The 47323-nt window shown below is 48.0% G+C and carries 46 protein-coding genes and 2 pseudogenes (1 of these 48 only partly in view); 6 read left to right on the forward strand and 42 right to left on the reverse strand.

From position 1 onward, the window contains the following. The 5 genes from AAG834_RS04135 to ilvA all read right to left on the reverse strand — a co-directional run. Window positions 1-401, reverse strand: partial view of an SGNH/GDSL hydrolase family protein gene (locus tag AAG834_RS04135; RefSeq protein WP_342031344.1) — the start only. The gene continues 709 nt to the left of window position 1, outside the view; 401 of the gene's 1110 nt are visible here — the first part of the coding sequence; it begins with the start codon at window positions 399-401; the stop codon falls past the left edge of the window. Between the two features lie 114 nt (window positions 402-515). Continuing rightward, window positions 516-1592, reverse strand: a complete 1077-nt coding sequence (patB, locus tag AAG834_RS04140; protein WP_342031345.1) for a peptidoglycan O-acetyltransferase PatB — start codon at window positions 1590-1592, stop codon at window positions 516-518. Between the two features lie 15 nt (window positions 1593-1607). Then, window positions 1608-3044, reverse strand: a complete 1437-nt coding sequence (locus AAG834_RS04145) for an MBOAT family O-acyltransferase (protein WP_342031346.1) — start codon at window positions 3042-3044, stop codon at window positions 1608-1610. A 419-nt stretch (window positions 3045-3463) separates the two neighbouring features. Then, a complete protein-coding gene (rph, locus tag AAG834_RS04150) occupies window positions 3464-4189 on the reverse strand; it encodes a ribonuclease PH (protein ID WP_342031347.1) in 726 nt (241 codons plus the stop codon). 691 nt (window positions 4190-4880) lie between these two features. Continuing rightward, window positions 4881-6407, reverse strand: coding sequence for a threonine ammonia-lyase, biosynthetic (ilvA, locus tag AAG834_RS04155; RefSeq protein ID WP_342031348.1), 1527 nt, complete (start codon window positions 6405-6407; stop codon window positions 4881-4883). A gap of 215 nt (window positions 6408-6622) precedes the next feature. Between ilvA and AAG834_RS04160 the strand changes: the two genes are divergently transcribed. Then, window positions 6623-7876 carry a D-alanyl-D-alanine carboxypeptidase family protein gene (locus AAG834_RS04160; RefSeq protein ID WP_342031349.1) on the forward strand — a complete coding sequence of 418 codons (1254 nt, stop codon included), beginning with the start codon at window positions 6623-6625 and terminating at the stop codon, window positions 7874-7876. A gap of 81 nt (window positions 7877-7957) precedes the next feature. Here the strand turns inward: AAG834_RS04160 and AAG834_RS04165 are convergent, their stop codons facing one another. The 6 genes from AAG834_RS04165 to AAG834_RS04190 all read right to left on the reverse strand — a co-directional run bounded on the left by AAG834_RS04165 (window position 7958) and on the right by AAG834_RS04190 (window position 16276). Then, window positions 7958-8881 carry an RluA family pseudouridine synthase gene (locus AAG834_RS04165; protein WP_342031350.1) on the reverse strand — a complete coding sequence of 308 codons (924 nt, stop codon included), beginning with the start codon at window positions 8879-8881 and terminating at the stop codon, window positions 7958-7960. A gap of 186 nt (window positions 8882-9067) precedes the next feature. Continuing rightward, window positions 9068-11095, reverse strand: a complete 2028-nt coding sequence (locus tag AAG834_RS04170; RefSeq protein WP_342031351.1) for a BCCT family transporter — start codon at window positions 11093-11095, stop codon at window positions 9068-9070. A gap of 415 nt (window positions 11096-11510) precedes the next feature. Continuing rightward, a complete protein-coding gene (locus tag AAG834_RS04175; protein WP_342031352.1) occupies window positions 11511-12509 on the reverse strand; it encodes a hypothetical protein in 999 nt (332 codons plus the stop codon). Between the two features lie 303 nt (window positions 12510-12812). Next, window positions 12813-14072, reverse strand: coding sequence for a glutamate-5-semialdehyde dehydrogenase (locus AAG834_RS04180; RefSeq protein WP_342031353.1), 1260 nt, complete (start codon window positions 14070-14072; stop codon window positions 12813-12815). A gap of 361 nt (window positions 14073-14433) precedes the next feature. Continuing rightward, window positions 14434-15117 carry a 16S rRNA pseudouridine(516) synthase gene (locus AAG834_RS04185; protein ID WP_070514058.1) on the reverse strand — a complete coding sequence of 228 codons (684 nt, stop codon included), beginning with the start codon at window positions 15115-15117 and terminating at the stop codon, window positions 14434-14436. A gap of 40 nt (window positions 15118-15157) precedes the next feature. Further along, a complete protein-coding gene (locus AAG834_RS04190) occupies window positions 15158-16276 on the reverse strand; it encodes a class I SAM-dependent methyltransferase (RefSeq protein ID WP_342031354.1) in 1119 nt (372 codons plus the stop codon). Between the two features lie 427 nt (window positions 16277-16703). Here AAG834_RS04190 and AAG834_RS04195 point away from each other — a divergent pair, with 427 nt between their 5' ends. Beyond that, window positions 16704-18497 carry a 2-isopropylmalate synthase gene (locus AAG834_RS04195; protein ID WP_070514060.1) on the forward strand — a complete coding sequence of 598 codons (1794 nt, stop codon included), beginning with the start codon at window positions 16704-16706 and terminating at the stop codon, window positions 18495-18497. Window positions 18498-19155: 658 nt separating this feature from the next. Here AAG834_RS04195 and AAG834_RS04200 read toward each other — a convergent pair. Continuing rightward, the gene (locus AAG834_RS04200) at window positions 19156-19491 is read right to left on the reverse strand and encodes a hypothetical protein (RefSeq protein WP_070513041.1); all 336 of its coding nucleotides are present in this window, start codon (window positions 19489-19491) and stop codon (window positions 19156-19158) included. 136 nt (window positions 19492-19627) lie between these two features. Between AAG834_RS04200 and AAG834_RS04205 the strand changes: the two genes are divergently transcribed. After that, complete coding sequence (locus AAG834_RS04205; protein WP_070513044.1) at window positions 19628-20113, forward strand: hypothetical protein; 486 nt, start codon at window positions 19628-19630, stop codon at window positions 20111-20113. Between the two features lie 112 nt (window positions 20114-20225). On the opposite strand, the gene purE is transcribed toward AAG834_RS04205, so the two are convergent. The 4 genes from purE to AAG834_RS04225 form a co-directional block, all read right to left on the reverse strand. After that, a complete protein-coding gene (gene purE / locus AAG834_RS04210) occupies window positions 20226-20711 on the reverse strand; it encodes a 5-(carboxyamino)imidazole ribonucleotide mutase (RefSeq protein WP_003778018.1) in 486 nt (161 codons plus the stop codon). A gap of 77 nt (window positions 20712-20788) precedes the next feature. Then, the gene (locus tag AAG834_RS04215) at window positions 20789-21529 is read right to left on the reverse strand and encodes a tetratricopeptide repeat protein (protein ID WP_342031355.1); all 741 of its coding nucleotides are present in this window, start codon (window positions 21527-21529) and stop codon (window positions 20789-20791) included. A gap of 1 nt (window position 21530) precedes the next feature. Beyond that, complete coding sequence (locus AAG834_RS04220) at window positions 21531-22199, reverse strand: class I SAM-dependent methyltransferase (protein ID WP_070513051.1); 669 nt, start codon at window positions 22197-22199, stop codon at window positions 21531-21533. A 12-nt stretch (window positions 22200-22211) separates the two neighbouring features. Next, window positions 22212-22397: a DUF3460 family protein gene (locus AAG834_RS04225; RefSeq protein ID WP_003761287.1), complete on the reverse strand. Its 186-nt coding sequence runs from the start codon at window positions 22395-22397 to the stop codon at window positions 22212-22214. 401 nt (window positions 22398-22798) lie between these two features. Between AAG834_RS04225 and AAG834_RS04230 the strand changes: the two genes are divergently transcribed. After that, on the forward strand, window positions 22799-24169 hold the full coding sequence (locus AAG834_RS04230) for a polynucleotide adenylyltransferase PcnB (RefSeq protein WP_342031356.1): 1371 nt from the start codon (window positions 22799-22801) through the stop codon (window positions 24167-24169). A gap of 180 nt (window positions 24170-24349) precedes the next feature. On the opposite strand, the pseudogene AAG834_RS13780 reads toward AAG834_RS04230, so the two are convergent. The 3 genes and pseudogenes from AAG834_RS13780 to AAG834_RS04240 all read right to left on the reverse strand — a co-directional run. Continuing rightward, window positions 24350-24415, reverse strand: a pseudogene (locus AAG834_RS13780) (transposase); the annotation flags it as partial. 77 nt (window positions 24416-24492) lie between these two features. Beyond that, window positions 24493-25209, reverse strand: coding sequence for an S-methyl-5'-thioinosine phosphorylase (locus AAG834_RS04235; protein WP_342031357.1), 717 nt, complete (start codon window positions 25207-25209; stop codon window positions 24493-24495). Between the two features lie 85 nt (window positions 25210-25294). Next, window positions 25295-26365, reverse strand: coding sequence for an AI-2E family transporter (locus AAG834_RS04240; protein WP_342031358.1), 1071 nt, complete (start codon window positions 26363-26365; stop codon window positions 25295-25297). A 204-nt stretch (window positions 26366-26569) separates the two neighbouring features. Here AAG834_RS04240 and purM point away from each other — a divergent pair, with 204 nt between their 5' ends. Then, window positions 26570-27604, forward strand: a complete 1035-nt coding sequence (purM, locus tag AAG834_RS04245; protein ID WP_070513067.1) for a phosphoribosylformylglycinamidine cyclo-ligase — start codon at window positions 26570-26572, stop codon at window positions 27602-27604. A 90-nt stretch (window positions 27605-27694) separates the two neighbouring features. Here purM and AAG834_RS04250 read toward each other — a convergent pair whose 3' ends face one another. The 7 genes and pseudogenes from AAG834_RS04250 to AAG834_RS04275 all read right to left on the reverse strand — a co-directional run bounded on the left by AAG834_RS04250 (window position 27695) and on the right by AAG834_RS04275 (window position 31338). Beyond that, the gene (locus AAG834_RS04250) at window positions 27695-28186 is read right to left on the reverse strand and encodes a tetratricopeptide repeat protein (RefSeq protein ID WP_342031359.1); all 492 of its coding nucleotides are present in this window, start codon (window positions 28184-28186) and stop codon (window positions 27695-27697) included. A gap of 255 nt (window positions 28187-28441) precedes the next feature. After that, window positions 28442-28579 carry a hypothetical protein gene (locus AAG834_RS13785; protein ID WP_415771459.1) on the reverse strand — a complete coding sequence of 46 codons (138 nt, stop codon included), beginning with the start codon at window positions 28577-28579 and terminating at the stop codon, window positions 28442-28444. Window positions 28580-28662: 83 nt separating this feature from the next. Next, window positions 28663-28875, reverse strand: coding sequence for a hypothetical protein (locus AAG834_RS04260; RefSeq protein WP_342031360.1), 213 nt, complete (start codon window positions 28873-28875; stop codon window positions 28663-28665). Next, window positions 28862-29059: a hypothetical protein gene (locus AAG834_RS04265; RefSeq protein WP_342031361.1), complete on the reverse strand. Its 198-nt coding sequence runs from the start codon at window positions 29057-29059 to the stop codon at window positions 28862-28864. Before AAG834_RS04265 ends, AAG834_RS04260 begins: the two co-directional genes overlap by 14 nt. 701 nt (window positions 29060-29760) lie before the next feature. Then, window positions 29761-30003, reverse strand: a complete 243-nt coding sequence (locus AAG834_RS04270; RefSeq protein WP_246830416.1) for an RHS repeat-associated core domain-containing protein — start codon at window positions 30001-30003, stop codon at window positions 29761-29763. 546 nt (window positions 30004-30549) lie between these two features. Then, a pseudogene (locus tag AAG834_RS13790) lies at window positions 30550-30716 on the reverse strand (IS481 family transposase); the annotation flags it as partial. 91 nt (window positions 30717-30807) lie between these two features. After that, window positions 30808-31338 carry a hypothetical protein gene (locus AAG834_RS04275; RefSeq protein ID WP_342031362.1) on the reverse strand — a complete coding sequence of 177 codons (531 nt, stop codon included), beginning with the start codon at window positions 31336-31338 and terminating at the stop codon, window positions 30808-30810. A 338-nt stretch (window positions 31339-31676) separates the two neighbouring features. Here AAG834_RS04275 and AAG834_RS04280 point away from each other — a divergent pair, with 338 nt between their 5' ends. Continuing rightward, on the forward strand, window positions 31677-32648 hold the full coding sequence (locus AAG834_RS04280; protein WP_446740442.1) for an IS110 family transposase: 972 nt from the start codon (window positions 31677-31679) through the stop codon (window positions 32646-32648). A gap of 45 nt (window positions 32649-32693) precedes the next feature. Here AAG834_RS04280 and AAG834_RS04285 read toward each other — a convergent pair whose 3' ends face one another. The 16 genes from AAG834_RS04285 to AAG834_RS04365 form a co-directional block, all read right to left on the reverse strand. Further along, window positions 32694-33227, reverse strand: a complete 534-nt coding sequence (locus AAG834_RS04285) for a hypothetical protein (protein ID WP_342031363.1) — start codon at window positions 33225-33227, stop codon at window positions 32694-32696. A gap of 353 nt (window positions 33228-33580) precedes the next feature. Beyond that, a complete protein-coding gene (locus AAG834_RS04290) occupies window positions 33581-33955 on the reverse strand; it encodes a hypothetical protein (protein ID WP_342031364.1) in 375 nt (124 codons plus the stop codon). A 114-nt stretch (window positions 33956-34069) separates the two neighbouring features. Next, entirely contained in the window at window positions 34070-34858 is a 789-nt protein-coding gene (locus AAG834_RS04295) for an RHS repeat protein (protein WP_446740443.1), read from the reverse strand. A 218-nt stretch (window positions 34859-35076) separates the two neighbouring features. Next, entirely contained in the window at window positions 35077-36093 is a 1017-nt protein-coding gene (locus tag AAG834_RS04300) for a hypothetical protein (RefSeq protein WP_006888701.1), read from the reverse strand. 1 nt (window position 36094) lies between these two features. Then, entirely contained in the window at window positions 36095-36553 is a 459-nt protein-coding gene (locus AAG834_RS04305; RefSeq protein WP_342031365.1) for a hypothetical protein, read from the reverse strand. Window positions 36554-36571: 18 nt separating this feature from the next. Beyond that, the gene (locus AAG834_RS04310; RefSeq protein WP_446740444.1) at window positions 36572-37120 is read right to left on the reverse strand and encodes an RHS repeat domain-containing protein; all 549 of its coding nucleotides are present in this window, start codon (window positions 37118-37120) and stop codon (window positions 36572-36574) included. 172 nt (window positions 37121-37292) lie between these two features. Further along, complete coding sequence (locus AAG834_RS04315; protein ID WP_023134258.1) at window positions 37293-37631, reverse strand: hypothetical protein; 339 nt, start codon at window positions 37629-37631, stop codon at window positions 37293-37295. A gap of 58 nt (window positions 37632-37689) precedes the next feature. Next, the gene (locus AAG834_RS04320) at window positions 37690-38112 is read right to left on the reverse strand and encodes an RHS repeat domain-containing protein (RefSeq protein ID WP_342031366.1); all 423 of its coding nucleotides are present in this window, start codon (window positions 38110-38112) and stop codon (window positions 37690-37692) included. 25 nt (window positions 38113-38137) lie between these two features. Then, window positions 38138-38791 (reverse strand): PAAR-like domain-containing protein, encoded by a 654-nt coding sequence (locus AAG834_RS13795; RefSeq protein WP_446740445.1) that lies wholly within the window; start codon window positions 38789-38791, stop codon window positions 38138-38140. A gap of 258 nt (window positions 38792-39049) precedes the next feature. Then, entirely contained in the window at window positions 39050-39478 is a 429-nt protein-coding gene (locus AAG834_RS04335) for a PAAR-like domain-containing protein (protein ID WP_342031367.1), read from the reverse strand. A 145-nt stretch (window positions 39479-39623) separates the two neighbouring features. Further along, entirely contained in the window at window positions 39624-40253 is a 630-nt protein-coding gene (locus AAG834_RS04340) for an ankyrin repeat domain-containing protein (RefSeq protein WP_342031368.1), read from the reverse strand. Window positions 40254-40262: 9 nt separating this feature from the next. After that, complete coding sequence (locus tag AAG834_RS04345) at window positions 40263-42380, reverse strand: RHS repeat-associated core domain-containing protein (protein WP_342031377.1); 2118 nt, start codon at window positions 42378-42380, stop codon at window positions 40263-40265. 418 nt (window positions 42381-42798) lie between these two features. Further along, complete coding sequence (locus AAG834_RS04350) at window positions 42799-43215, reverse strand: SMI1/KNR4 family protein (RefSeq protein WP_342031369.1); 417 nt, start codon at window positions 43213-43215, stop codon at window positions 42799-42801. Between the two features lie 17 nt (window positions 43216-43232). After that, window positions 43233-45020 (reverse strand): RHS repeat-associated core domain-containing protein, encoded by a 1788-nt coding sequence (locus AAG834_RS04355; protein WP_342031370.1) that lies wholly within the window; start codon window positions 45018-45020, stop codon window positions 43233-43235. A 278-nt stretch (window positions 45021-45298) separates the two neighbouring features. Then, the gene (locus tag AAG834_RS04360) at window positions 45299-45766 is read right to left on the reverse strand and encodes a hypothetical protein (protein WP_342031371.1); all 468 of its coding nucleotides are present in this window, start codon (window positions 45764-45766) and stop codon (window positions 45299-45301) included. A gap of 38 nt (window positions 45767-45804) precedes the next feature. Continuing rightward, window positions 45805-47323: RHS repeat-associated core domain-containing protein (locus AAG834_RS04365; RefSeq protein WP_342031372.1), on the reverse strand; the 1519-nt coding region annotated here is incomplete at its 5' end.

Here is a 47323-nt window from a genome sequence, read left to right on the forward strand (position 1 = left end):
CTGATGGTAACGCTGCTGCCGTTGGCTTTGGCGATGATGCCGCCTAAGGGGAAGTCGTCTGAAACGCTGCGGCTGCTGACGGTTTGCCACGAGCCGTCATAGCGGACGGCTGCGCTGCGCTGTCCTTTGACGGTAGAGGGGTAAACCCAGCCTATGCCGCCGTCGCCCCATTTTTGCTGGAGGCGCAGGCGCAGTTGTTCGGTGAAAAGGTCGCCGGCGGTGTGTGAATCGCCAATTTGGAGGATGCGGAATTTGCCGTCCGAGCTGCGGTCGAGTTTTTTGAGCTTGGAGAGCCATGTGGGACGGCTGCTGCCGTAGTTTTCCAACAGCATATCGGCGGCGGGGGCGGCGGCAGACAGGTACAATGCGGTAAGGGATACGGACAGGGTTTTGATGTTCATGAGTTTCCTGTGTGTGGTTTTCAGACGACGTCTTTTGACGCGGCGGAGGGCTATTGTAACGAAAAAGACGGCATTGGATAAACAAAACGCCGTCCTTTTGCTGCCGATACGGGCTTAACGTGCGGATAATTGTTCCGTGCGTTCTTCGCCGTTCATTTCAGGGGTCGTCTGAAAAACGATTTTTTCCATGATTTTATCCGCGAGCAGTTTTTGCCCTTCAGCAGAGAAGTGGATGCCGTCTTTGCTGCGGTAGCGGATGATTTTTCCATTGATGTTGACGGAGTCGGCGTAGGTGTCGGAGCCGTTGCTGAGGAGCTTGTCGGTCGGTATCCACAAGGCTTTTGGACTGATCTCGTCTGCTAAAAGTTTGTCGAGATATCGCATTTGCTTGTTAAGTTTTGCCTGTTTCATATAAGGAATGCCCATCCAAATGACTTGGACGTGGTGTTGCTCGGCGGCGGTTAGGATGCGGTTGACGCGACTGAGGTATTCTTCCGACCATTCGGGCGAGGCGAATTTCAGGTATTTTTTGCCTTTCGGGAAATCCCACGGATCGTTGGGACCGAGGAAGACGACCAGAAGGCGGATGTCGGTTTGTTGTTTCAGCGTCTGCTCAATGGTGTTCGGCCAGTCGAAAAACTTGGGATAGGACAATCCGGTACTTTGTTTGCTTAAGTTTACCGACTGGATGCCGTATTGTTTTTTCAGGCTTCTTTCGACAAAAGGCGCAACGCCCTGCATCATCGAGTCGCCGGCAAAAAAGACTTTGTCGCCTTGTCCGAGAACGATATTGGCAGGTGGGACAATGGGGAGACTGTGTGTGTCGGGTTGTCCGCCGTGTTGTGCCGTTTGAGGTTGGTGTCCGTTGGCGGGACGGTTTTTTTCCTGTGGTTCGGACGCATTAAGCTGCGCATTTTGTTCAGACGACCCGTCACCTTGAGTGATTTGAGGCTCCGGTTCGGCAATCGTGGGCTGTCCTGCCAAACGTGCTTTGAGGTCGTCTGAAAAGGCGTATGCGTCTTGTTGCAGCTTCGCGCCCGTGCGCCACCATTCGTATTCGGACAAAGGCTCCAGCGGTGAAGCCTGATGATAGGTTTGCTGCCAATAGGCATTAATGGAATCTTGACTGAACCACGCCGCGCCAAAGGCGCAAACCAAAAGGGAGGCAAACAGGGAAATAAAGTGTTTCATATTCTGATTGTCCTTTTAAAAATCGGCGTAAATAAAGCCCGGGATGCCTGATGGCGCCAATACGATAATCAACACCAACACCAGCGTCAGCGGTATAAACCACAGCCACATCGGCATTTTTTCCAATGCCGCCACTGCGCCGTCAAATAGGCGAAGCAAATACGGGTAGAGCAAAATCATCAGACCAAACGCGGCAAGCAGCAGGACATCCGCCTGTTTCGGCGCGGCCCAACCTGCTTCGTTGGCGAATAAGGCATCAAATACCATCTGCGTATCGGCGAGGCTGCCGGTGTTGAACACGACGAAAGTGAAGCAGACGAAATGGAAAGTGACGAACCAAGCAAGCGGACGCAAGATTTTCAGACGACGTGAACCGTCCCGCCCGAATATTTTGTCGCCGCAGTTGAGCAAAATTAATGCCACACCGTGCAGCGCGCCCCACAGCAGGAAATTCCAGCCGTAGCCGTGCCAAACGCCCGACAACACCATCGCCAGCAGCAAGTTGAACTGCGTCAGGACGAAGCCGTGTTTGTTGCCGCCCAAAGGAATATAAATATAGTCGCGTATCCAAGTGGAAAGGCTGATGTGCCAACGGTTCCAGAAGTCGCGGATATTGAATGCGCGCAGCGGTGCCGCAAAGTTTTTCGGCAGGCGGAAACCGAGCAGCATCGCCATCCCGATTACCAAATCCGAATAGCCTGAAAAATCAAAGAAAAGCTGGAAAGTATAGCCATAAACACCCGACAACACGCCCCAGCCGTCAAACTGGGCGGGATTCTCGAAAACGGGCGATACCCAGCCTTCCCCCAGTGCGCCCGCCAGCCACCATTTTTTAGCAATGCCCAGTAAAATCAAGCACACCGCCAGCGCAGGGCGTACCAATGCGCGCGTTTCGGCAGTCCGAATCTGTTCCAACGCTCCCGCTTGTTCGCCGTCTATGCTTTTAAACGCCGCCGCACGGATAATCGGCCCGGAAGTAATCGTCGGGAAAAAGCTCAAATGCAGCAGCAACTCATGCCACGCAAAGCGGTCGCCCATCGGATGACGGCAGCAGTACACCAAATAAGCCAAAGATTGAAATGTGTAATAAGACAGCCCCAAAGGCATCAAGATATCGACAATCTCGCTCTGTCCCGTGTATTGGCGGATAAACGGGCGGAAAAAGTCGAAATATTTGAAGAAACACAATACCGCCAAAGCAGTCGCTACGCCGAAGCCCAGCCAGAATTTCCGTACGTTTTCGTTTTCAGACGACATCAACAGACCGAGCAGATGCACGCAGGACGAATAGCAGGCAATCACGGCGGCAAAGATGGGATTCAAGTGATACAGCCAGCCCATACCCGCCAGCAGAAGCAAAACATTCTGCACCGTCGGCATACGGAAAAATGCCCAATAAAGAGGCAGAAAAGCAATAAAAAATACTGCGAATTCAATCGACAGCAACGGCATAAATGTTCCTTGAAATTTTTATTATTCAGATGCCTCGAAATATAGGTTTGGCAAGTCGAAGCGAACCATATATTGTAAATAAGTGTTTGAATTTATACAACTAACGCTAATCTTGTTTTAGAACCGCTCGTCAGAGATTGAAACGGATTTTAAAATCTTTTGTCATAAATATCGTATTGGATAAGCAGGCTTTTTTTAAAATTTCAGAGATAAAAAGCAGGTTGGGTAGGGCATGCTGATTGCCCTTGTTTTGACACTCAATTTCAAGCAATGAATTGATTTAAGATGAAAAAAAGCAGATTCAAGGTAGAGATGCCCGTAAGATGTTTAAACCTTGACGAGTTTTACCTTGAATCTGCTTTTAATAAGGTTGGTTTTTGAGAATAACTTTTTATTTCAAACGATTAGATAATTTATGCTTAGGAGGATAAGGCGGCTTGTTGATGCGCTGTCAACTCCGTAATGCCCTTTTGTGCCAGCGCAATCAGTTTGCCCAATTCGTCCAAGCTGAACGGCGCGCCTTCCGCCGTGCCCTGTATTTCGATGATTTTGCCTGAAGCGGTCATGACGATGTTGACATCGCTGTCGCAGCCGGAGTCTTCCGGATAGTCCAAATCCAAAAGCGGCACGCCGTTCACCACGCCTGCGGATACAGCGGCAACGGCTTCGCGGATGGGGTTTTCGCTGATGAGGTCGTCTGAAAGCAACTTGTTGACCGCAATTTGCAGGGCGACGAATGCGCCGGTGATGGATGCGGTGCGTGTTCCGCCGTCTGCCTGAATCACATCGCAATCAATCAGGATTTGACGTTCGCCGAGTTTTTCCATATCCACGACGGCGCGTAGCGAACGCCCGATCAGGCGCTGGATTTCCTGAGTGCGCCCCGACTGTTTGCCCGCCGCGGCTTCACGGCGCATACGCGAGGCAGTAGAAGCGGGCAACATCCCGTATTCGGCAGTAACCCAGCCCTGACCTTTGCCGCGAAGAAATGGCGGGACGTTTTCGTCGATGGAAGCGGTACAGATAACCTTGGTGTTGTCGCATTCGATCAGGCACGAGCCGTCGGCGTGCGGCAGGAAGTGCGGAGTGATTTTGATGTTACGCAGGCTGTCGGCAGCGCGCGAGGTGCGGGTGTAATTGCTCATGATTTGTCCTTAGGGGGAACGGTAAAAATTTGTGATCTGTATTATACGGGATTCGGTGGTGTGTCTGTTTCTATGATAGAAAATCCCTCCATCTCAGGAGGGATTTATTTGAATTACAAGTAGTCAGATAATGCTTGCAACATACTGATAAGCGTCATAATGGAAACAAATGATATTTTAACTGATATTGTTGTATTACTATTTTTATAGAAAAATTTGATCATAAAAGTTATATGCTCCTGAATTAATTAAAAACGAGACTCATGAGACTCTTGGAATAGTTTAAAACCCTATTTACGGATTATATGCAGACTTAAAGAAATAAATATCTCGATAAAACAGAAAACTAAGAATTTTTTATTCCACTTATAAGGTAAGGCTGTCTGAAAATATCCGTTTTTCTAAAAATCCAAGATGTTCAAGTTGATTCTAGCTTCTTATTTTTCGATTATATGCAGGTTCTATTTCATTCAAGAAAAAATCAAACATTTATGAGTTTTGATATTTTATAAGTCGTCTGAAACCGTTTTCAGATGAACTTCGGCAAGGATAGGATACGCAGTCCGTATGGCAAATTGCGGTCTGTATTTCTTGAGTAGAAATTGATTTGCCAACCCAATCTGTACCCAACATAAAGGTCGTCTGAAACCATAAAAAGAGTTTCAGACGACCTTTATGTTGCACATTCCAATCAAGCAAGGAACAGGCGGTATGCGGCGTTTTGGGTTTCGTCCTGATAGCTGTAACCGAGGCTTTCGACGAAGTTTTCAAATGCTTCATCGTCAGTGGACGGGACGTCGATGCCGACGAGGATGCGGCCGTAGTCGGCGCCGTGGTTGCGGTAGTGGAAAAGGGTAATGTTCCAGCCGCCCTGCATATGGTTGAGGAAGCGGGCGAGTGCGCCGGGGCGTTCGGGGAACTCGAAGCTGATTAAGCGTTCGTGGGCGACTTTTGTTGTGCGTCCGCCGACCATGTAGCGGATGTGGATTTTGGAGATTTCGTCGTCGGTCAGGTCGACATTGGGCAGCCCGGCTTCAGTCAGTTGGCGGCTGATGACGGCGAGGTCTTGGGAACCTGCGGTTTGCAGGCCGACGAAGATGTGGGCTTTTTGGTCGTCGCCGTAGCGGTAGTTGAACTCGGTGATGTTGCGGCTGCCGAGCAGGTTGACGAACTTGAGAAAACTGCCGCGCTCTTCAGGGATGGTCACGGCGAAAATGCCTTCGTTGCCTTCGCCCAATTCGCTGCGTTCGGAAACGTGGCGCAGGCGGTGGAAATTCATGTTGGCGCCGCTGGTGACGGCGACGAGGGTTTGGTTTTGGATGCGGTTGCGGGCGGCATAGGTTTTCAAGCCGGCAAGGGCAAGCGCGCCTGCTGGTTCGGTGATGCTGCGGGTGTCGTCGAAGATGTCTTTGATGGCGCCGCAGATGGCGTCGGTGTCAACGGTGATGATGTCGTCCAAGAGATCGCGGCAGAGGCGGAAGGTTTCGTCGCCGACGACTTTGACGGCGGTACCGTCGGAGAAGAGGCCGACATCTTTGAGGCTGACGACTTTTCCGGCTTCGACGGATTGTTTCATGCAGCAGGAGTCGTGTGTTTGTACGCCGATGACTTTGATGCTTGGGCGTACTTGTTTGACGAACGCGGCGACGCCTGCCGCCAGTCCGCCGCCGCCGATGGGGACGAAGATGGCGTGGATGTCGTCGGGACGTTGGCGCACGATTTCCATGCCGACCGTGCCTTGTCCGGCAATCACGTCGGGGTCGTCAAACGGGGCGATGTAGGTCAGTTTTTCTTTTTCTGCCAATTCCATCGCGTAATCATAGGCATCGTTGTAGGAAACGCCTTTGAGGACGACTTCGCCGCCGCGGCTTTTGACGGCGTCGATTTTGATTTGGGGCGTGGTTTCGGGCATAACGATGACGGCGCGGCAGCCTAGACGCTGTGCCGAAAGTGCGACGCCTTGTGCGTGGTTGCCCGCGCTGGCAGCGATCACGCCGCAGGCGAGTGCTTCTTTGGGCAGCTTCGCCATTTTGTTGTACGCGCCGCGGATTTTGAAGGAAAACACGGGTTGCAGGTCTTCGCGTTTGAGCAGGACGTTGTTGTTCAGACGACCTGACAGCCCGATGGCGGGTTCGAGCGGGGTCTCGACGGCAACGTCGTAAACGGAGGCGGTCAGGATGCGGATGAGGTAATCGGAATAAGATGGGCGGTTGTTCATGGTTTTGTGTGCCGGAGGATTATTTTCGAAAGGAGTGTCCGCCGTCCGCGTCAAACTTTGTCAACAAAACGGCGGAAAGGTAAAACCATACCCGCGAGGTCGTCTGAAATCAAGAAAAATCTTAGCAAAGCGAAGATGCGGCGGTATAATGACAGCCTTTTGCGCCAAACCGCACAACGCAGTTGTTTTTATTTCTATTTCCGCACCACATTCCAATGAAAAAAACATTATCCGTATTGATCGCGGCGATGATGATTACCGCCGCGCAAGCCGCGCCGCAAGCGGCTAAAAACAACGCAGCTCCCGCAGTTGCCGCTTCCGAGCCGGCTCCTGCCGCCGCGTCCCAGCCCGAAGCCATGATGCCCAGCATCAACAGCCCCGATGCGCCGCCTGCCATTGCCGCCGCCGCATACATTGTTACCGATTTGCACAGCCATCAAGTGCTTGCCTCTAACAATATCGACACGCAGATCGAACCGGCTTCGCTGACCAAAATGATGACCGCCTACCTCACGTTCAAGGCTTTGGAAAACGGCACATTGCGCGCCGACCAAATGCTGACCGTGTCTGACGCAGGCTGGAAAATCGAAGGCTCGCGGATGTTCCTCAATCCCAAAGTCCCCGCCAGCGTGAGTGATTTGATTAAAGGCATGATTGTCCAATCCGGCAACGATGCCGCCACTACGCTTGCCGAAGCCATGGGAGGAGGCTCGGTGGATGTGTTCGTCCAACAAATGAACGAAGAAGCCAAGCGTTTGGGCATGACCAAAACCCACTTTAAAAACCCGACCGGATTGGCTGCCGAAGGCCATGTTTCCACCGTCGGCGATTTAGCCATTTTGTCCGCCGCGCTGATACACGATTATCCGAAATACTATCCCGTATTTTCGATTAAATCCTTCAAATACAACAATGTCGAGCAGCCAAACCGCAACCTCCTGCTCTACCGCGATTCCAATGTGGACGGTCTGAAGACGGGACACACCGAAAGCGCAGGCTACAACCTTGCCGCGTCCAGCAAACGCAACGGCAGACGCATCGTTTCCATCGTTGTCGGTACCGATTCCACCGAAGCCCGCGCTTCCGAAAGCGGCAAACTGCTCAACTGGGCGTTGCAGGCATTCGATACGCCCAAGCTCTACAACGGCGGCGAAATCATTTCCAAGGTCAAAGTTTATAAAGGTAGCAGCAAATCGGTAAACGTCGGCTTCCTCGAAGATGTGTACATCACGATTCCCCACGATGCCGGACAAAACATCAAACCGATTTTAGAAACCGTCCAGCCCGTTATCGCCCCGATACGCAAAGGTCAAACCTTGGGCAAACTCAAAATCGTCAAAGACGGCAAAGTCATTACCGAGAAAAACGTCGTCGCCCTCCATTCCGTTGAAGAAGGCAGCTGGTTCAGACGGATGTGGGATGATATCGTATTGTGGTTCAAAGGCTTGTTCGGCAGCAGTTCGAAATAGGCAGGATTGATGAAAAGGTCGTCTGAAAATGGTTTTCAGACGACCTTTGTTTTGGATGCGAACAGGAGGACGGCAAAGTCTTTATAACTCAAATCCGCTTTCAAATATCCGTTCTTGTCCGCTGATCGGGTCGGTAAACTTAATCCGTTTCGCCAGTAGTTTCAAAGGTTTTTCATAATCTTCATCGCCCGCCGCCAAAGGGGTGGGATAAAGCGCGTCGTTTAGCAGCGGCATGCCCAAACGCATCATATGCACCCGAAGCTGGTGTTTTTTTCCCGTATGCGGCGTCAGCCGGTAGAGGCTGAATTCGCCGCGGTTTTCAAGCAATTCGACCGTCGTATGGGCGTTCGGCTCGCCTTCGGTTTCCTGCGTCGTGAAAAACCTTTCCCCGCGCACCATGCGCGAAACCACGTCCAAGGGATATACCAAATCCGTCCTCGTCGGCGCGACGGCATGATAGGTTTTACGGACGCTTTTTTCCTGAAACATCGTTTGATAATCGCGGCGCGTGGTAGGATTGTGCGACAGCAGCATCACGCCCGCCGTATCTTTGTCCAAACGGTGGACCGGCGTAATGTCTGCTACGTTCAAATGTTGCAATTCCGGCCGCAGGCGCAGGCGGGTCAGCAGGGTTTCGCGCAAAAAACGCCCGCTGGGGATAACGGGCAGGAAATGCGGTTTGTCAACGACAATCAGATGGTCGTCGATGTGCAGGATTTTTTCTTCAAACGGAATGACGGGTTCGCTGTCGCTGCTGGTTTCGCGGTAATAAAACATGGTTTTGCCCGGCTCGAACAGCGTGTGTTCGTCAAACGGCGCGCCGTCTGCATCGACGACGAAGCCGCTGTTCAAACGCCTGCGCCAGTTGTCTTCGCCGACAAAGGGAAAGCGGACGCAGAGGAAATGCAACAGGGGCAGGTCGTAAAACGGTTTTTCGTGCGGCAGCACCAAATAGCTGGGTTTGACGCCGTTTAAAAGCGGGAGGGGATTGGAGCGTTTTTTCATGTGGCGGATTGTACTCGGTTTCGGTCTTTTTTTCAGACGACCTAAGTCGGGTTAAGGCAGTCGGGTGATGAAAGAGTGCTTTGTGTGAGGCGGATTTGTGTTACGGGTTATGGAAAAAGGGGTCGTCTGAAAAACCGGATTTTGGGTTTTCAGACGACCTTGGTTGCAACTTATTCAAACAAAAACTTATTCCGCCAATTCGGTTTGCTGGTGCGACATGAGTTCTTGTCCGACATTGGTCAGGAGGTTGAGGTAACGCTCGTACTGCTTGAGAATGTCGGCGATGAGTTCGCGGCGGTTCATGTATTGCACGTCGTAGCCGCTGCGGCCGTCGAAGAAGTAAGTGTAGGGTTCGTAGGTTACGTTGTGGCGGATGTGCGGGAGATGGCCGTCTTTGATAAGCTGTTCGGACACTTCGCGCTTGATGGTTTTAATGCCGTACATGAAGTCGCGCAGGGACTCTTTGTGGATTGTGAATTCGACGGCAGGCTCTTCACGGTCGAAGTGGGTTTGGATGTCGACGCTCAGGCTGTATTTGTCGGACAATTCCTCACTCAGTTCGCGCATGGCGGGCAGGGCGGTGGTTTTGAGGAATTTGAGGATGTCTTGTTCCTGCGTTTGGTTCAGCATACGCTCGAGCCTGTCCTGCCAGTTGTCGCCGCTCCAATAGACGCTGGAGGGGGTGACGGCGGTCGTGAAGTATTTGTGGTCGGCGTTTAATCCGCGCCATAGGCTGAAACACATGATCAGCATGAGCAGGGCGAAAGGCAGGGCGACGATGAGGGTCATGGTTTGCAGGGTGGGCAGCCCGCCGAAGCGCAAAAGGACAATGGCGGCAGCGGACATCAACAACCCCCACATTACCGCCTGCCAACGTGGAGCGGTCAGGCTTTTGTCGCGGGAGGCGATGTTGTTGAGGACGTAAATGCCGGAGTCGGCGGAGGTGATGAAGAAGAGGGCGATCACCATGAGGCTGACAAGCCCTGTGAGGGTCGGCAGGGGGAGGTATTCGAGGAAGCGGAAGAGGAGTTTTTCAGGCGTGCCGGTCAATGCGCCCAATGCGCCTGCTGCGGTGTGGTCGTTAATCCAGATGGCGGTGTCGCCGAAGATGGTGAACCAGATGACGCAGAACAGGGAGGGAACCGCCAAAACGCCGAAAATAAATTCGCGTATGGTGCGTCCGCGCGAGATGCGGGCGATGAAGAGTCCGACGAAAGGCGCCCAAGAACACCACCATGCCCAGTATAAGATGGTCCAGCCGCCGAACCATTCGGTATGGTTTTGTTCGTAGCTGTACGTTTTGAAACTGAGTTGTACGAGGTTGCTCAGGTAAGTGCCGAGGTTGTCGTTGAAGGCGGAGAGCAGGTGGAGGGTCGGGCCGGTAGCGAGGACGAAGACCATCAGTACAAAAGCAAGGGTCAAGTTCATCTCGCTCAACATTTTAACGCCTTTGCCTATGCCGGAGGCGGCGGAGGCGACTGCCAAACCCATGACGGCGAAAATCACGATGGTTTGTACGGAAAAGGTGTTTTCGCTTATCCAGCCGATTTGTGCCAAACCCGCACCCAACTGCGCCGCGCCGAAACCGAGCGTGGTAATGATGCCGAACAGGGTGGCGACCAGCGCGAGTATGTCGATGATGTCGCCTGCCTTACCGTCGATTTTCTCTTTTAGCAGCGGATAAAAGCAGGAACGCAGGGAAAGCGGGAGCTTGTAGCGGAAGGCGAAATAGGCGAGCGCCAACGCCATGGCGGCGTAAACCGACCAAGCATGTACGCCCCAGTGGAAGAGGGTGTGGAGCAACGCATCCTGCTGCCTTGCGCCGCTGCCGCCTTCGGTAATTGGGGACAGATAGTGGGTGAGCGGTTCGGCGACGCCGAAAAACATCAACCCAACGCCCATACCCGCCGCGAACAGCATGGCGAGCCAAGACCAAAAGCTAAATTCAGGCTCTTCTTCGTTGCTGCCCAGTTTGATGTTGCCGAAGCTGCTGACCGAAAGTGCGAGCAGGAAGAAGAAGAAGGCTGAAAACGCCAAGATGTAAAACCAACTGAAGTTTTTGAAAATGCCCGTTTTGGCGGCATTGAGGACGGTTTCTGCCTGCTGCGGAATCAAAAGTGCGATGCCGATGACCAGCAGCACGAAGGACAGCGTAACGGAAACAACGAAGGGATTGAACGAAGAGCGGTTGCGTAAGAAATGAAATAAAGACAAACCTTGACCTCCTTTGGGATGGTGAGGCAGGCGGACGCGGGCGCAAGGCTGTATATGGTTGATTGACAAAAACTAGGAATAAAACATGGTCTGTCGGACAGGGTCCGAGACTTTCCCGATTTTTGGTAATCCACTATAAAACGCAGACAAAAAACGAATAGCGTTTAAACCGTCCTGCCGGATGAAAAACAAGGGAAAAAGAGAGTAAAAACGCACAGATGAATGAGCCGTAATGAGGGCCGGGTGAGACAAAATGGATGATGATTATTTCTTTGTTTGAAGGAATAATAACAAAATCAGGGGATTGTTTCAAATTGGGAAAGATTTGTGTGTATTTGGACAAGAAAGATGGCGGCGATAAAATAGGCAAAGGGGTCGTCTGAAACGCTTTTCAGACGCCCCCTCATCAGTTTTATTAGCTATTGCCGCTATCTACTTTCTTAAACGACAACCAAATGCAGACGCCGGCCGATATCAGCCAAGCCGCCAGCAGCCAATACGGATTGAGCAAATGGGCGTAGGGGTTCAAATCGGGATTCTTGATGGGCGGCAGATAAACCATAACGCCGAAGTAGGCAGATGATAGGGCAAGGCAGCTCAAAATGCCTTTTTGGTCTTTACGCAGACGCATCAGCATTGCCGTCAAACCGCTTGCCACCATGGCGGCAAAGCCAAAGAAAGTCATCGGGATAAAGTGTGCGCTCCAAGCTTGTGTGTCGGGGAAGGCGGAGTCCGGCTGCATCAGGAAAGCGCAGGTCAGGAAAATCGGCGTGCCTGCCAAAGCAAAAGCCAGCAAAATCCACCAGCGGTAAGAAAAAATGCCCTTCTTTTCAGTCGCATGTTCAAAAATGACTTGCCCCGCATGAATGCCCGCCTTCAAGGTTTTTCCGGCAATTTCCCGCTCCCGTTTATATCCGCTTTCACTAGGTAAAAACACCAGCCCAAAAGGAATAACGGCAAACGCATTCAATAGGCTGAATATCGTTAATCCTTCGAAATAAAAATTAAACAGCATCTCTATATCTTTTGACAAAAACAGCGCAAACAATATCGTGCTTATGTAGGAACAGACAAAGCCGATGAGCATGGCGGTCAAGATATGCTTCAAGTTCCTACGCAAACGAAGCTGCGTCATCGCCATACCGGTCAGTATGCCCCAAACCAACATATAGCCAAGCATATAGAGTAAACCGGTAATTATTGTAGCCACACTAGCCAGACTGCCGAACACCAGTCCGAAAATACCGAAATGGAGCATAGAGGCAAAAAAAGCTGCCACCCCGCCGGAAGCTACGGCAAGCTGAACGGTGAGAAACACGAGTAAAACGCCGTAACACAAGGCATAAACGGTAAAAAGCAGCGTAAGGTACGGCTTGCGCGGTTTTTCGTCCTTCAGAGCGGGTTTGTCCGACATTATGCTGGTTTCCTTTTGATGATGATTTATGGGAATCGGGGTGGTTTCAGACGACCTCTTGGGCGCAGATACTGAGCGCGGATACATCAAACTTAAAATCGTCGTATCGGATTGCGGTTAAGCCGTTATGGAAATTTGAATGATTATAATGGAATAGTTAGTTTGATGACAGCCGTATGCCGATATTGCGTTGCCGCAAAAATAAGAAAGAGCGACAAGATTTACCGTTGCAGAAAGAAGGTCGTCTGAAAATTGTTTTTCAGACGACCTTTTGTTGTTTTATCCCTCAAGAAAGCAATGGAATTACGACCGAACCTGTCCGTCGCCCAACACTATCCATTTCTGCGAAGTCAGACCGTGCAGGCCGACGGGGCCGCGGACGTGGATTTTGTCGGTGGAAATGCCGATTTCCGCGCCGAGACCGTACTCGAAGCCGTCGGCGAAGCGGGTGGAGGCATTGACCATGACGCTGGCGCTGTCGACCGTGCGCAGGAAGGTGCGGGCGTCGGTGTAGGATTCGGTTACGATGCTGTCGGTGTGGTGGCTGCCGTGGGTGTTGATGTGGGCGACGGCTTCTTCGAGGCTGTCGACGATTTTGACGGAGAGGATGGGGGCGAGGTATTCGGTGTCCCAGTCTTCTTCGGAGGCCGTCTGAATGTGGGGCAGGATGGATAGGGTACGCGGGCAGCCGCGCAGCTCGACGTCGCGGGCGGCGTATTTTTCCGCCAATACGGGCAGGATTTCGGCGGCGCGGCTTTGGTGGACGAGCAGGGTTTCCATGGTGTTGCAGGTGCCGTAGCGCGAGGTTTTGGCGTTGAAGGCGATGTTGACGGCTTTTTCGGCGTCGGCGGCGCGGTCGATATAGACGTGGCAGATGCCGTCGAGGTGTTTGATGACGGGTACGCGGGCGTCGGCGGCGATGCGGGAAACCAGCGACTTGCCGCCGCGCGGAATGACGACGTCGATAAACTCTGGGCTTTGCAGCATGGCACCGACGCTTTCGCGGTCGGTATTTTCAATCAGGCTGACGGCTGCTGCGGGCAGGCCGTTTTCAACTAACGCCTGCGTAATCAGTTTGGAAAGCGCCATATTGCTGTTGAAGGCTTCGCTGCCGCCGCGCAGGACGCAGGTGTTGCCGGACTTGAGGCAGAGGGCGGCGGCATCGACGGTTACGTTGGGGCGGGATTCGTAAATGATGCCGACAACGCCCAACGGTACGCGCATTTTGCCGATTTGCAGGCCGTTTTCGCGGGTGCGGAATTCGTCCATTTCGCCGATGGGGTCGGGCAGGGCGGCAATCTGGCGCAAACCTTCGCACATGGCATCTATGGTTTTTTCGGTCAGCCGCAGGCGGTCGAGCAGGGCGTCGTTCAAACCTTTCTGCGCGGCCTGTTCCATATCTTGGGCGTTGGCAGCGAGGATGGCGGTTTGATGGTGTCTGATGAGTTCGGCAGTGCGCAGAAGCGCGGCGTTTTTTTGCGCGGTTTCGGCGGCGGCGACAATATAGGAAGCCTGCTTGGCGGCGGACGCGGTGCGGCGGACGTAGTCTTGGATGTTTTGCATGGTGTTTCTGCGGGGAAAGTGGGAATGGGTTGATGATAAGGTCGTCTGAACGGGAATTCAATAGGACGCAGAAAGACAATTCCAGTGATACTGGGAAAAGGACTGAGAAAATCGCAGATAAAAAAAACCATCTATACTAAGGGGAAAAGTATAGATGGCCAAACACATTACGGGGAAAACGTCTTACTCACTTACTCACTTCTCTCGAAGCAAGTGTTACTCAGACACGCGAATTATATAATAGTTCACGAATGATGGCGTTAAGTTTGGTTAATGACATCTTAACACTTATATCATAATGTTTTTAAACAAATAAAAAAATCATAATGGTTAAATTTTTTTTGAAAAAACTTCAAAATTTTCAAACCGTGATGAATTTCCACTCCCCTGAGGCTAAATTTTCTACCGTTCGTCCGTTAAATTCGTCCCGATGGAGGTGTTCGACGCGGTTGCCGGCGGCGGCGACCATGCGTTTGACCTGATGATATTTGCCTTCGGTAATGGTCATTAGTAGGGTGGTCGGATTTTCCAAAACGGCTTCTGCGGCGCGGACGGTCTCGTTGTCGTCGTGCAGAAGGACACCGTTTTTCAGCGTTTCACACAGGCTTTTGTCAGCAGGATGCTTCAGGGTAACGCGGTAGATTTTTGGGACTTTGTGTTTCGGCGAGGTAACGCGGTGGTTGAACTGCCCGTCGTTGGTAATCAGCAAAACGCCCGTCGTATCGGCATCCAGTCTGCCGACCGCCTGCATATCGATGTTGCGCATATGATCGGGAAAAAGGCTGAAAACGCTGGGGTATTGCTGCGGTTTGTGTGAGGTTTCGTAATCGGCAGGCTTGTTGAGCAGGATATAAAAATAGGGCATGGGCACGACGACGATGTCTTCGCCGTCTATGCGCAGCGTTTGGACTTCGGCGGGATCGATGTCAGATTTGGCGTCGTTGTAGACTGTATCGTTGATTTCGACACAGTCGTTTTGAATCAGCCACTGGCATTGTTTGCGGCTGCCTATGCCTTGGGATTGGAGGTATTTGATCAGTTGCATGGGAATGGCGGGAACGGGTTTCAGACGACCTAATTGTATATCAGGACTTCGCTTTCAAACGATAGAGATAAGTGGTTTCCCGATTGCGGGCGAAGGCGAGCGGGTCGGATTCGTCGGCGGCTTTGCGGTGGCGCGGTTTGGTTTTCAGAATATCGGCCACTTCTAAAGAGGTCGTCTGAAAACATTGTTCCAGAAAATCGCGGTCGCGCAGGTGCAGATGTTCCGCCAAGTCGGAAATGATTAACCACGCTTCACCTTGCGGGTTTAAATGTTGCCGCACGCCGTTTAAAAAGGCGGTCAGCATGGCGTTGTCGGGGTCGTAGAGGGCGGTTTCGACGGCAGAAGTCGGTTTGGCGGGCAGCCACGGCGGGTTGCAGACGATCAGGTCGGCGCGTCCTTCGGGAAATAAATCGACAGCTTTGACGGCGACTTGTTTGTCCAGCCCCAAGTGGGCGAGGTTGGCGGTTGCGCAGGCGATGGCTTTGGGGTTGGTGTCGGTGGCGGTGATGTCGGGAATGCCGCGTTTGGCGAGGATGGCGGCGATAACGCCGGAGCCTGTGCCGATGTCGAACGCCGTCTGAATATGGGGATTCAACGGAGCTTGGGCGATTAAGTCCAAATATTCGCCGCGCAGGGGTGAGAACACGCCGAAGGAAACATGGATTTTGCCGCCAAGCTGCGGAATGTCTATGCCTTTTTTGTGCCATTCGTGTGCGCCGATAAAGCCCAAAAGCTGGTTAAGCGGCAGTAAAAACGGCGTGTCGTTTGGCTCGGCGTACACATCGGCAAGGGCGGCGCGGACGTCGGGCGCGCGCGGGTTGCTTAACTGAAAACCCGCGCCGATTTCGACGGCAAGCATGTTCAACACACGGCTTTGCTGCGCCTGTTTCATGCGGTGGGTGTGGAAGGTCGTCTGAATATCGGCAAGCGTGTTTTTTGTTTTTTCAGACGGCCTGCGGACGCGTTTTTTCATCGCCGCCAACACTTGCTTGGCGTTGTGGAAATCGCCCGTCCAAACGGTTGCCGTTTGGGCGTGGGCGTTTTTCAGAATATCGGCGGCATTGCTTTCATGCACATAAACCGCCTGTTTGGGCGGCTTCTGCGTGCTTTCGTTGCGCCATTCGGCAGCGGCGCGGTCGGTGGGGATAATGGGAAACATGGCGGGAAGGAGGAAGGGAAACCGGCGGCAAGTTTACTATAGTGGATTAAAATTGCAATGATACGGCGTTGCCAACGCCCTTATGTACTACCCGTACACGGCGGGCGTTGCCGCCTTGTCTCATTTTTATTTTAATCCACTATATATTTCGGCTTACGATGTATTGCCGTTATGGTGTGCAGGACATTCAAAATAAGCGAGCGTAGTTTGGGCAGTGATGCCTATTCATTTTTTAGGGGCAGTTATGTGTCGCCTGCCTTTTTGTACTCAGATATTGAAATAAAATTGGACAAAATGTATAAAATAATTCTGGATTTAAAAAGTAAATCCGTATTTTTAGAAAAATAGATTGTCGTTTTGTCTAAAATGCGTATAATCCCCTTCCAAAGCAAACCATAATTTCGATAAAGTTTGGACAAGGAACATCATGCAATTAGACATTGACCGCTTAGTTGCTTATTTCGGCGGCGTGAATGCACTTGCCGAAGCGTTGAAACAGTACGACCCCGAAAATGCCGCAACAACTGCCGCCATCTATAAATGGCGCACGCGCGGGTCGCTGCCTTTGGCGCAACTGCAAAAGCTGACCGCGCTGGCGGAAGCGCAAGGCAGGCCGCTGGATTTGAATGCTTTTTTACAAAAAAACGAATCTCTGGAGAGAACAGAAATGACACAGACCAACCGCGTAATTATTTTCGATACCACCATGCGCGACGGCGAGCAGTCGCCCGGTGCATCCATGACCAAAGAGGAGAAAATCCGCATTGCCCGCCAGTTGGAGAAAATGGGTGTGGATGTGATTGAGGCCGGTTTTGCCGCAGCCAGCCCGGGCGATTTCGAGTCGGTCAATGCGATTGCCAAAATCATCACCAAATCCACAGTCTGCTCGCTGGCGCGTGCCGTTGAAAACGATGTGCGCAAAGCGGGCGAAGCCGTTTCCCCCGCGCCGAAAAAACGCATCCATACCTTCATCGCCACCAGCCCCATCCACATGGAGCACAAACTGAAAATGAAGCCGCAGCAGGTCATTGATGCGGCGGTCAAAGCAGTGAAAATCGCCAAAGAATACACCGACGATGTGGAATTTTCCGCCGAAGACGCCGTGCGTTCGGATTTGGACTTCCTCGCCAAAATCTTTACGGCGGTTATCGAAGCGGGCGCGACCACCATCAATATTCCCGATACCGTCGGCTACTCCATCCCTTCCGTGTGGTACGAGCGTATCAGCAACATCATCAAAAGCGTGCCCAACGGCGACAAAGTAGTCTGGTCGACCCACTGCCACAACGATTTGGGGATGGCAGTTGCCAACTCGCTGGCCGCTGTTCAGGCAGGCGTGCGTCAGGTGGAATGCACCATCAACGGCTTAGGCGAACGCGCGGGCAATGCCAGCCTTGAAGAAATCGTGATGGCCTTGAAAGTGCGCCACGACCTTTTCGGCTTGGAAACCGGCATTGACACCACGCAAATCGTGCCGGTATCCAAACTGGTGTCCACCATTACCGGCTATCCGATTCAGCCCAACAAGGCGGTGGTCGGCGCAAACGCCTTTGCACACGAATCAGGCATCCATCAGGACGGCGTGTTGAAACACCCCGAAACCTATGAAATCATGACTGCCGAATCGGTCGGCTGGTCAACCAACCGCCTGACCTTGGGCAAATTGTCCGGCCGCAGCGCGTTCCGCAGCAAACTGGCGGATTTGGGCATCGAGTTGGAAAGTGAGGAAGCGCTGAACGCCGCGTTTGCCCGCTTCAAAGAACTCGCCGATAAAAAACGCGAAATCTTCGATGAAGACCTGCACGCGCTGGTGTCCGACGAAATGGGCAGCATGGGCGCCGAAAGCTACAAATTCATCTCCCAAAAAATCAGCACCGAAACCGGCGAAGAGCCGCGCGCCGACATCGTGTTCAGCATCAAAGGTGAAGAAAAACGCGCTTCCGCCACCGGCTCCGGCCCTGTCGACGCGATTTTCAAAGCGATTGAGAGCGTGGCGCAAAGCGGTGCGACTTTGCAGATTTACTCCGTCAACGCCGTAACGCAAGGCACGGAAAGCCAAGGCGAAACCAGCGTCCGTCTGGCACGCGGCAATCGCGTCGTCAACGGACAAGGCGCAGATACTGACGTATTGGTCGCCACTTCCAAAGCCTACCTCTCCGCCTTGAGCAAACTGGAATTCGGTGCCGCCAAACCGAAAGCGCAAGGCAGCGGTACGATTTGAGTTTAGATAACTTGATTTTTAAAAGCAAAAAGGTCGTCTGAAACCGGATTTTGGGTTTTCAGACGACCTTTTTTTATTTTTTCACAGAACCGAACAGGGGAAAAAGGTTAATCAAACACAGTAAAAAATACAAAACGAGTATTAGAATCAGCCATAAATTTTTAAGTTTTATACTTGAGTAAATGATATGAAACAATAAATCTAGGTCGCCTATTAAATGGACAAAAAAATACGCTGTAAGGATGAAACAGAAAATGCCAATAAACTTTCTTCCTAATAGAAAGAATAGAATAGAAATATTGTTTATTATAAAAAATAATTTAATAATCATGGGGTTGTTGTTTATTTCACCTTGTAAATCGGATAAATTATAGACATCCCCATCAGTTATATAGTCTATGATGTAAAATTCATCAGTATTAAGGAGAAATGAAAACGAAATAAGTAGCAATAAAATGAGGTAATTAATTGGTTTTATAAATTTTATACTGAAAATACGGTTTGCCATCATGCTCCCATTCGTTTTATTTTTTCTGTGTATTTTTTATAACGTATTCCTGCCTGAAAAGAAGATTAGTAGACATTGAAAAAATCAGTACATCATAAAAAATCAAACAACATCAAATTTTAAAAGGATTGCTGATTTAAGTGCAACCCCTTATTGAAGTTTCATCAGTCGGTCTTGTTCGACTGACAATACGCCGTTTATCTTTTGGAAATAAGCAATGGCATCTTGAATATTGGTTTTGGCTGATGGACGAATGGCAATTCCGTGCAGGTTTTTGTATTCGTAAACCAAACTTGCGCCGGAATCTTTCACTGCCTTCATCAATGAATCTGAGCCGATGCCTTCATCGTAGAAAATAATCAGATTGCCCGTTGTGGCTTGTACTTGTCGGGTGGGGACTGCTTCAGTCGCTTGGGTCGGTTTGCTTGGGCTTTGACAGGCGCAGAGCAAGGCGGAGAGTAGGATAAATGCAAAAGTTTTGTTCATTGTTGTTCAGAGGGTTGAGTGATTAAAAAGGTCGTCTGAAAATGAGGTAAACAGAAATTATGGAAGATAAAGTTAGAAAGATAGCTAAATCTTTAGGTTATTTAAATCTTCAAGTTATAAAAGGATAAAGGAAATAATGAATTTAAATAGTACATATAATTTTTCACTCAATCAATATAACTTCTATTTTGAGATAAATTGGGAATTTAATTTTCTGTATTTAGAGAAATTTAATCAGTGTAGTCAAGTCTATATTGATTCTGGTTTTTATATCAATTTTGGAAATGGTCTGTCTCTATATATTGCCGGTGAAGAAGACTATGGCAATTTATTAGATTTTATAGAATTTGTCTCAGATAATAATCAAGACGAATTAAGCTTTGAATCACATACTGCTAAGATTAGTAAGAAGAATAATATCTTGAATATGAAATTTAAGAAAAATAATATACTAAATATGGAGGAGTTAGTTGGCAAAGAAAGAAATATAAATATAAATTTCAGTCATGAGTTATATACTGAATTAAATTCTTTAGTATCGAAAATTCAGGATGACTATAAAAAATTTTCTTCTAATTTAGAAGTAATTAAAAAGATTTGGTTTGGAACTGACGCAGATTAGCAGTTATATCCAGCGATTGTCACGCACAATATAAAAAGCGCAGCTGGTATGGTCGTCAAAATACAAAGATTTCTATTTGCCTTTCAGACGACCTTCCCAGCAATCTCGATGGTTATGCCTCAGGCAGTTCCATGTCTAAAACGGTTTGTTCCTGCTTGGCGCGAAAGTCGGCAAGTTTTTGAGCCAGCTCGGGGTTTTCGTTGGCAAGCAGTGAGATGGCGAACAGGGCGGCGTTGGCGGCTCCTGCTTCGCCGATGGCGAAAGTGGCGACGGGAACGCCTTTGGGCATTTGTACGATGGAGAGCAGGGAGTCTTCGCCGCGCAGGTATTTGCTGGGTACGGGTACGCCCAATACGGGGACGGTGGTTTTGGCGGCAACCATGCCGGGCAGGTGCGCCGCGCCGCCTGCGCCCGCGATGATGGCTTTGATGCCGCGTTCGCGGGCGGTTTCGGCGTATTCGAACATTAAATCGGGGGTGCGGTGTGCGGACACGACGCGGGCTTCGTATTCGACGCCGAACTCTTTGAGAAACTGCGCTGCCTGCTGCATGACGGGCCAGTCGCTGTTGCTGCCCATGATGATGCCGATTTTGGCCATATTTGCTCCTAGTGTATAAAACGTTATTCAATGAATGATTTCAGACGACCTTTGAATATGGGAGGTCGTCTGAAAAGTTATCGTTGCTTGATGCTGACGGCGGCACGTTTGGCGGCGGCGCTGCCGGGGTAGCTCTGTATCAGTTTGCGCCAGGTGTTGCGGGCGATGTCTTTCTGTTGCAGCTTGTATTGGCATTGCCCGATGCTGAAGAGCGCGTCGGGGGCTTGCGGGCTGTTGCGGAAACGGTTGGCGAAGCGTCCGCCGATTTCGATGATGGATTCGCAATTGCCCATGCGCTGTTGGCTTTGCAGCAGCAGATACATATTGCGTCGGGCGCTTTCGCTGCCGTTGCCGCCGTCTGCTCCTTTTAAGACTGCGGCCGCTGCGGCGTAATTGTTGCGCTGATAGTATTTGAGGGCTTGGTTGTAGAGGCGGGTTTCGTTTTGGTCGGCAGAGTCGGCTTCTGAAGGCGCGGTGCCGCCGTTTGCCAGATAGGTGCTTTTGAGTTTTTGGTCGTCCAAACGTTGGGCGGGCACTTTCCTATTGGTGTGACGCGGGGTTTTGTTTTGTTTTTCAAGTTGTTGCAGGCGCTGGTTGGTGTTTTCCATTTCGCGCTCCAAACGTTCGACCTGCATACCCAAGCGTTCGATTTGAGTCATCGTGTTCAAATCGGGATAGGGAATGGCGGAGGATTCGGCTGCGGCGGTGGGAATATCGGGCAGCATGAAGGTGTCGCCGGATTTGGGTTTGGGGGCGGTAGAGGCGCAGGCGTTGAGCAGGAGGATACCGGCAAACAGAATGGGAAGGGTTTTGTTCATTTTATTTTTTAAGCAGCAAAGTCAGACCGTCGCCGACGGGCAGGGTAATGGGTACGATGCGGGAATCGTCGGGCAGGTTGCGGTTGAAGGACTGGAGTATGTTTAGGCTGGGCGGGGCATCGCGTTCTGCTTCACCCATAACGCGCCCGTTCAGCAGGACATTGTCGATGGCGATAACGCCGCCGCTGCGAACCAGTTGCAGGCAGCGTTCGAAATATTGCGGGGTGGGCGGTTTGTCGGCATCGATCAGCGCCAAGTCGTAGCTGCCTGATTCGCCTTGGCTTATCAAGTCGTCCAGGGTCAGCAGGGCGGGCTGGAGGTGGAGGGTGATTTTATGGGCGACTTGCGCTGCCTGCCAGGTTTCGCGGGCGATATCGGTAAAGGTGACGTTGATGTCGCAGGCGGTAATTTTGCCATGTTCGGGCAGGACTAAGGCGACTGTGGTGCTGCTGTAACCGGTAAACACGCCGATTTCCAGATATTTTTCGGCTTTGAGCAGGCGCGCGAGCCAAGTCAACAAGGCTGCCTGTTCGCGGGCAATCGCCATTTTCCCTAAACGGTGGGATTGCGTGCGCGAACGCAGGGCGGTCAGGACGGGATGCTCTTTTTCGCCGATGCTGTTGAGGTAGTCTTGCAGCGCCGGGTCGATATTGTGTGTCTGGGTGGTCATGCCGTTTGGCCGTCAGTCTTGGTAGTAGGTATAAGGTTTTTTGGCGACTTTGGCGGCTTCGAATTCTTTCTGTTCTTGAGGGTCCAGCTCGACATCCCACAACAGATGGCGGTTTTCAAGGCGTTGTGTTTCCAGCTGCGGATTGTCTTCGATGAGTTTGTCGAGGAATTGGGTGGCTTCGGATTTGTAGTGATACATGATACGGTTCCGTGCAGGTTTGCGTCAGCCTTTTATTATAACTGATAACGCCGTTACGGTTTTTAGATATTCGACTATATAGTGGATTAACTAAATCAGGACAAGGCGACGAAGCCGCAGACAGTACAGATAGTACGGAACCGATTCACTTGGTGCTTCAGCACCTTAGAGAATTGTTCTCTTTGAGCTAAGGCGAGGCAACGCCGTACTGGTTTAAAGTTAATCCACTATATTTTCAGGGTTTATAGTGTTTCGGGTATAATGCCGCCTTATTTTTTAATGCGGTACGGCAGGTCGTCTGAAGCCTTTGCATAATATTTTGCTCGTATTCCAGGCAGAATATTGCGCAAAGGCTTCGCCGCCGGTTTCAGACGACCTTTTTTTATTTTGGAAAGAGTTTTATGTTGAAAAAATGGTTGCATAAAGTTTTACCCGGAAAGCAGCCGAAGCAAGTGCCTGTGGCGAAGGAAATCCTTCCTTTCGACAGGCACCATATCAGCGCGGATATGTTGAGTTTTGCGGCGGAAAAAGTTGTCCGCCGTTTGCATGACGAAGGTTTTCAGGCTTATGTTGTCGGCGGGGCGGTTCGCGACCTGCTGCTGGGCGTCGAGCCTAAAGACTTCGACATCGCCACCGATGCGACGCCGGAGCAGGTTCATAAGATTTTCCGCAGAAGCCGCATCATCGGTAGACGCTTTCAAATTGTACACGTCATGGTCGGGCCGGAAACCATAGAGGTTACGACCTTTAGGGGTGGCGGTAAAGTGCAGCAGAACGCGCACGGCAGGATTATGAAGGACAACACTTACGGCAGCATGGAAGAAGATGCCATGCGCCGTGATTTCACCTGCAACGCGCTTTATTACGACCCGATTAAAGAAGAAATCATCGATTTCCACCACGGTGTCGGCGATATTGCCGACCGCAAGCTGGTGATGATCGGCAATGCGGCTGAACGTTATCAGGAAGACCCTGTCCGCATCCTGAGGGCAGTTCGGTTGTCGGGCAAACTTGGGTTTGACGTGGAAGAAAATACCGCCGCACCGATTCCGGAACAGGCAGGTCGTCTGAAACACGAACCCGTAGCGCGCCTGTTTGACGAAATCATGAAGCTGCTGTTTTCCGGTTATGCCAGAGAATGTCTGAAACGATTGAATTCCCTAGGCGTTTCAGACGACGTCCATCCGCTTCTGACTGCGCTCAAATCGGCTGCAAAACCTGAAAACCGCATTATCTCCCTCGCCTTGAAAAATACGGACGAACGTTTGCGGGCAGACAAATCAGTGTCGGTGGGCTTTGTCCTTGCCGCCGTATTGTGGCCGGTTTTGAACCGTCATTGGCAGGACAACATCAAACGCGGTCAAAAACCTGCGCACGCTTTATCCGAAGCGATGAACACCATGCGCGAGACGGTGGAAAAAGGCTGGGGTGTGCCGCAGCGTTTTGCCGCGACCATGAGGGAAATTTGGCAGCTTCAGCCGCAATTCGACTACACACGCGGCGCGCGTCCGCACAAAATGTTGGCGCAAGCGCGTTTCCGAGCGGCTTATGATTTTCTTGTGTTGCGTGGAGAGGTTGATGAAGTGGAGCGGGATTTGGTCGAATGGTGGACGAAGTTCCAACATGCAGATGCAGAAGCACGCGCGGAGATGACGCTTGCCACACAACAGCGCCGGCAACACGGGCAAGGCGATGGTGCGGATGGCAAACCGAATCGCAAACGTCGTCCCACGCGTAAGAAAAAAACGGCGGCGGATAAGCCGGAATCATGAATCGACCGATTGCAAACGGTCTTGTCTTATTAGTTTGTTGTAGGGCTGAAGTATTGGTTTGAATGCCAAATTGTTTCTGCCGCATTTATAGTGGATTAACTTTAAACCAGTACGGCGTTGCCTCGCCTTAGCTCAAAGAGAACGATTCTCTAAGGTGCTGAAGCACCAAGTGAATCGGTTCCGTACTATCTGTACTGTCTGCGGCTTTGTCGCCTTGTCCTGATTTAAATTTAATCCACTATATCTTAACAAAAAGGTCGTCTGAAAATTTTCAGACGACCTTTTTGAATAGTTTGAAGAATCAAGAGGGAAACATTCACCCTTTACAAACCCGCAAGCAAACGGCGGATTTTGCCGATGGCAAGCTCGGTTTCCAAGCCGCATTCCGCCCCTTCCGTCCCTCCGCTGAGGCAGCGGATGTCAGTGATGCCGCAGAAGTGGGCGTATTGGATGCCCAGTTCGCGGGCGAGGACGGCTTCTGGCATTCCGGTCATGCCCAATACGTCCACACCGTCGCGGCGGTAACGTCGGATTTCGGCGCGGGTCGGCCAGCGCGGTCCTTGCAGGCAGCCGTAAACGGCTTGAGTGTATAAAGGCATTTGGTTTTGTTGCGCGTGTTCGACGATTTTTTCGCGCAGTTCGGCGGTGTAGGGGTCGAGAAAATCGGTGTGTACGACCGGTTCTTCCTGTCCTTCAAAAAAAGTGTCTTTGCGACCGTATGTGTAGTCGATCAAGTCGTCGGGCAGGACGAGTGCGCCGGTTTCAAAGCGGTCATTGATGCTGATGACGGAGGAAACGGCGACGATGTATTCCGCACCTATGGAATGCAACGCCCAAATGTTTGCGCGGTAGTTGATTTCGTGCGGCGCGACGGTATGGCCGAAGCCGTGCCGTGCGAGGAAGATGATGTCCTGACTGCCCAGTTTGCCGCTTAAGACGGGGCTGCTGGTCAGTCCGTAGGGGGTGCGGACGATTTTACGGTCAGTGATGCTCAGTTCGGGCAGCTTGGTCAGGCTGCTGCCGCCGATGATGGCTAACATGTTTTCTGTTCCTTTATGTGTTTGCAAGGAGAAACAAAGGTCGTCTGAAAACCCATATCCGCTTTCAGACGACCTTTTTGTCCTTTTACTTGTGTTTGTAAAAACGGCTGTGGAAATAAGCATTCACACCTTCGCGCAGCAGGACCAAGGTTACGGCGGCAAGCGGCAAGCCGGCGAGCATGCCGACAAAGCCCATTAGTTGTCCGAAAGCCATCAATGAGAAAATTACCCAGAAAGGCGACAGGCCGATGCGGTCGCCGACGATTTTTGGGGTAACGATAAAACTCTCGAGGAATTGTCCGATAGCGAACACTACCCACACCATAATCAGACCGTTCCATGTGCCAAATTGCAGCAAAGCGGCGACGGTTGCCAGCAAAAGTCCGGTAAATGCACCCAAATACGGGATAAACACCAAAATACCGGCAATCATGCCGATAGCGAAGCCGGAATCCAGTCCGACCAACATCAGCCCGACCCCGTACACCAGCCCCATAATCAGCATTACCATCAACTGTCCGCGCAGGAACTCGCCCAAAACTTCATCCATATTGCTGGTGATGCGCGTATAAGTGTCGATAAAGCGGCGCGGCACCAACGCGCTGATGCCGTAAGACCAGCGTTTCCAGTCCAAAAGGAAATAATACAGCAAGAGCGGCAACAGTATCAGGTTGCTCATGCCGCTGATGACGTTGCCGCTTTGGCGCATCAGCGTCGGCATCCAAGCCTTGAGCGTGTTGCTCAATTCGCCCGTATGCGACTGCAACCATTTGACCACCGAATCCTGATCGATATGCACATAATTGCCCGCCACATGGTTCAGCCAAGGCAGCAGCCTGTTTTGCGTAAAATCGACGATTTGGGGAATGCGGCTGACCATATTGTTAAACTGGTTGATCAGCATAGGCACGATAATCAGCATCAGCGACAGCAGCAACAGCAAAGCGAATACCATCACCATCATGGACGCGGGGCCGCGTTTAATCCGTTTTTTCTGCAACCATTCCACCAGCGGATTCAACACATAAGCCAATACCGCCGCCACAATAAACGGCGTCAGGATGTCGCCCAGCGCGTACAGCAGCCAAACAAAAGCCGCAATCACGCAGCCCATAATGATCCACGGCTTCATGCCGCGCGTTTTTTTCTGATACATAAAACCTTTCCATGTGTGTTTCAGCGGAAGCCGCCGCAATCGTTTTCAGACGACCCCTGACCGTCCAGTATAACAGAATAAACGGGGTCGTCTGAAACCTCAGATTGTTTACAAAATCACCGAAAAATCCAAGCCCGCGCCTGCAAAATAAGGTAAAATACGCCCCATCGTTTTTCCGTCCCAATCACGATAAGGAACCCATTCATGAGCACTTCATTGAGCTACCGCGACGCAGGCGTCGACATTGACGCCGGCGATCAACTGGTCGAAAACATCAAACCTTTTGCCAAACGCACCATGCGTCCCGAAGTGTTGGGTGATTTGGGCGGCTTCGGCGCATTGGTCGAAATCAGCAAAAAATACAAAAATCCCGTCCTCGTCAGCGGCACCGACGGCGTAGGCACCAAGCTCAAACTCGCCTTCGATTGGGACAAACACGACACCGTCGGCATCGACCTCGTCGCCATGAGCGTCAACGATATTTTGGTTCAAGGCGCAGAGCCTTTGTTCTTCCTCGACTATTTCGCCTGCGGCAAACTCGATGTCGCCCGTGCTACCGACGTGATTAAAGGCATCGCCCAAGGCTGCGAAGAATCCGGCTGCGCCCTTATCGGAGGCGAAACCGCCGAAATGCCCGGCATGTATCCCGAAGGCGAATACGACTTGGCAGGCTTCGCCGTCGGCGTGGTCGAAAAAGAGCGCGTCATCAACGGCCGCAGCATCAAAGCAGGCGATATCGTGTTGGGCTTGGCTTCCAACGGCGCGCATTCCAACGGCTACTCCCTCGTCCGCAAAATCATCGCGCGCGATAATCCCGATTTGGACGCCGAGTTCGACAACGGCAAAACCTTGCGCGAGACCATCATCGCCCCGACCCGCCTGTATGTTAAACCCATCCTTGCCGCTTTGGAAAAATTCACCATCAAAGGCATGGCGCACATCACCGGCGGCGGCATCACCGAAAACGTGCCGCGTATCCTGCCTGAAAACACCGTCGCCCAAATCGACGCCAAAGCATGGGAATTGCCCAAGCTGTTCCAATGGCTGCAACAGGCAGGCAATGTGGAAACGCAAGAAATGTACCGCACCTTCAACTGCGGCATCGGCATGGTGGTCGTGATTGCCGAAGAAGATGCCGACGCGGTGCGGGCATTCTTAACCGAACAAGGCGAAACGGTTTACCGCTTGGGCGTTATCCGCAAACGCAGCGGCGACGAACATCAGACACAAGTGGCTTAAATCACAAGCCTGAATTTAAATAAAAGGTCGTCCGAAATTAATTTCAGACGACCTTACTGTACGGTTTGATCTTTATATGGTTTACTAAGTTTATGTGCTTTCTAGATTTTTCAATAATTGACCAGCTTCTTCCTTAGAGATTTCAGTAATATAATCGCTCTTGATAGCAAACTTAAGTAATTCTATTATCTTATGATAATCCCTCTTGTTTTTCCTATTAATTAAGAATTTTGCATAATCAAGAGCTGCATCTCCATCATTTAATTCTAATATTGCTTTATTCCACCAAAATTTAGCCTGCCTTATATTACCTAAACCGGCATAAAGTGATGCAATATTAGAACATACCCCACCACTTTTCCCTTCATATTGCCAACTTTTTCTATACCATTTAAGTGCCAAAAGTGGATTTTTTTGAACCCCATATCCAAGATCATATAAAACTGCTAAATTATTATAACAATTAACATCTCCTTGCAAAGCTCCGTTCTTCAAAAAATAAAAAGCTTTTTGATAATCTTCATGTTCAAGAAAATAACTAGCTTGTAAAAAATCATCAGTATGATAATCGTCATTACACATAGAACCCATCCTTAACATTTTATTTTTAGGCGGCAGCATTATAAGAAAGAGCCCATTATCGTGTTCGATGTCAGCGATGACCTCGTTGTCACTATAAATCGCGCCAGTCGGTATCGGGCAATCCGTTTCGGGTGCTCTCTTCCTTGCTCGACACTTTCCATTGGTGTTGGACGATGAGTCAGCCGTTTGCGTCGTAGTCGAATCAGGTGATGCTTTGGCTGTTGGTTGCGCGGACGAGGTTGCCTTCAAGTCGTATCAGTAAACGGTTTCCTGAACCTTGTCGCCACTGTCGCGGGCGAGGGTGTGGATTAAGCGTCCCAATATATCGCGTTTGAATTCAGTAATCCCAGTGGGGTTTGGGCTTCGAGGTCGTCTGAAAAGCGGAAAACGCATCTGTGCGTACCGCACACACTCTACGTCGGGATTGGGTGCATACGGACCACTAATTACCCTATATTTATATTTCTCATTATTTATTAAAATACTGTAACTGATTCGACTTTGTTATTTTCAAACCAAAATATCGCTCTAATATCATCACAATCTACGCTATCATATTTATCTAAAACTAAAGAATCATAACCAAAAATTTTTTTTATTTCTTCAATATCCTTGCCAATTAAATTTATATCTTTGTAAAAAAGATTATTTTTTATTTCCATTCCTGCAAATTGGCTATTTTTTTTCAAAGTAAATTAATGATTTAATTCCATTTTCTTCAAAAATAAAAGAGTCATAAATATCTTCATTTTCTGAAAAAATATTTGCATTTAACTCATCTAATATTTTCTTATAATCAAGATAAATTTTATCAAAATACAATTCATTAATTTTAATTGTAGGGATCCAATTCCATTTTTTTGTTTTCATCATCTTCTATTATCTTTCATGTGATATAATTCACCTTTCTCATTTATTCTCTTTGGGTGTTTTAAAAATTTTCTTAAATTTGCAGATAAAATTATATAAAATAAATATATTTATAAAAAGGCTAGTTGATCCGTAAGTAAAGTGTATTATTCTTCGATAAAAGATATTATCAACAGTAGGATTCAGGTTTAGTCCAAAATAAGTAATAATATCTTCTTCAATAATGGACCATGGAAGTGTTATAGTAATATTAATTAATTCTAAAATCCAAGGGCTTATTATAAATAAGATTATATATATATAAATAAATATAATAAAAAATATTTAAAGATTTTCATAAAATTACCGGTTTGTAGATGTTTTTAATGGTTTTATTGGTAGATAGTGGATTTTGGCAAGTTCAGGTCCCAACGCTTTATAGAAAAATCAGGATGAAGAATTAGGATCATGTTGGATATTTTTAGATGTATTCATAAGAGTGTCATCGCACCTTACCATACAGTTATATTTTTCTAATTCTGAATATGAGAATTGTTCCCTACATTTAACATAGCAAATATCATGTTGTCTACAATCTATATCCAATACTCCCATTGGTTCGACATAATATCCATTATTTTCTCGAAGTTTACTGTATTTTTCTTCCATCTTTGTCCAGTCTGGTCCACATCAATTCCCATAATATCTAAACCAATCTAATGTATCTATCTATTTCGTAGTATCCGGTACAAAAGCATAAAAATTAATATCTCAAAATAACCTAATCGGATACTGACCCCAAACCGGTCTGCATCAGGTTCGTAATACCTGAAGAGGTTGTAATATAGCCCTGATTCACGGTCGGCATACTGGTTTTGCAGGCGGAAGGGTTGATAATTGATATCCGTTACCTTGATTTCCTCTTTCAGATGACCTTTGCTGCCTTGCTCAGAGGGGGGACAATTCAACCTAAAGGATCAAGTTCGTAGTGGCTGACGAGTCTACCTTGAATACGCTAGATTTAGCGATGCAGTTCATCTCGTTCGGTGTCGGTGATAACGGGTGATTTGATTGTTTTCGTTGTTGTTGAAGTAGGAGGAGGTATAGGGAAAGATTGTCTGGCAATTGATTTCAGACGATCTTGGTGTTTATTGGGTCTCGACCCAATCTACGGCTACTATTAGGTTATAAAGAAGATTCTAAATATAAATAAGCAGGCTATTACATCTAAAAACAAGCAAATTATAACAAATAATAATAATTGAATAGTTTGGTTTTTTGCTATCAATGATGCTAAGCATTTTGATAAAAAAATAATACTTAAACTTAAAAAGTAATAGAATAGAGTCTCTAATATTCCTGAAATATAATTGCTTATATTTATATCATAATTATTTAGAATGAAACTAATAAGTCCTTTCAGTTCCCTGGTTAAGAACAAAATAAATAATAGGTTTAAAAATGACGAGATAAGTAACTTCAACATAGTATTTTATAAGGAAACACAACGTTGTTTACACAACAGGTTGAGAAAATAAGCCGGTAAGACCTCAAAAGGTGTATCTCCTTTCAAGCTCTTCTGTGGCTTTACCGTATTATAAAAATTCATAAAGCGGCACAACTCCTTTTTCCAATGTTCCGAATCTCTAAAGGAAAATTTATCATGCCAAATCTCTATCAAGATGAGAACACTCGATCTAACCTACAGCTTAAATCAATATTTGCAACTTTCGAGATTAACTCAAGCGACAATATCTACGCTTACTTGGCGGTTACCCATCCCTGCGAATATTACCGTAATTCTTTAATAAGACATTTATAAACTCTTCTCCAAACTCTTTTATTAATACCTTCTCCATAGCCTTAAATCTTTCAATGTCTACAAACCAATCTCGATCCATCATATTGAATAATCTTATAGATTCTTTTTTTGAGCTTTGAAATGCAAAAACGCCCCAATTAATAGGTATATCCTGAACCGCAACCCAATTTAAATCAGTATCTGCCATAATAACTCCACTGTTACCATAATCATTCAGACTGCCTGTTATTCTTTGTATATTTTTTATTAAATTATCATGTTCAAGAATCCAGTTTTCCACAATAATATTAAAATCACAATCTAAAACATTAACTTGCTTATTAAAGCCACCTAAATCTAATAAGTCAGAAAATTCCTCAAGAAACTCTAAATCCATTCCAAGCCCAAAATCAAAGAACAAAAAAGTATCATAATTTGGTATTAAAAAATTGTTGGGTAAAGAAAAATTCTTCCCAATAAAAATATCATATATTTTTTTCATAAACATTTCCTTTGTAACTATTTTTAAATCTAATTTTAATTCGCCGTCTTGATCCATTGCGGAAAACCATTGCTGATAGCCGACTGATTTCCATCCATACCTCCTCCAGTATTTTTTGGATAAAAATTATAGAGAAGGTCGTCTGAAAATTGATTTTAGACGATCTTGATGTTTTGTTGGGTCTAGACCCAACCTTGTATATAGGAACTCCCGTATCATAGCAACAAACCGCCCGGCCGCCGCCCGCATCCGACCAAGGCAAACAACCGTTGCGTAGCTCAGGGAGCAGCCGGGCAACCCATCGACACAACCGGACAGTTGCCAGACAACACAACCGAATGCAAGGCAGGTTTATGATGAGTACCCAATACCATTACGCAGGCATCGACATCGCCAAACGAAACTTCGTCATCGCCGTTTCGTCTTTGTCTAAAACCAAAACCGAAACCAACAACCCAAAAGGTATCGCCCATACCGTCGAATACCTTAAAAAACACAACGTCGCCCTCGTCGTGATGGAAAGCACCGGCGGTCTCGAAATCCCCGCCGCCAAAGCCATCCACCGTGCAGGCATTGCCGTGATTATCGCCAACCCGCGTCAGACGCATCAGTTTGCCCAATCGCAGTCGCTGACCAAAACCGACGCCAAAGATGCCAAAATGCTCGCCTTCTTCGCGCAGATGACGGCACAGAAAGAGGATTGGCAAACCATGCTCTACCACCCGCCCACCGAAGCGGAAGAAGTGTTGGAAGCATTGGTTAACCGCCGCAACCAACTGGTGGATATGCGGACTGCCGAGAAAAACCGTCTGCATCAGGTTCACGAAACACAAGTCGAAAGCGTCAAACAACTGATTGCCCATTTTGACCGGCTGATTGACGAATTGGACAAACAAATCGACGACCACACCCACACGCATTTTGACGGCAAAGCCAAAGTGGCAGAGCAAATCAAAGGCATCGGTTCGATAACGACGGCTACGCTGATGGCGATGCTGCCCGAATTGGGGCGGCTGAACCACAAACGGATAGCGAGCCTGGTCGGTATTGCGCCGCACCCGAGGGAGAGCGGCGAAACCAAATTCAAAAGCCGCTGCTTCGGCGGAAGGTCTGCGGTGCGTAAGGCGCTGTATATGGCTACCGTGGTAGCGACACGTTTTGAACCGCTTATTCGGGATTTCTACCAGCGCCTGCTGTCCAAGGGTAAGCCGTATAAGGTTGCCGTTACGGCATGTATGCGCAAACTGCTGACGATATTGAATGCCCGGATGCGTGATTACTTTGCCGAAAATGGTATCCAAACGGCTTGATTTGAGTTTTTGTATTTTTGCCCGACGGGGTGAAAAATACAGTTGCTACGCTTGCTTGCTACGAATATTACCGTAATTGCTTAATAAGATATTTATAAACTCCTCTCCAAACTCTCTTATTAATACCTTCTCCATAGACTTAAATCTTTCAATGTCCACAAACCAATCTCTATTCATCATATGGAATAATCTTATAGATTCTTTTTTTGAGCTTTGAAATGCAAAAACACCCCAATTAACAGGTATATCCTGAACCGCAACCCAATTTAAATCAGTATCTGCCATGATAATTCCATTATCATCATTAATGTCCACATAACCTATTATTCTTTTTATATATTTCAATAAATCATCATGCTTAAGAATCCAGTTATCTACAATAATATTAAAATCATAATCAAAAACATTAACTTGCTTATTAAAGCCACCTAAATCTAACAAGTCAGAAAAATATTCAAGAAACTCTGGCTCCATTCCAAGCCCAAAATCAAAGAACAAAAAAGTATCATAGTTTGATGTTAAAAAATTGTTAGGTAAACAAAAATGCTGTCCAATAAAAATATCATTTATTTTTTTCATAAACATTTCCTTTGTAATTATTTTGTAAATCTAATTTTAATTCGCCGTCTTGATCCATTGCGGAAAGCCATTGCTGATAGCCGACCAATTTCCATCCATACTTCCTCCAGTATTGTTTGGATAAAAATGATAGAGAAGGTCGTCTGAAAATTGATTTTATATGACCTGGCATTTTTTGGGTCTCGATCCAACCTACGCTTGCTGAAAACACCGTTCGGCGGTTTCAGACGACCTTTTTACACTTCATATTTTTACACTTTATAAATAATTTGGAGTAAGAAGCCGCGTGCGTGCCTTGGGACACGCACTCTACATATAGGTTATGGTTTGCTAGGGGGGGCACTCAAGGTTTGTTATTCATACCAAATACCATTTCCATCACTTCCATAGTCAGGATTGAGAAGCAAGAAATTAACAATATCCGATATTAGTAATGGAGAGGATAAGTCATCATATTTTTTTATTATATGTGATGCTTTTCCATTGGAATAATCACAAATAACTCCTCCCTTTTTTACGATGTTAACCATTACATCCTTTAATATTTCAATAATCTCGCAATTTGATAATTCAAGAAAATCATCTTGTATGCCGGCCTTGGTTCTCCATAGCCAAACTTCATCATCTAATATTTCGTTACTCCTTTTATCAATATAATCATTTAAATCGCGGTATCCTTTAGCTTTTAACTTTTTATCAATATATATATGTTCTCTAGTATTATGCATAATAAAAATCTCCTAATGTTATATCATTTTTGATGGATTTTAAAATTTCGTGGAAGCCTTTTGACATTGAAATCCAGTGTTTCACCATGTCTTGACGAGTGCCTAATGCCAAATTTATCTCCATTTGGTAATCCTGCCCAGGTTGTCGTACTCGAACCGGGTTGTGCCCGTCCGCTGGTCGGTGCTGTGGGTCAGGTTGCCGGTGCGGTCGTAGCCGTAGCTGCGTTTGACGGCGGTTTGGCCATAGCCCGCCGCTACTTTGGTTTTGCCTTTGCCGCCTTCGGTCAGATCGTTGAGGGTGGCGATTTGCCGTTTCAGACGACCCAAGGGATCGAGTTCGTAGCGGCTGGCGAGTTTACCCTGTGTGCGGTAGATTTCGCGGTGCAGCTTATCGCGTTCGATGTCGGTGATGACTTCGTCGTCGAGGCTGATTTGGTGCAGGTGGCCGCTGCCATAATACAGGTAGTTGATCTGTCTGCCGTCGGGCAGGACGGTGGCGGTACGGTTGCCGTTGAAGTCGTAGTGGTAGCGGACGGTTTCGGTAACGGGCAGGTACAGCATATCGTACTGCGCATCGCGCCAGTCGGTGTCGGGCAAACCGTTTCGGGCGTTCTCTTCCTTAGTCGGCACCTTCCATTGGTGCTGGGCGATGAGTTGGCCGTTGTCGTTGTAGTCGAAGCAGGTGATGCTGTGGCGGTTGGCGGCGCGGACGAGGTTGCCGTTCGGGTCGTATTGGTAAGCGGTTTCCTGAACCTTGTCGTTATCGCGGGCAAGGGTGTGGATCAGTCGTCCCAATACATCGCGTTTGAACTCGGTCATCCGCAGCGGGGTTTGGCTGTCGAGGCCGTCTGAAAGCGGAGCGGCGTCTTTTTTGGGGACGGGCTGTCCGCCCAGCTGCGCCATCAGTTTGGCGGCGAGGGAGGCGTCGTCGCCGAATTCGCGCTGCTCGACCAGCTCGTGAAAAAGCAGCCTGCACTTTTTCAGGTAGCCTGAAGGGAGTGCGTGGGCAGCACATACCCACCCTGCGTTGGGACTGGGGTTGTTTGAACAGAAACCGTGTGCGTGCGTACCGCACGCACCCTACGTCGGGATTGGAGGTTTCATGCGGGCTACGGCTTGCTTTATTGATCAATAGTAAATGTTTTAATATATTTTTTAATATTTATTCTTTTCCTTTTTGAATAAAATCCAAAAGAGTAATCAAAATAATTAACTAATTCCTGCATAAATAAATGACTACATTCATTTTCATTCAAATATTTTTGCAATTTTCCACTCGTCTTTTCAAAAATCAAGTTCATGTAATTAAATAAAATCATATACGAAACAAATTTATTTTCAGTTAACTTGCCCTCTTGTAACACAAGGGGTAACAAATTAAATATTTTATCAACCCTCACTCTTTTGTATACATCACTTTCACTATGGTAGATAAAGTTTTTATAATGGCAAAATTTTAAATATCTATCATCTATCAAACTATTAAAAAATACATTTTCTAATTTTAATCCGTCTTCTAAAAAATCTATTAAATCTATATAAAAAGATTTAATGCTTGATAACAACTTCATTTTTTTATCATCTTTTCTTTTAAGCTCCATCGATGAAATTATTTTTACAAACGGAATAAGATTGTTTCTACCAAGCTTAAAGCATAAAACCCCGTTTTGAAGTTTTATACTACTAATTGACTCATAGTACAAATGAGAGTTATATAACAAATAAAATATGTAACTTTGCCTAATTCTATTATTTAAGTTGGAATTACATGTATCGGATAGTTGGTACAAGGCGAGCGCTTTGTTGTCAAATACTGTTTTATTGTGGAAGCTATGAGTATCAATATAAAAAATCATTATTAATGAAGATAGTATGTTGTACAAGTGCTCCTCATTGTTATCATTAAGTTTAAAGCATTCTGAAGAAAATTTTGTTTTTGTTGATATAAATTTGATAATATCTCGAACAAAGTGCTTCTCTCCTGAATCATTTATGTGAAAACATAAATGATAGGCTCCTCCATTATCTTGAACATATCCATACTCTTCTATGTTTTGATTATTTCTATACCTGTCAAAATTTAACCTAGGATTTTGATATATATAAAAAAACATATAAATTATATTGGATATTTTCACGTTATCTCCTTCTCATTCCTGTTTCTATTTTAACAATGTGCGCATTTAATTTATCTATTAAATTACGCCTAATTCCCTTTGCTCCTTGTTCGTTGGATTTGACTAAAACTCCGCCAGGACAAGCTGTTTCTTTACCGTCAACATCTTCAATATTGGTAACTGAATCTAATATCTTTGCTCCTTCATCATCAAGAGTAATTTTAACGAAGTAATTTTCTGAGCTAGGATTCCACGGAACAGGTTTAATAGAAAGATCTGCTACCCAAATAGGTCTTTTTGAACGTTTTCCATTTTTGTCTATTATAGGTACTAGCCCCTTTTCCTTTTTTATAGCTTCCATTTCTTCTTTACATAAACACCTCTGTATTTGACGTGCCTTTCTTTGACGTGCCAAGCCATAAGGATCAATCCAACCGGTAACATTTTCTGCAAACTGATAAAAATTCTCCTCACCTATCAATCCAATTGGAACCTGATCCTAATTCACAAACCGACCCGTATCAGACTCATAATACCTGAAGAAGTTGTAATGCAGCCCCGTCTCACGGTCGGCATACTGGTTCTGTAATCGGAACGGTTGATAAGCGCTATCTGTTACCTTGGTTTCCTCTTTCAGACGACCCCAGCCAGTGTAGTTGCCGAACCACAGCAAATTACCGTCTTTGTCTGTCATCTCGCGCGGGATGCCGATGTGGTCGCAGTGGAAATAGTGGGTTTGTTGGCGGCTTTCTCCTTCTTCGTTGGTCCGGTTATGTACCTGTGCCAGCGGTTCGTAGCCGTCGGGCTCGGTGTAGATATAAGTATACCTTCCGTCCGGGCGGACTTCCTGCAGCAAATGGCTACCGTCCCAAACGAATCCGGTGGCATCTTCGAGGCTGCCTGAAATTTCTTCGTTTTTCAGACGGCCTTTGCCTATCCTTCTGCCCAAGGCGTCGTAGCTGTACGCCCAAGTCTCTTTCGTGCCGTCTTTTTTGAAGATTTCGGCTTTAACCAGTTGGTCGTGCAGGTCGTAGAAATAGTTCTGCACTTCGCCGTCGGCCAGTTCGCGGTGGATGAGGTTGCCGAGGTCGTCGTAGTAATAGGTCGTGCCGTTGTAGGTTTTCAGGCGGTTGTCGGTGACGGCATTGAGATCGTCTGAGAAGCAGAAACAGCATGATTACCGCACCCACGCTACGTCGGGATTGGAGGTTTCATGCGGGCTACGGCTTGCTACGATTAATGAGAAGATGCTCATGAGAATATATACATTTGATTCCTTGTTTTATAGTGGCAATTAAACCACTAATTTTTTTATTAGATTTAGTAAATAATGGATTTTCCCAATCATAATTTTTAATTACATAAACTTTGAATTTTCCATTTTTACCGGTAGTGGAATACCATCCAACATCTAAAATATATTTTTCATTAAAGAACTGTACTTGTAATAAATCTTCCTCAAATTCAAGTTTGTAGATTAATTCATTAGTGTTATTAAATAGCCAAAATAAATTTTCATAAGTAATAATGCCATCTTTAAAATCAATGTCATGTTCCATTCCAATTTGCCCCTAATCTCATTAAGTGTTCTTCTTTTTGTAATTGGATGTCCATGTATTACCCCTCCCCCTGAGAACATTCAGCTCGTATGTATGGTGTATATATGCCGTCTGATGCACCAATAATTTTTCCAGCATCATATACTCTAACTCTATTTGGCCTCGTAGTGGTATTGGTGTGCTGCCCCAGCGCATCGGTGTGGCTGAGCAGACGGCCCAAACCGTCGCGTTCCATCAGGTTGGTGTTGCCGTCAGCAAACACCCGTTTGGTCAACTCGTTGTTGTCGTCGTAATGATATTGCTCGTCCGCCACATTACCGAAGTTCAGCGAGAACACCCGACCGTTGCCGTCGATGACGTATTGCGGCAGACCGGTCAGCGGGTGATAGACGAAACGCTGGTGGTTGCCGTTGGCGTCTTCCACCGCCACCAGCGGGAAGAGGGTGGAATCTTCATCCGAACCGTCTTCTGCGACCACCAAAGGCGCAAAACGCAGAACTATCGAACTAATCAGAGAAGCACCCGTCCGGGCTCTTTGCTGAACCAGATCTGTTCGCTCTCGAACAATACCGGTTCCGCATCATCTTCATCGACTTCCAGCAGCGGGAACAAACGGCCCTGATCGTCAATATAGGCCAATCCCGCCGCATCACGGATAAATGCGCTGGCAACCCGGCACGCTCCAGCCCTCGCCGAGCCAGCCGGTACCGTCTTGGTCGGAATAATAGCTGCGGCTCCAGACCAACGGCAGCGGCCTTACAGGCAATACAGGGTTTGGGCGGCAGTTTCTTTTTGAATTTGTTGTTCATGTGGAACATATCGCCGGCGCGAATGATGTGGCGTTTGCGGATTTTAACCGAAGAAGAATGCATCATCGGCCAGGCAGGTTTTGTGGCGGTGCGGGAAAGTATGCCCTTGCGGCCCGGAAGGGCGGGTTCGTCACCGGTGGTGCGGTTGGTTTTACTGGCCTTGAAGACGAAGGCGGGCTTGCGGTTGAGGCGGACGTCTTTGGCGACGGTCTTGGCACCGCCCAGGTCGGCGAAGAGCGGGAAGGGGATGGGTGTGACAGGAGGAGCAGGAGGGGGCGCCCAACAGAAATCGGGGAGGATAAAGACGACATTGAAGTCACTGCTTTTACGGGCGATTTTATTGAATGCCATGGCGGCTTGCTCCTGTTACGGGGATGGGGTCGTCTGAAAAGCAGAACCCGTGTGCGTGCGTACTGCACACACCTAACATCAGAATTGAAGGTTTGTGCGGGGCTACTGTTTGCTTTGAATGTGCAGGCTGCTTTTGAACTATTTTGTGGCATTGAAAAGCAGCCTGCACTTTTTCAGGTAGCCTAAAGGGGACGCTCACCCTGCGTTGAGACTGAGGTCGTTTGAACAGAAACCGCGTGCGTGCGTTCCGCACACACCCTACGTCGGGATTGGAGGTTTCATGCGGGCTACGGCTTGCTTACAGGAGAGGCAGACGTTCTGGTTGAGGCGTTTGCTGAACTTGCCGTTCATATGGAAGAAATCGCCGGTACGCACGATCTTGTGCTTATGGATGCGCACCGAAGAGCTGTGCTGCTTGGACCAGGCCTTGGCCCCGACCATGCGGGAGATGACCCCTTTGCGCCCCCCGGGCTGGTCGCCGAAGGTGCGGGGGGCGGCGGAGGCATCGTGTACGAATGCCGGTTTGCCGTTGAGGTGGACCTTTTTGGCGGTTTTTTGTGCGGAGCCGAGGTTGGTGGAGAGGGGGAAGGGGACGGGGGGAACGACCCAGGGGACGAAGCAGAAGTCGGGGACGATGGAGACGACGGCATATCCGCTGTCGCGACGGGCGATTTTTTGGACAGACATGGGGGCTCCGGGGGAAGACGGGGGCGTCTGGAAAGGCTACCTGAAAAACAGTAGGTAAGACTTCAAAGGGTGTGGGGCTGAAAACCACGTATGGGCAGGACGCTGCTCCCTACGCTTGCTACAATTCACTATATTTTATTTTCCATTACCCTAAAAATTTAGATAGTGGTGATTTTACAATTGGAGGGTATGCAATCAAATAATAATCTAACGGGGTTAAGTTGTTTTTATTTTTTATATGGCCATTCGCCTTATTCTGTATGAGTAATTCTAGAACATCAAATCTATCTTTATTTTCTCGTAATTCCATCAGTGCATAGTGTAAGGAAGTATTTCCGTTAAAATCAGTTAAATTTGGATTAGCTCCATGTTTTAGTAAAATATTAACTTTTACTGGATTTGCTGATTTTGCAGCTAGCATTAAAGGAGTTATTCCATCATTATCTTGGGAGTCAATATGATTTGTATTACTTACTAATTTTTGAAAAATATAGTATTCAAATTTTAACTCGTGATGTGTATTATTGTACATATAATTATCATACGCTAATAAATGTAAGGCAATTCCATCATTTAAAGGTATGTTTACATCAATATTACCAGTGTCAAGTAAAATATTTATATAATATAAGAAATGCATGCGGCAACAGTATTCAAAAAATGTTTCCTGGTCTCCTATAATTATAGAATTTATATCTAATCCAGATTTTATTGCCATAAGTAAGAGTTCTGGTTGCTCCTCGAACAATAATTCATCAATATCATAATTAATCATTGATACTCCTCACATAGTTGATAGTTTCATCATAAACATAGAAGCACTGGCGGCTTCACCAACTGGCCCATCAAATGGCGATAATGCTAATCCCACAGTAAGCGCTCCTAAACCAACTAGAGTAGCGTAATCTCCCATAGAATTTTCTCTGGGGATATGTTTAGGTACCCCTTTATGCGCATTGCTGGTATGAGCACAGGATAGGTTCCTCCAACATTTTCCATTTCCTTTATCTCTATCTTTACATTTTTCATTATATAATCTAATACATGATCTCAATCCATTTTGTAGGTCTTTAATCTCTTTGTGATGCCCATATGGAGAGGTAACTCTCCCACCTCGCATAGGAAATCCTCCCCTTGAATCTCCAATGGGGTCATATTTTCTAAATTCATGATCAATATGCTGATTAAATTTCATAATACTTGCCATAATTTCAGGGCATGTACTATCTTTAGTACATTTAATTTTTTCTAGTCCTAATGGATCAAGCCAAATCACTGCATTCGGCGCAAACTGATACAAATTCTCCCCACCCATCAACCCGATCGGATCCTGATTTACAAACCGACCCGCATCAGGCTCATAGTACCTGAGGAAGTTGTAATACAGCCCCGTTTCACGGTCGGCGTATTGGTTCTGCAAGCGGAAAGGTTGGTATGCACTATCCGTTACTCGGGTTTCCTCTTTCAGACGACCCCAGCCGGTATAGTTGCCGAACCACAGCAAATTGCCATCCTTATCGGTCATCTCACGCGGGATGCCGATTTGGTCGCAGTGGAAGTAGCGGGTTTGTTGGCGGTTTTCGCCGTCTTCGGTTGTCCAGTCGCGGACTTGTGCCAGCGGTTCGTAGGACTCTTGATCGGTGTAGATATAGGTATACCTGCCGTCCAAGTGGATTTCTTGCAGCAGATGGCTGCCGTTCCAAACGAAGCGGGTGTGGTTGCCGAGGTCGTCTGAAACTTCTTCGTTTTTCAGACGGCCTTTGCCTATCCTTCTGCCCAAGGCGTCGTAGGTGTACGCCCAAGTTTCTTTCGTGCCGTCTTTTTTGAAGATTTCCGCTTTAACCAGTTGGTCATGCAGGTCGTAGAAATAGTTCTGCATCTCGCCGTCGGCCAGTTCGCGGTGGATGAGGTTGCCGAGGTCGTCGTAGTAGTAGGTCGTGCCGTTGTAGGTTTTCAGGCGGTTGTCGGTGATGACGGAGCGGCCGTCTGAAAGCGGCGCAGTTGCTTTGCCCTCTCCCCGACCCTCTCCCACGGGAGAGGGGGCAGGGTATGGTTTGACCTTTTCCGTCGGGATGTCGAGGATATTGTGCGCGGGGTCGAAGGCGAACCGTTCGTTGCCGGCTTGGGTAATCCTGCCCAGTTTGTCGTACTCGAACTGCGTCGTGCCCGTCCGTTGGTCGGTGCTGTGGGTCAGGTTGCCGGTGCGGTCGTAGCCGTAGCTGCGTTTGACGGCGGTTTGGGCATAGCCCGCTGCGACTTTGGTTTTGCCTTTGCCGCCTTCGGTCAGGTCGTTGAGGGTGGCGATTTGCCTTTTCAGACGACCTAAGGGGTCGAGTTCGTAGCGGCTGGCGAGCTTACCCTGTGTGCGGAAGATTTCACGGTGCAGCTGATCGCGTTCGATGTCGGTGATGACTTCGTCGTCGAGGCTGATTTGGTGCAGGTGGCCGCTGCCGTAATACAGGCAGTTGATCTGTCTGCCGTCGGGCAGGACGGTGGCGGTACGGTTGCCGTTGAAGTCGTAGTGGTAGCGGACGGTTTCGGTAACGGGCAGGTACAGCATATCGTACTGCGCATCGCGCCAGTCGGTTTCGGGCAGGCCGTTTCGAGCGTTCTCTTCTTTGCTCGGCACCTTCCATTGGTGCTGGGCGATGAGTTGGCCGTTTTCGTTGTAATCGAAGCAGGTGATGCTGTGGCGGTTGGCGGCGCGGACGAGGTTGCCGTCCAAGTCGTATTGGTAAGCGGTTTCCTGAACCTTGTCGTTATCGCGGGCAAGGGTGTGGATTAAGCGTCCCAATACATCGCGTTTGAACTCGGTAATCCGCAGCGGGGTTTGGTTGTCGAGGCCGTCTGAAAGCGGAGCGGCATCTTTTTTGGGGACGGGCTGTCCGCCCAGCTGCGCCATCAGTTTGGCGGCGAGGGTGGCGTCGTCGCCGAATTCGCGCTGCTCGACCAGCTCGTTGCCGGCGTTGTAACGGTAGCCGGTCAGCTTATGGTCGAAGCCGCTTTCGGCAATCAGGCGGTCGAGGACGTCGTAGGCAAAGCGGTAGCGCGCACCGTTTTCATTGGTGAGGCCGATTAGGCGGCGGGCTTTGTCGTAATGGTAGCCGAAGGTGTGTCCCAAGGCATTGGTGCGTCGGGTCGGCAGGCCGTCTTGGCCGTATTCGTAGGCGCTTTGGGCTTAGATTGCTATTGAAGAAATATTTCAGACGACCTCGAAAAAGGATTGAGGTCGTCTGAAAAGCAGAAACCGCGACACCCTACGTCGGGATTGGAGGTTTTACGCCGGATATGGCTTGCTTACTGGGTAGAAAATTAATTTACTATTCATTTGGATTAAATAGGTTAAAGAAATCTTCCACTGTATTTGCAATTTTTCTCCATTGTAAAACTCCATCATCCCAATAAATAATTTCAGGAATGTTACAGTTGGTAAAATCCATGCAAAATGGGCAATCTGAGCCATCGGTGGCAAAGCATAGGGAATTTTCTAAAGAGTATCCTCCCCCAAGATAATATTTTAATTCATTATCAGATAATTTATGTTGTGTATGGTAATCTTCATCCACATCAAAATACGTTAACATCTCTGCACCTTCAGCATAAATCTGCTCTTTAGAGATGAAGATTGTGCCTAACTCAGTGTCCAATGGATTTTCAAATTGATCATAATTTCTTTTCAATGAACCACCATTTTTAAATTTTTTTACAAGTTGAAAATAAATTTCAGGAATTTTCATAAATAAACCTCTTTATTTTATCGAATAAAACCAAACATCTTCTCAAATTCATCGCCAATCCATTTTTGAGATTTTGCATATTGAATGGCTTTTTTAATAGCCTTTTTGCACCCCTCATCATCAGGAAACAAATCTTGAATATCTTTAATATCTAATGCAAATCGTTCTTCAAAATTTAAAATTGCGTCGTCTTTCATGGTTTTTTTCCCTCTACCTGCAAATGTACGTGTCTTTTTATGCCCTTCTTTTGTCATCAGGATTGATGGTCCATCTGATCTTGAAATATTTTCATTTTTCAAGAAAGCATTTTGCGGCATATGATGACCAACTGTTTTTGTATTTTTCTTTTTGTCCATATCTCTGAAGGAACCACCATCTAGACATACACATAGACCAAGTACGTCAATCCATACTTGCGCATTGAGCGCAAACTCATATAAATTGGTTATGTTGCTTGCCAGTCCAATCGGATCCTGATTCACAAACTGACCCGCATCAGGTTCATAATACCTGAAAAAGTTGTAATGCAGCCCCGTCTCACGGTCGGCGTACTGGTTTTGCAGGCGGAAGGGTTGGTATGCAGTATCTGTTACTCTGGTTTCTTCTTTCAGACGACCCCAGCCGGTGTAGTTGCCGAACCATAAGAGGTTGCCGTCTTTATCGGTCATTTCACGCGGGATGCCGATTTGGTCGCAGTGGAAGTAGCGGGTTTGTTGGCGGTTTTCGTCGTCTTCGGTTGTCCAATCGCGGACTTGCGCCAGCGGTTCGTAGGAATCCGGGTCGGTATAGATATAGGTATACCTGCCGTCCGGGTGGATTTCTTGCAGCAAATGGCTGCCGTCCCAGACGAAGCGGGTTTGGTTTTCGAGGTCGTTCCCGCTTAAATTATGCGGGAATGACGTTTCTGAAACTTCCTGACTGGTTTTCAGACGACCCTTACCCATCCTTCTGCCCAAGGCATCGTAGCTGTACGCCCAAGTTTCTTTCGTGCCGTCTTTCTTGAAGATTTCCGCTTTAACCAGTTGGTCGTGCAGGTCGTAGAAATAGTTCTGCACTTCGCCGTCGGCCAGTTCTCGGTGGATCAGGTTGCCGAGGTCGTCGTAGTAATAGGTCGTGCCGTTGTAGGTTTTCAGGCGGTTGTCGGTGATGACGGAGCGGTTGTCTGAAAGCGGCGCGGTCGTTTTGCCCTCTCCCCGACCCTCTCCCACGGGAGAGGGGGTAGGGTATGGTTTGACCTTTTCCGTCGGGATGTCGAGGATATTGTGCGCAGGGTCGAAGGCGAACAGTTCGCTGCCGGCTTGGGTAATCCTGCCCAGTTTGTCGTACTCGAAATGCGTCGTGCCCGTCCGCTGGTCGGTGCTGTGGGTCAGGTTGCCGGTGCGGTCGTAGCCGTAGCTGCGTTTGACGGCGGTTTGATTATAACCCGCCGCTGCTTTGGTTTTGCCTTTGCCGCCTTCCGTCAGGTCGTTGAGGGTGGCGATTTGCCGTTTCAGACGACCCAGGGGATCGAGTTCGTAGCGGCTGGCGAGCTTACCCTGTGTGCGGTAGATTTCGCGGTGCAGCTGATCGCGTTCGATGTCGGTGATGACTTCGTCGTCGAGACTGATTTGGTGCAGGTGGCCGCTGCCGTAATACAGGTAGTTGATTTGTCTGCCGTCGGGCAGGACGGTGGCGGTACGGTTACCGTTGAAATCGTAGTGGTAGCGGACGGTTTCGGTAACGGGCAGGTACAGCATGTCGTACTGCGCATCGCGCCAGTCGGTTTCGGGCAGGCCGTTTCGGGCGTTCTCTTCCTTGCTCGGCACTTTCCATTGGTGCTGGGCGATGAGTTGACCGTTGCCGTTGTAGTCGAAGCAGGTAAAGGTTACTTATAGGGCAAGGTCGTCTGAAAATTGATTTCAGACGACCTTATTAGGCTGTTGGGTCTAGACCCAACCTACGCTTGCTTAATAAGTCATTGGAACAAGAAACCATGTGCGTGCCTTAGGGGGCACGCTCTACATACGGGTTATACGACTTGCTTATAGGTGTTGGGTCTAGACCCAACTAAGTTTGTTACGGCTCGCGAAGTCCCTTGTTATATTTATTTAGCATTTGCATATGAGTATTTAAAGTTAGCGAAATTTATTATCAAATCAATATCATTATCAAAGCAAATAATATGCTGATATCTTTTTGTTTGCTGATTCCATTTTAATTCATGAACCAACAGGTCATTTTGTGAATACTGATTGTTAAAAATTTCAAAAGGTATTTTCTCAAAAAAGGCATCATAATAATTTAAAATTAAAACACTTTCCCAATTAGCCAATAAAAAGCTTAATTCGATGCTACTATTCATATTTTCTTCAGTTTTCAGGTCTCGGGAAATTTTAAAATCCTGAAGCCAAGAGTCATGAAGAGTTTCTTTTCCTCGAAGTTGATATTTTTTTTCATCGGAAAAAAAATTGTAAATATAAGGATTTATTTCATCTCTTATATCGTCTAAATAACGAAAATACCTATCAAATTTAGTAATACCAAGGTCGTTTTGATATATTAGCTTTGTCATGTTTTTAGCACTCAGTTTGTAAAATTAAATATATTTAGTTAATCTGGCATTAATAGTTGCATGAATTTCTTAAGTTTATTGCCTTTTATGTTAGCTGTCCCTTTTGGAGGAACCGCACCTATTCTTCGTCCAGTATCAACAGCAATACCTCTACAAGAATTTTCTACAGAATCAGGGATTCCCTCCGGTTTTCCTTTTTTGCCATGTTTATTAAACCATTCATCTGGGCCATATATACCCACTTCTTTTCCTTTAGGGTCATATACATGTATTTCAAAACTTGATTTTTTTCCACTATCAAATATATCGAGGGCACCCGTATAACCTTTTCCTAAATTGAAAGTTTTACGATTTGCTAACCCCAACGGATCAACCCAGTCTTGAACATTCGGCGCAAACTGATAAACGTTAAAGCCGCCTTCCAACCCAATCGGATCCTGATTCACAAACCGACCCGCATCAGGCTCGTAATACCTGAAGAAGTTGTAATGTAACCCTGTTTCACGGTCGGCATATTGGTTTTGCAGGCGGAACGGTTGGTAAGCGCTATCCGTTACCTTGGTTTCCTCTTTCAGACGACCCCAGCCGGTGTAGTTGCCGAACCACAGCAAATTGCCGTCCTTATCGGTCATCTCCCTAGGGATGCCGATTTGGTCGCCGTGGAAGTAGTGGGTCTGTTGGCGGCTTTCGCCGTCTTCGGTTGTCCAATCGCGGACTTGCGCCAGCGGTTCGTAGGAATCTGGGTCGGTATAGATATAGGTATACCTGCCGTCCGGGTGGATTTCTTGCAGCAAATGGCTGCCGTCCCAAACGAAACGGGTTTGGTTTTCGAGGTCGTCTGAAACTTCTTCGTTTTTCAGACGGCCTTTGCCTATCCTTCTGCCCAAGGCGTCGTAGGCGTACGACCAAGTTTCTTTCGTGCCGTCTTTTTTGAAGATTTCGGCTTTAACCAGTTGGTCATGCAGATCGTAGAAATAGTTCTGCACTTCGCCGTTTGCCAGTTCGCGGTGGATGAGGTTGCCGAAGTTGTCGTAGTAGTAGGTCGTGCCGTTGTAGGTTTTCAGACGGTTGTCGGGTACGGTATTGAGGTCGTCTGAAAGGATATTGTGCGCGGGGTCGAAGGCGAACAGTTCGCTGCCGGCTTGGGTAATCCTGCCCAGTTTGTCGTACTCGAACTGGGTTGTGCCCGTCCGCTGGTCGGTGCTGTGGGTCAGGTTGCCGGTGCGGTCGTAGCCGTAGCTGCGTTTGACGGCGGTTTGGCCATAACCCGACGCTACTTTGGTTTTGCCTTTGCCGCCTTCCGTCAGGTCGTTGAGGGTGGCGATTTGTTTTTTCAGACGACCTAAGGGGTCAAGTTCGTAACGGCTGGCGAGTTTACCTTGTGTGCGGAAGATTTCGCGGTGCAGCTTATCGCGTTCGATGTCGGTGATGACTTCGTCGTCGAGGCTGATTTGGTGCAGGTGGCCGCTGCCATAATACAGGTAGTTGATCTGTCTGCCGTCGGGCAGGACGGTGGCGGTACGGTTGCCGTTGAAGTCGTAGTGGTAGCGGACGGTT

Origin of the sequence: Neisseria sp. Marseille-Q2251 (assembly GCF_940793045.1) — a bacterium.
Lineage (GTDB): Bacteria > Pseudomonadota > Gammaproteobacteria > Burkholderiales > Neisseriaceae > Neisseria.

What these genes read in the sequence shown, in the direction of transcription:
- patB (WP_342031345.1), bottom strand. Translation starts at nt 1,592, where the DNA reads ATGAAACACTTTATTTCCCTGTTTGCCTCCCTTTTGGTTTGCGCCTTT.
- AAG834_RS04145 (WP_342031346.1), bottom strand. Translation starts at nt 3,044, where the DNA reads ATGCCGTTGCTGTCGATTGAATTCGCAGTATTTTTTATTGCTTTTCTG.
- rph (WP_342031347.1), bottom strand. Translation starts at nt 4,189, where the DNA reads ATGAGCAATTACACCCGCACCTCGCGCGCTGCCGACAGCCTGCGTAAC.
- ilvA (WP_342031348.1), bottom strand. Translation starts at nt 6,407, where the DNA reads ATGAACAACCGCCCATCTTATTCCGATTACCTCATCCGCATCCTGACC.
- AAG834_RS04160 (WP_342031349.1), top strand. Translation starts at nt 6,623, where the DNA reads ATGAAAAAAACATTATCCGTATTGATCGCGGCGATGATGATTACCGCC.
- AAG834_RS04165 (WP_342031350.1), bottom strand. Translation starts at nt 8,881, where the DNA reads ATGAAAAAACGCTCCAATCCCCTCCCGCTTTTAAACGGCGTCAAACCC.
- AAG834_RS04175 (WP_342031352.1), bottom strand. Translation starts at nt 12,509, where the DNA reads ATGTCGGACAAACCCGCTCTGAAGGACGAAAAACCGCGCAAGCCGTAC.
- AAG834_RS04180 (WP_342031353.1), bottom strand. Translation starts at nt 14,072, where the DNA reads ATGCAAAACATCCAAGACTACGTCCGCCGCACCGCGTCCGCCGCCAAG.
- AAG834_RS04185 (WP_070514058.1), bottom strand. Translation starts at nt 15,117, where the DNA reads ATGCAACTGATCAAATACCTCCAATCCCAAGGCATAGGCAGCCGCAAA.
- AAG834_RS04190 (WP_342031354.1), bottom strand. Translation starts at nt 16,276, where the DNA reads ATGTTTCCCATTATCCCCACCGACCGCGCCGCTGCCGAATGGCGCAAC.
- AAG834_RS04195 (WP_070514060.1), top strand. Translation starts at nt 16,704, where the DNA reads ATGCAATTAGACATTGACCGCTTAGTTGCTTATTTCGGCGGCGTGAAT.
- AAG834_RS04200 (WP_070513041.1), bottom strand. Translation starts at nt 19,491, where the DNA reads ATGAACAAAACTTTTGCATTTATCCTACTCTCCGCCTTGCTCTGCGCC.
- AAG834_RS04205 (WP_070513044.1), top strand. Translation starts at nt 19,628, where the DNA reads ATGAATTTAAATAGTACATATAATTTTTCACTCAATCAATATAACTTC.
- purE (WP_003778018.1), bottom strand. Translation starts at nt 20,711, where the DNA reads ATGGCCAAAATCGGCATCATCATGGGCAGCAACAGCGACTGGCCCGTC.
- AAG834_RS04215 (WP_342031355.1), bottom strand. Translation starts at nt 21,529, where the DNA reads ATGAACAAAACCCTTCCCATTCTGTTTGCCGGTATCCTCCTGCTCAAC.
- AAG834_RS04220 (WP_070513051.1), bottom strand. Translation starts at nt 22,199, where the DNA reads ATGACCACCCAGACACACAATATCGACCCGGCGCTGCAAGACTACCTC.
- AAG834_RS04225 (WP_003761287.1), bottom strand. Translation starts at nt 22,397, where the DNA reads ATGTATCACTACAAATCCGAAGCCACCCAATTCCTCGACAAACTCATC.
- AAG834_RS04230 (WP_342031356.1), top strand. Translation starts at nt 22,799, where the DNA reads ATGTTGAAAAAATGGTTGCATAAAGTTTTACCCGGAAAGCAGCCGAAG.
- AAG834_RS04235 (WP_342031357.1), bottom strand. Translation starts at nt 25,209, where the DNA reads ATGTTAGCCATCATCGGCGGCAGCAGCCTGACCAAGCTGCCCGAACTG.
- AAG834_RS04240 (WP_342031358.1), bottom strand. Translation starts at nt 26,365, where the DNA reads ATGTATCAGAAAAAAACGCGCGGCATGAAGCCGTGGATCATTATGGGC.
- purM (WP_070513067.1), top strand. Translation starts at nt 26,570, where the DNA reads ATGAGCACTTCATTGAGCTACCGCGACGCAGGCGTCGACATTGACGCC.
- AAG834_RS04250 (WP_342031359.1), bottom strand. Translation starts at nt 28,186, where the DNA reads ATGTGTAATGACGATTATCATACTGATGATTTTTTACAAGCTAGTTAT.
- AAG834_RS13785 (WP_415771459.1), bottom strand. Translation starts at nt 28,579, where the DNA reads ATGCGTTTTCCGCTTTTCAGACGACCTCGAAGCCCAAACCCCACTGGG.
- AAG834_RS04265 (WP_342031361.1), bottom strand. Translation starts at nt 29,059, where the DNA reads ATGATGAAAACAAAAAAATGGAATTGGATCCCTACAATTAAAATTAAT.
- AAG834_RS04275 (WP_342031362.1), bottom strand. Translation starts at nt 31,338, where the DNA reads ATGAAAAAAATATATGATATTTTTATTGGGAAGAATTTTTCTTTACCC.
- AAG834_RS04280 (WP_446740442.1), top strand. Translation starts at nt 31,677, where the DNA reads ATGCAAGGCAGGTTTATGATGAGTACCCAATACCATTACGCAGGCATC.
- AAG834_RS04285 (WP_342031363.1), bottom strand. Translation starts at nt 33,227, where the DNA reads ATGAAAAAAATAAATGATATTTTTATTGGACAGCATTTTTGTTTACCT.
- AAG834_RS04290 (WP_342031364.1), bottom strand. Translation starts at nt 33,955, where the DNA reads ATGCATAATACTAGAGAACATATATATATTGATAAAAAGTTAAAAGCT.
- AAG834_RS04295 (WP_446740443.1), bottom strand. Translation starts at nt 34,858, where the DNA reads ATGGCGCAGCTGGGCGGACAGCCCGTCCCCAAAAAAGACGCCGCTCCG.
- AAG834_RS04315 (WP_023134258.1), bottom strand. Translation starts at nt 37,631, where the DNA reads ATGGAACATGACATTGATTTTAAAGATGGCATTATTACTTATGAAAAT.
- AAG834_RS13795 (WP_446740445.1), bottom strand. Translation starts at nt 38,791, where the DNA reads ATGGCATTCAATAAAATCGCCCGTAAAAGCAGTGACTTCAATGTCGTC.
- AAG834_RS04335 (WP_342031367.1), bottom strand. Translation starts at nt 39,478, where the DNA reads ATGTCTGTCCAAAAAATCGCCCGTCGCGACAGCGGATATGCCGTCGTC.
- AAG834_RS04340 (WP_342031368.1), bottom strand. Translation starts at nt 40,253, where the DNA reads ATGATTAATTATGATATTGATGAATTATTGTTCGAGGAGCAACCAGAA.
- AAG834_RS04345 (WP_342031377.1), bottom strand. Translation starts at nt 42,380, where the DNA reads ATGGCGCAGCTGGGCGGACAGCCCGTCCCCAAAAAAGATGCCGCTCCG.
- AAG834_RS04350 (WP_342031369.1), bottom strand. Translation starts at nt 43,215, where the DNA reads ATGAAAATTCCTGAAATTTATTTTCAACTTGTAAAAAAATTTAAAAAT.
- AAG834_RS04360 (WP_342031371.1), bottom strand. Translation starts at nt 45,766, where the DNA reads ATGACAAAGCTAATATATCAAAACGACCTTGGTATTACTAAATTTGAT.